Genomic DNA, 54,268 nt, shown 5'->3' on the forward strand with positions numbered 1-54,268 from the left:
AGTGAACACCGTCTTGGCACTATTTTATGAGTCCCACGATCCACGACCGTAGTGGTTAATGATGACAATTTCTCGTGGACAGCCGCACTATTTGAAAGCTTGAAGACTGCCGTCGCCTTGATCCGAAGCTTCAGCCGGAAGATATGGTGTTCATACAACTTAAGCTGGTTTGTAAAAATTTGGTATTTATCGTCCAACTAACGATCCATAGCCGACATTGAATGCGCGACTAAGGTTATGCATGCTTCAATGAAGGATAGCAGAAACTCTTTTTTAAGGGTATTCGCCGGTTCCAGGACGATCACACGCTTGATAGTAGCATAAGGCCGAAAATGTTCACGCGCGCGTGTGTTCTGATGTCAGAACTCACCATAAGACGCCCCCCCCCCGTTGCTCGGCAGCAGTCTGGATAAGATCGTTTTGGCGATGCCTGTCCAGGACGGTGATCCACGTCAATCATTCATCATGCCGGCCGCTATAATCACCGAAGAAAACGAGCCGCAGAGCCGTCGCGAGTGCTCGGGAAAGCGGCGAAACACGCAGTGATTTCATCGCCCGAGACTGAAAACCCATTTGGCCAACGGGAACCGCGCTCGCGGAACGCGCCGTTCGCAGAATCACGGGCTACCGAAGTCATGCCGGCAACAGCGCCGGCAATGGCATTGGTAAAGGATTGCCCGATGAACCAGATTGGAACCGTCTCGGAGATGGGCATGCTGCCCGCGCTCCAGGGAACTCCAAGCCTCGACGTTAACAAAAACACCTTGATGGCGATGCGCGACGGACGCCCAGGCATCGCATTGCTCGCCGAAGTGGTCCGCCTCATGCGTGACGCCGGTAAGCTCAGCGTCCCAGAATATCTCTATTACCGGCTTTGGGACCGACGCCTTAGCTTAGAGGAAAAGCGGGCCTTCGTCGGCAAGAAGGCGCAGCATTTGATGCACCTCGCTTGCAATGACCGTCACTGGTATCAGACCGCCGCCGACAAAATCCTGTTTCAAACGATCATGACCGGCGCCGGGCTCCCAGTTCCCGAAACGCTGGCGGTCACGCAGCCGATGCGCTGGCTCCCCCAATCTCTGGCGCTCCCTGGCGCCGAAGAACTTGCAGGTTGGCTCCGAAATCCCGCGATTTACCCGCTCTTCGCGAAGCCGGCGGCCGGCAAATGCAGCCTCGATGTCCTCTCGATCGACCGCTTCGACCCGGACAGCGGTCAACTCGTCCTTCTTGGTGGCGAGACTATCTCTCCGGCGCAAGCTGCCGAGCAGATGAGGGGTCGGAATGGCTACGTCCTGCAGCAGCGGATGAGCCCACATCCCAGCTGGCGGAGACATTCGGGCCGCGTCTGTGGTCCGTGCGCGTCCTCGTGCTGGTCCGTCCAGATCGGTCGGTCATCCATCGCGCGCTCGCGAAGATCGCCACGGGCAGCAACCCGGCCGACAACTATTGGCGGCCGGGCAATATGGTGGCCGCCTTGGACACAATGACGGGCCAGATCAGGCGGGTGGTGCGTGGTGTCGGCGCCGATCTCACCGAATGCGTCGCTCATCCAGACACCGGCGGCGCGTTGATCGGAACCGCGCTGCCCGATTGGATCAAGCTGCGGAACCTGGTGACGAAAGCCGCCTGCGTCTTTCCAGGCATTCGCACGCAATCCTGGGACATCGCGCTGACCGATCGCGGGCCGGTCTGCCTCGAGCTGAATTACGGCGGTGACCTCAATCTGGCGCAGCTCGCCGAGGGGCGCGGCGTGCTCGATGAAGCGTACCGGAGCCATCTGTCCGAGTGCGGATACCGCTGCTGATTCCGACGCGCCGTTCGCAACGCGGGTCGGCAGGATGCCGGTATGGAAATGGAATTAAGGGGAGGGCCGCTACCGCTCGCGCCAAGCGGGCCACAAGGGAAGCCGCTGCGCGGCCGCCGCCCATGGCAGCGCCCTTGTCCCCCGCAGGCTTCGCGGTCGCCGGGCTTCGAAAGGATCGGATTGAAGGGCAGGCGAGAAGCTGCCCGGACAGGCGATCTCCCCGAAATCCGGAGCACAATGCCATGACCGAAGATACTGAACTTGACCTGTTCCGAGCGCAGGTGAACTGCGCCGCTGTCCTCGAAAACATGGGCCAGCCCTGGCGCCTCGATAAAGACGGCAGCACCAAGCGCGCGATGAAGTATCGCCGTGCTCAAGGCGAGATTCTGATCGTCACCCATGACGGCCGCGGCTGGTGGGACCCGAATTCCGAGGCCAAGGGCGACATCTTCACTCTGGTCCAGCACCTCGATCCCAGCCTCAACTTTGGCCATGTCCGACAGGTGCTGCGCAAATTCGTCGGCATCACGCCGCGCTACGAGCCGGCGGAGCGCGCGCGGAAAGGGCAGGGGGCGGACCGTCCCGTGGCCGAGCGTTGGGCAGGACGAGCGCGGCTTCGCGCCGGTTGCCCGGCTTGGCGCTATCTCCTCGAACAGCGCCACCTCCCGGCCGATATCCTGTTCGCAGCCGGTGAGCAGGACATCGTTCGGGATGGTGCCTATGGCAGTGCGTGGTTTGCCCATCGCGACCAGGGCCGGGTCACGCATGTCGAGATCCGTGGACCTGAGTTTAAGGGGGCGCTGAAAGGCGGCGACAAAGCCCTCTTCCTGTTCCGCCGTGGTCTGATTCCGGTGACGCGGCTTGTCATTGCCGAAGCGCCGATCGATGCGCTCAGCATTGCCACGCTGGAGGGTAAGCGCCCCGAAAGTCTCTATGCGGCGACAGGGGGCGGCATGGGACCGGGCACGCTTGCCGCGCTTGAGGCGATCTGCGCTGGCCTCGGCCCGCGCCCCGATACCATCGTCGAGAGCGCGGCCGACGCCAATCGCGCGGGCGACAGGTTCGCCGAGCGCCACGCCGAAATCGCCCGGACCGCCAGCGTCGCCTTCAGACGACTGCGACCCCCCGATGATCTCGATTGGAACGACGTTCTGAAACAGGGGAGGGGAGCATGACCACGCAACGCGCCTGGGTTCTTCTGCCTTCCGGTAATCGTCTCAACCTGTTGGCCCCGGACCCGCATGCCTGGACCGATCGCGACCTCGCCATCGGCCTTTCGCGGACCTATCGCTGGTCGGGTTATTCGGCATGGGATCATCCACTCTCCGTCGCCCAGCATAGCCTCACGGTTTTAGAGCTTCGGCAGCACGCCGCGAAACGTCGTCTCACGCCGGCCGAAGCCCGCCGGGAGTTGCTGCACGACGCCACCGAAGCCTTACTCGGCGGCTACGACCCGATCACCCCACTGAAGCCGCATCTCGGCGATGGCTACCAGCGGCTTGTCGCGCTTCATCAGACGGCAGTGGATATCCGTTATCGGCTCCCCGACTGGGACGAAGAGAGCTATCGCGCACACAAGGCGGCCGACCATCTGGCCGCCGCAAGCGAAGCCGTTTACGTCGTCGGGTGGTCGCGGGCATCGATCCGCGACGACCTCAGAATCACAATCGAACCCGCCACCGAAGACCCACTCGCTGGCACGGCCGGTTTCTCGCCTTGGGAACCCTGGCCGGCCAGCTACGCGGCCGAGCGGTTCCTCGATGCCCTCCTTCTCCTGACATCAGACATGGCCGGGATCTCCGATCTCGCGCGCAACGCGGAGCTTGCCTGACATGCCCAGCATCCTCGACGATCTCACACCGCAACAACACGCCGCCGCCGTTCAGCCTGGCCCGACGCTGGTCATCGCCGGCGCCGGCACGGGTAAAACCAAGACCCTTACCGCGGCCGTCGCGCATCGGATCGCAAACCTCAAGATCGAGCCGGCGCGTATCCTCGCCGTGACCTTCACGAACAAAGCTGCCGCCGAGATGACAGGGCGGATCAAGCTCGCTCTGGGCGAGGCGATGGCGCCGAGATGGGCCGGCACGTTCCACGGGCTCGGTGCGCGCCAACTTCGCATCGAGCCCGAAGTCGCGGACCTTCGACCCGGCTTCGACATCCTCGATGCCGACGATACGCGGCGTATGGTCAAGCGCGTGATGAAGGCGATGAACCTCGCCGGCAGTGACGAAGCGGGCGGCGGCGGTCGAGACCCGATCAAGACCGTGTGCAACCGGATTTCGAAATGGAAGGACGAACTGGTCATCCCCCGGGATGCGCCGGCTCTGGCCGAAGCCGCCATCGCCGGCGCCGACCATGATGGCTTTCCGGTCGATCCCAACACGCTGCGCAATTGCGCGCGCGTCTATATCGAGTATCAGCGCATCCTCCAGGACGCGAACGCCGCCGATTTCGGCGATCTCCTGCTTTGGCCGGTGCGCGCGATGATGCAAGACCGAACCTATCGGGAGCGTTGGGCCGGGCGCTTCGATCGCATTCTCACTGACGAATATCAGGACGTGAACCGCGCTCAATATACCTGGCTCCGGATGCTCAGCGGTGGGCACAAGGAAATCTTCGCGGTTGGCGACGATGACCAATCGATATTTGGATGGCGCGGCGCGGACATAACCTATATCCGCCGGTTCGCGCGGGACTTTGCCGGCGCCGCGCAGATCCGCCTTGAGGAAAACTTCCGCAGCACTGGCCATATCCTCGCGGCCGCCAACGGCATTATCGGCCGCGATCACCGCCGTCTCGGTAAGGTCCTGTTCACGCGCAAGACCCTTGGTACGCCCATCGAGGTTGTCCGATTCACGAGCGGCGAAGTTGAGGCCGCCGAAGTGACGCGCGAAATCATCCGGCATCACGCCGAGGGCAAGGATTGGGGTGACTTCGCAATTCTTTACCGCAGCAATGCGTTGAGCCGGCTGCTCGAAGAAGCTCTCATGCGCGGCCGTGTTCCCTATACCATCGTGGGCGATGTCGGTTTCTATCATCGCGCGGAAATTAAGGACACGCTGGCGCTCCTTCGGCTTGTCGTTTCGCCCGAGGATCGCCAATCGGACGAGAGCTTCCGGCGCGTCATCAACACCCCGGCACGCGGGTTTGGCGTGAAGGCGATGACCCTCCTGGAGCAGGAGGCCGCATGGCGTCGCGTCTCGCTCTTGCAGGCCTTGGAAACGGTTCAGCTTCCGCCGAAGACCCGTAGCGCTGGCCTTCAGTTTTCGGACGCCATCCGCAATGTCGGTCGGCAGACTGGCGCCACGGTTGCTGATCTGCTGTCCCTCGTGCTTGATGCCTCCGGTTATCGCAAAATGCTGCGCGACAGCCAGGCGGAAACGACTGAGGGTCGGCTCGATAACGTGCAGGAACTCATCCAGCTCGCTGGCAGCTTCCACACGCCGCGGGAGCTTCTCGATCATTCAGCGCTCTCGTCCAATGGCCCCGGGGAAGACGCGGCAAACACGGTGAAGCTTTTAACGCTGCATCGCGCCAAAGGCCTGGAATTCCCGCATGTGTTTCTGGTCGCGTGGGAGAATGGGCTTTTCCCGCCGCTCTACGGCGATCACGACGAGGAGCGCCGGCTCGCCTATGTCGGTGTCACGCGTGGCATGAAGCGCGTTACCATTTCCCATGCCAGCTACCGACGCGGCCCGGCAACGCCTTCCTGCTTTCTCGAAGACATCCCAGACAGCAATCGCGTCGAGGGATGGCACGATCATCGAGCCCTTTCCCGCCCAGCTTTCCGGGCTGTATCAGCGGCGTGATGAATTCACGGCCCAAATCTGACAGGCCGGCCACGCACGCGGGACCGATGCCTGGTTCGATCGAGGAATACGAGCTGCGCCGCTGTGCCATTTGCGGTTCAAAATATCCCGCCTTCGGTTTCGGGCCGCCGCTCACCCGCCCCGGTCCGATGCTATGGGCCTGTCTTGAGCACCGAATGGAGCTTGACCGACAACTTCGACCGGAACCCCCGCCGGCTCTGCAAGAGCTTCGGAAAACCCTGTTTTAGGCCGGTAGACTGGCATTTTTCGGCGAAAAGGAGTATAAAACGCCATGGACGACATCGTAAAATCCGCCCGCGCCAAGCTGTCGGCCGCCGAGATCGATCGCCGCCGTGAGGCCGTGTCCGAAGCAGCGGCGAACGCCCGTCTTGAGGGTCAGATTTCCTCCCCGGAAAGCGAAGCGATCTTCGACCGGTACATCCAGGGCGAGCTGGAGATCAGCGACGTGCTGGGTCTTTTGAAGGAGCGGCACGGTCTGCGGTAGGTGACTGGTGCCGAACTACACACTTCCAGACGGCGAGACCGTCAAGAATAAGGTCGGCGCTCGGTCGCACGCTGAACTCGAAACGATCGAGGTCGATTTCGTGAAAGCAAGGCAATTGGAGCATGCGGCTAACCCCCGCATTGCTCGCACCTTCGACGCGGCGCATCTCAAGGCAATTCATCGACAACTCTTCCAGGATGTCTACGAATGGGCCGGCCGCACGCGCGACGAACAGGTGCGCCTGTCGGATCGGACCATCGCCTCTGAGCCATTACTCTATCGGCCGGGCAGCAAGCCCTTTGCTGCTGGGGCCCGGATCAACGACGGCCTGGACGACCTTGCGGCCAGGCTGCGAGACGCCGACTATCTGCGTGGTCTCTCACGGACCGAGTTTGCGACCCGCGCCGCCAGCGTGCTGGCCGAGGCGAATGGAATCCACGCCTTCCGGGAAGGCAACGGTAGAACGCAGCGGATATTCCTGCAGGAGCTGGCCGCGAGCGCCGGACACAAGCTCGAATTCCGGGTCGTGTCCCGCGAACGGATGGTCCAAGCGAGTATTGCCGCGCACGAAGACCGCGACATTGGTCCGATGCGGCGGATGTTTGATGAGATCAGCAACCCGAACCGCGTCGCCGCGCTCACACCGGCCATCGCCTTTTTGAACTCTGCAAAATACCCTTGGAACGATCGTTATGTCGCGACGCTGGAGCCGGGACATGTTCAGGATTTGACGGTCGCCGGCGTCAGTGGCGCCAACTTCATGGCACGCACCGATACATCGATCCTCATCGGCCAACGCGCAGATCTTCCCAGCCCCGACACTGCCAGCGGCGCGCGCGTAAAGGTCTTTCCTAGTCGCTGGCCTGAACCGGATGACCAGCCAACACCCTCGACTAGGCTGGGACCATCATTAGGTCCGTGAAACCTGGTCGAAAGAGCACGCGGCGGCATCCTTGTCCGGCCGCCAGCGAACGAACCGCGATCCATGCCGAAACCGACCATTTTCGATGTGATCCGCGCTGACCTCTACCACCAGGTCCGGCTCCACCGGGATCGCTTCTCTTTTGCCGCCAGTCCAACGGCTCTCGCCGCCTGGTTGCTTGCCGGTGAAACCACCTCGACCAAGCCGAGTCACAAGCCGAGCGGCAAGATCCTCTTGCGGAATTGTCTGGGCTCGGCACCTGCCGATGTAGTGAAGCCGGCCCGTTTCATCGTAGAGGCCCATAAGCAAGTATTCGATGACCAATGCGTTTTTCTGGCAATAGACACCACCGACGACGCAATCAATACTTTGCCAGAGCTTGTACTTCAGCATTGCCCGCACGCCCGGTCGATACCGCAGATCAAGCCGCTTCGCTACGATGCCATCCAAACCCTTGCCGAGTTGCTTGAGCCATGTGCGCGCCGTTTTCGACTTGTTGGTCGCTTTAGACAGAAGGAAGGGAGCGCCTCTGTCGATGGTAGCAAAAAGTGCCTCCAGCGCGGCACGCCGCTCGCTGAACGGCTTGTCCAGCAGCGTTTTACCAGCGTTGTCGGCAAGCAGGTCGAAGGCGACATATTGTGCCGGGGTCTCCCGTGATAACCGTTCGGCGCGGGACGTGGCCGGATGAAGCCGGGCTTGTAGCGCGTCGAACGGCTGGCCCGGTATTACCAGCTCGCCGTCGAGCACAAATCGCTTCCGGTCAAGCGCCTTCGCCGCCGCTGCGATCTCGGGAAAATATCGCTCAAGCGGCTTTTGGTTCTTGGACTGAAGATGGACCTCGTCGCGGTCACGAAAAATGATGCAGCGGAACCCGTCCACTTTCGGCTCGTATTGCCACGACTCCCCTGCAGGAGGCAGCGCGTCGACGGCTTCGGCCTCCATCGGCTTGAGAGATAGCGGCACCTCGATCTTCATGTTCTGGGGTTCCCTTGGTTATCTCTTCATTAGTGGATGTGGGCATCAATGATCCGGAGAGAAGACAGGAAAAAAGGGGCAAACAGAGACGACTAAAGAGATGGGGAAAAGACGAAATTGGGTGCCGCTTACGCGTGCGGCGCCGCAAGGGTCGCGCGACACGTCGCGCAGCCCGGCTTCGCCGGCTTCGCCCTTGCCCCGCCTAACCCGCGAAGCGGCCTCCGGAGAGGGTCTTCAGACAAGATCCTGAAAGGAAGCCTGAACATGAAAATCTGTCTTCACGGCTTGCGCTTCTGCGGTGTGATCGCGTTCGCCGCCGCTATTTACCTTTTCTTGTGCGCGCCGGGGTTTCTCTCCGATGCGAGCAGCACGGTTCCAGTGTCATCGGAGGACTCTCCATGAGCCAGGAGCAATTCCGTTACGACGACTATATCCAACAAGCAAAACTGACGCCGGGAGGTCATCTCCACATTGGCCGCGGTGGCTTCACCTTGCATCTCGGACGTTCGCGGCTCAGCGGCTACGATCGCGAGACTGTCAAGACCGCCTGCATCGCTGCAGGTGTGCCAGTGATCGACAGTCGGAACGTCCCGCTCGATCTCGCCGCGAAGCTCGCTGTCAGCGGTCCGATGATCGCCGTGAACAGCGATCCGGACCCGCGCCCTTGGCACGCCTTCGCTTATGCCCCGCTTGGTGTGGTTGCCGCCGCCTACCGGAGCGCGGGAGCTGAGGTCTTCAACATCGAGGACGAGGCCTTTGACGAGACAATGTTCCCGGCACTGTCGGATGGCTCTCCGAAGGCCATCATCGCTGGCTGGCTCGACTACGTGCGCAACGCCGACTTTTGAAAGGACGGACCATGCAGGACAATCAACTCTCGATCATCGAGGCCAATCATGCCCGCTTCGATCGGCTTAGCGCCGAACTTCTTCCACTCAACAAACAGGCGATTTTTGATGCGCTTGCTGCCGCTGGGATCGAGTATGTGGAGGTCGAATTCGACGGCTATGGCGATGAAGGCTCCTTCCAAGGGATTGTCGCCTACAAGCGCGATAACCAAACAGTCGAGCTTCCCACCTGCGAGATTAAGCTGAAGACCGTGAATTTTGCCACCGGTTCGATCGAGGTGAAAATCACCACACCTGGCGATGCTACCGAGACGATGGTGAGTGATTTCCTTGAGGAGACTCATTCTGGCTGGGAGGACGGCGAGGGCGCCTTCGGGCAGTTCACCTTAACGCTGGCCGACCGCAGCATCACACTCGATTACAACGAGCGATTTATCGATTCCACGCACCACGACCACGCGTTCTAGGAGGGGCAAATGGCGCACGCTTATCACCACGCGGTTTCCTCCGCCAAACGCTTCGGTGGAACGCCTGAGGACTACCAGGCCATCCATGATTGGATGGACGCCTCGAAAGTGATCCTGGCCGATTTTCGCCACCGCGCGCTAAGGCATCACGCGGAAGGCTGCTACGCGGCAGAGGCTTTGTTCGGCACCACCATTCGCAACGCCGCTGGTCGTAATGTTCCCGTGCGGCAGATCGCCGAGCAACACATTCTCGAAGATCTAGGCCGCATTCCCTCCTTTGCCGATTGGGTGCGGTGCATTCGCCCAGAGCCCTGGATGGCCAGAGCCGGCACAAAGCTCGATGCCGAGGCAGCACGCCATGCAGAAGAATGACGCTTTTCCCTCGGCAGGCCTGCCCCTCGCTTCCGATTGCCCTCTTCAATGCCTGTTCTGCGGCGAGCCCGAGCAGGCCGAGCTGCTGGAAATCTGGGGACATGACTTCATGCTGCAGACTTGTTGCGAGGGTCTGCACGAGCAAATCGTAATCGACATGAACGACGATCCAGCCTGGGGCCGCGAGCTCCTTCGTAGGCTGGAGATCGAGCCGCTGACCGGGCACCGCCTGCGGCGCGTCACGGATGACGGCTGCACCGGCATCATCCTTGACTGGCAGCTTCAGCACGGGACCGTCAGCGCTGGCGAAGCCCGCCGGTTCATTGCTCGGCACCACGCGCATTGCGGCATGCCGACCGCCTGGCGGTTTCATGGTGCCGTCTTCAACGGTCGCACGTTGATGGGTGTCGCGCTCGTCGGAAATCCCGTTGCCCGCGCGCTATCGGGGCGCGGGATCCTCGAAATCAACCGGCTGTGTATCCGACGCGACACGCCGGCTGCGCTGCGCTGGAATGCCGCCTCGATGCTCTATGGCTGGTGCTCTCGCGAAGCCGAACGTCGCGGCTGGCAGAAGATCATCACTTATACCCGCGTCGACGAGCCGGGCACCTCGCTGGAGGCAGCAGGCTGGCAACGGGAAGCCTGTGTACGTGGCCGTGGCTGGCATAGCGCCCAACGGGCTCGTTCGAACCGCAATGGCTGGATCGACAAGATCCGTTGGAGCCGTTCGCTCGCGCCTCGTCTCCAATCCACCCCGCCACCCAAAAGGAGCAAACCACCATGCGCAGCATCTATGTGGACCGGTTGGACGACGGTCGAATCAGCGTTCGGATTTACGCCGGCATGAGCAAACCCAAAACACGCTTGTTCCTGGATCGGGATGAGGCCGTCGCTTTTGCCGAGAGCAAGATGGGGCGCAAGGGCATGGTGCTGGATACAACCTTGATGACGGCCGAACAATTGGAGGCTCACAAGGCGCGCGAAGCATGGGCCGAGGAAATCCTGAAAGCCGCAGAAACTCAGAGCGAATGAAAACCTACCGCGCCATGGCCGCACCGCCGCAAGGGTCGCGCTGATCGCGCGTCCGGCAAGCCGGCTTCGCCCTTGCCCCGGACGGCCAGGCCGCGGGGTGCGGGAGGGGTAATCCGAACCAAGGAGAACCCCGATGTCATCACGCCAATCTTCAGCGGTCGAGCTGAGAGAGATCCGTCATTTCCACCTGTTCTGCGGCCTCGGCGGCGGCGCACGCGGCTTCAATCGCGGCAGTGCCCGGGTCGGCAATATGCAGGCCGTTTTCCGATGCCTTGGCGGCATCGATGTATCGGCCGCCGCAATCCGCGATTTCGAACGGCTCGCCGGCGTACCCGGCACTGTGCTCGATCTGTTCGATGCAGACCAATATGCGGCATTTCACGGCCGGTCGGCGCCGGCCGACTGGCGCCAGGCCACGCCCCAAGACATCCAACGTGCCGCCGGCAACGAACGGCCGCACATCGTTTTCCTGTCAGCACCGTGCAAGGGGTTCTCGGGACTGCTGGCCGAGGCGCTCAGCCTGACAGACAAATATCAGGCGCTAAACCAGCTCACGCTGCGCGGTGTTTGGTTGATGCTCGAAGCCTTCCAGGACGATCCGCCGGAGCTGATCCTGTTCGAGAATGTCCCGCGCATCGCCCGTCGCGGCCGCGCGCTGCTCGACCGGATCGTCGCGCTCCTTCGTCACCACGGCTACGCGGTTGCTGAGACGACACATGATTGTGGTGAGTTGGGCGGCTTGGCTCAGACACGAAAGCGCTTCCTCCTGGTCGCGCGCCATCAGCAGAAGGTGCCTCCGTTCCTTTACGAGCCGCCCAAGCGCAGCCTGCGCTCCGTTGGCGACATCCTAGGCCGCCTGCCGCTACCGGGCGACATTATGCAGGCTGGCCCCATGCACCGTGTCCCGTCTCTGCAATGGCAGACCTGGGTCCGCCTCGCCTTTGTCGAGGCTGGGTCCGATTGGCGCTCGCTGAAGCGTCTGCGGGTCGAAGATGGGCATCTGGCCGATTATGCCCTGGCACCCGATCAGGCATGGCGCAACGGCGTTCTCGGTGTTGGGTCTTGGGGTGAGCACGCCGGCACGGTAACGGGAAACAGCCGGCCGGGCACGGGTAGCTTCAGTGTCGCTGATCCAAGATGGGTGTCATCGGAACGCTGGAACGACGGCCAGCAATATGGGGTGAGGCGTTGGAACGACACCTCGGGCACGATCACCGGGGTCAAATCGCCGGGTCAAGGCACGTTCGCGGTCGCCGATCCGCGCCATGGCGGCCCGGCCAAGTTCAACAATGTCTACCGGATCGTTCCCTGGAATCAGCCCTGTACCGCCGTCACCAGCAGCCGTGACGGCTGCGTTGCCGATCCACGACCGACATCCGGCTTCGAGGGGCAGGGCAAATATAGGGTGACATCCTGGGAGGAGGCGTCGGGCACGATCATCAGCAGCTCGACCACGGGCAATGGTGGCTTCGCCGTCGCCGACCCGCGCACCGGATGGCCCGATAGCGCCCATACCAGCAAGCTCCATGTGCATCGCTTCCAAGAACCTGCGCGCACTGTCACCGGCTCCGATCGCGTTGCCAGCGGTGCTATGTGCGTCGCCGATCCGCGCACGGACGAACGCCGCTCCGGTGCCTTGGGTGTGGCTTGCTGGTCCGATCACACCGGAACGGTCGCAGGCGAAAGCCTCCCCAGCAATGGCAGCTTCGCCGTCGCTGACCCCCGGCCAAACCTCCATCGCGAGAAGGGCGACGCCTATGTGAATGGCGGGCATTACGGTGTCATCGGCTGGTCCGACACCGCAAACACCGTCTCCGGCAGCGGGCAGCACGACAACGGCGCCTGGAGTGTCGCTGACCCCCGTCACCAGGATGGCAACGATCGGCCGGCCGAGGCCCGCCTTCCGACTGCTCAGGATCGACTGGTCGCGGTCATCCGCAGCCTCGACGGGACCTGGCATCGCCCTTTCACGACCCTCGAACTCGCGTCTCTGCAGAGCCTTGTCGATCCCGAGGAATACCTCGAACTCGACGGCCTCTCGGACGCAGACTGGCGCGAGAGAATTGGCAATGCCGTTCCGCCGGATGCCGCGCAGGCTATCGCCGATACGATGGGCACGACGCTCCTCCTAGCCTGGTCGGGCGAGAGCTTCATGCTCTCCGCTGTGCCCATTTGGGTCCAGCAGATGGCCGTTGGACTCTCGCTGGATCAGGCTGCCATACCGTGACCCGACGAGCAGCCGCCATCGGCGCTCGGACACAGCGATGAGTCGGTGGAAAAGAACCTTCGGGGAAAGAAGAAAAACATGAGGGGGGATGAAGCTCCCTACCGCGCTCTGGGCCCACCGCCGCAAGGGTCGCGCTGATCGCGCGCCCGGCAAGCCGGCTGCGCCCTTGCCCCGGGGGACCAGGCGCGGGGCGAGGGAGGGGTCATCCAAATCATGGAGAATCCCGGTGCGAAAGCAGGAAAAGAACCCGCGCGACCATTACCAGGACGTCACCCAACAAGTGATAGAAGCGCTCGAAGCCGGGGCGCCGCCCTGGCGCCAACCCTGGGATTCCGGAAGATCCGGCGGCCCCTCCATGCCTCAGAACGCCGTCACGGGCGCGGGCTATCGCGGCATCAACGTCCTCACCCTCGGCATCAACCGAATGGCTTTCATGACCGGCGATCCCCGTTGGGCGACCTACAAGCAGGCCCAGGAAAGAGGCTGGCAGGTAAAACAGGGCTCACGCGGCGTCACCGGCTATTTCTACAAGCGCATCGAGGTTGATGGCGCAAAGAACGAGGGTGGTTCGACGGGCGAAGGCAAATGGTTTCCCATGCTCCGCTCGTTCAAGCTGTTCCACGCAAGCCAAATCGACGGCATTCCGGACTATCTACCCCCGACCATTGAAGAAGCGCCCTGGCGCGCGCCGGAAGCGGTCGAAACCATCTTCGCGAACAGCGGCGCCGAGATCCGCATCGGCGGCCCTCGCGCCTTCTATTCGACCGTCACGGATCACATCCAGATGCCGCCGGCAGTGGCGTTTCATTCGCCTGCTGCATGGTCGAGTGTCCAGGTCCATGAGGGCATCCACTGGGCGGGCGCTAAGCATCGTCTGAACCGCGACATGTCCGGCCGCTTCGGATCGAAGTCCTACGCGCGCGAGGAGCTTGTGGCCGAATTGGGACAGCTCAACGTGTGCAGCGTGCTCGGCATCTCCGAGTGCGATTTCGTCAACGGCGCCGCCTACCTCTCGCACTGGCTCGACATTTTGCGCGAGGATAAGCGCGAAATCTTTCGCGTCGCGGCCGACGCACAACGCGCTGCGGATTTCCTATTGGCTTTCCATCCCGACTACGCCGCGCGCATGAAATCCCCTTCGGCCGACGTCGAGGGCGAAGCCTCCGGCAAAACGGAAATCCCTCTCAAGGCCGCTGCCTAATCGACTTTCCCATCCACCCGAAAGAGACGACGAGCGGTCGAGAGGCTGCGCGCGTCCGTGCAACTGTGAGGAGGCGGAACGCCATGACGAACTTCGACCAGGAACAGGCTCTAGCTGAAGGCTCGGGCCCCTTTGAATCCGGCCAACGCGAGGAAAGCTCGGCAAGACTCGAATTGCAGCGCTCCGACAATGCCCGGCTCCCGCAATACCAAGTCAACGAGATTAGTGACGTCGGCCGCCATCGGCTAGGAAGGCACTCCGGTTAGTTTCATCATTGCCTAGCACAAACATCGTGCCGACGTAGATCGCCGACGTGCGCCACGGTCGATAACTTGGCGTTGGGACCGGGCTAGGGTGTAAGAACTGGCGGCGTAGATCATCATCCGCTGTCCGGGTGACGGGCGAAGCGGCGCCCCGAGGCATCTTCATGCGCGTTCCCAACGCCTCAAGTGCCGCTCTGTCCGCTCCAGTTGCAGGGAAAGCCGCCTCAGCCGAGCTGCGTCGTCAGGAACGCCTCGAAGCTCTGCAGGCGCAAATCGGGATAACGATCGTTCTGTACATCATCGAGCGACGTCTGGCCGTTGGACATATAGAGCGAGTAAGCGAGCATGATCCGCGTACCAAAATCCGCGACCGCCATTGCTGCGCGAAGATCGGTTTCCATGCCAAGTGAACGACGCTCGAAAGATTTACCAACGACCTTCTCCGCGACATCGGCAGCCTCGTTGAACGAAAGCCGATCGCCGTAGAAGGCGAATTTGCCGGCGGGGACGGTGCGGTCGAGTGCGACCCGCGCAGTCACCCTTGCGGTGTCTTCGACGCTGGTGGCCTCAATTGGCATCTTGCCGTCGCCCCAAAATGTAGCGATTCCTTTATCGTAATCGATCATCGGTGAGCCGGGACCAAACAGGTCAAGGAAAGCGCCCTGTAAAATGTGAATGCTCTCGAGGCCGAGCGCGGCGATCCGCCCGTCGGCCTGTGCACGCATATTGAACGCAGTATGCTCCCCTGGCGTAGCCTTGAAAACGTCTAGCCCGAAGTCGGACGGCAAGATGCGGCGAACGCCGTTCCGCTTGCCCGCTTCAGCAAGAGCAACTTGACCTTCGACGATGACGTCGGGTCCGCCCTGGACCGCGGAAATGATCACGTCGACGCCGGTGGTAGCCCGGTCGAGGGAGCCGCGGTCGGACAGATCGCCCTCAACGAACTCAACGTTCTGGTCCCGAAGCTTGCCAAGCTTTTTGCTCGTCGTGTCGCGCACAAGCAAGCGCAGACGCGCACCATCGTCATTGGCGAGATGGCTGGCGATCCGTCCTCCGAGCATTCCGGTGGCACCGACGAGCAGGACTGTCTGGGTCATTTCAAATTCCCTCATTTGGTAAAACCAATTTAGTGATTCCCAGAATGGAGATAAGGTAGATGATGTTGGACAAGGTGTTCCCGCTGTGGAACGATGAAGCATGCTTGACCTAATCCACTTGCGCGCTTTCGCGCGTGTTGCAGACCTAGGGAGCGTGTCCGGAGCTGCCCGGGCCCTCGGCATGCCAAAGTCTTCCGTAAGTCGCTCACTTTCGAAGCTCGAGGAGGCGTTGGGCGCTCCGCTCATAGAGCGGTCGAAACGCCATGTTCGGCTTACCGATGCGGGGCGTATGTTGCGTCGTCATGCGGCGCGTATTCTCGACGACGTCAGCGAAGCCGAGAATGCGGTGAGCGGATTGATCGGGCGGCCTAGCGGTACCTTGCGGGTTAGCGTCGGATTTACCTTCGCAGTGGGACCGCTTGCGCCGATGCTTTCGGCCTTCCTTGCCACCTATCCCGATGTCCGGGTCGTGCTCACCGTCGACAACCGGCGAAGCGACCTGCTTACCGAAGACATCGACGTCGCTATCCGGATAGGGCAGTTGAATGATTCTGAGCTCATCGCGCGCAAGCTGGGCACGATCGGTCTCTGGCTGTGCGCTAGCCCCTCGTATCTTTCCGAACGAGGCACGCCCACAACGATCGACGAGCTCACCGGGCACACACTGATTTCACATGTAGACCGACGCGAAGCGAGGCGGATCAGGACTCCGTCGGGCGATGTCCAGGAAATCGTGATCGAGCCCGGCACCGTCGTGCCGGAGCCCGCGGTGGCGAAAGTCATGCTGATCGCTGGCGCAGGCATAGGGTGGCTGCCCGATTTCGAGGCGCAGGACGCCGTCGCCTCAGAGTCGCTTGTGCGCCTGCTAGGGGATCATCACGTCGATGGTGTCGTGGTACACGCCCTCTATCCGAGCCACCGGAGCCTCTCGGCGAAAGTGCGGGTCTTTATCGACATGCTTGTCACCCATATGGCCTGAGAGGCCGTTGTCCTCCTGCGCCAATTGAGGTGTTTCAGCCACTGGCAAGCCTCTTCTCGAAGACTGCTGTTGGTCCAGTGAGCTGTCACCAGCGTTCTGGCGGACCGCCGGGGCGAGAAAGCCGTGCACCGTTTAGGCGTTGATGTTGATGCTGCTGTTGCGCCTCTGAGGCGCACCGAGATCGAGCTTCCCGACCGATGCTGGTCGCAGGAGCCGAGGAATGGGCTGCATTCGGAATTTCAGGCATAGGAGGCCGTGATGGCTATCCGGCTGATCCGTTTCTTGCCCGACTTCTAAGGCTCATCGATCAATGCCCAGACGCTTATTCCCAACCATTGCGGCCTGTCATTAGAGGGGAGGGTGTTTTTCGACACAATCGCCGCTTACCTAAGCAAATAGCTTCCGGCAAGGGTTCATGCCTCGAGCGACACGCCATCCCACACAAATGTGGTGTCCGACGCGTCGGCATCGGTCCGGTCTTACCCAGCCGGCGTCAGCTCAGGCCCTCGAAGCTGATCATGACCGGGGTGTCCGCGGAGCGATGACGGAGAGGTATAGCCCTCTGATACTCGGGTGAGTCATACCATCTGCGGAGAGCGGCCCTGTCGTCAAACTTGAGCAGGATGATGCGATGGCCCGGAAGACCTCCTTCGATCAACTCCAGAGCATCGGTCACGGCGAGCGCCTCGACGTTGTATTTGGCGATACTTTCGAAACCTGCCGTTTCGTATTGACCGTAGATGTCGAGGTCTTTGCGGTCGATCGCGGCGAAAAAATAGACGGACATTGTCGGCTGCTCCGTTGAAGAATTCAGAGGGCGGCACCGTTCGAGCGGGAGCACTATTCGTAAAAGCCCGCCGTCGAGGCTCGCAGGGTCGCGAACTGGTCGGGGTCGTGACCGAACCAGACCTGCGCCTTGTATTGGTGGGCAAGGTTGCGCAGGCGCTCGATAGCGCGCTCGGCCCCCAACGTATCGTAGGTGACGCCCGGAAGCCGGACCGGAGGCCCATAGACGCCGCTGCCGTAGGCGACGTCGGACGCGAGGATGACGCTGCCGAGTTCGCGCGTGCGAACGTGCAGCCCGAGCATGCCGCGCGCGTGCCCCGAGCCGAAGTTCAGGATCTCGATGTCATCCGCGAGCGCTATGCTACTTGTTTCGCGCGTGACGAGTTGCCAGTCGAGGTCGCACCGAGCCCAGGCACCGATGTCAGCGAGCACGTATGGTGTACCGTGTTCGCGAAGCCCGAACGTGCGGAAGGCGCCGGCGAACTCGTCCTCATGGACGATGAGCTTCGTCTTGCGAAAGAACTCGACGCACCCCGCATGGTCGTTGTGAAGGTGGGACAGGACCGCGTAGCGGATGTCGTCGGGTCCCAGTCCGATCTGCTCCAGGCGGTTCGGCAACTGGCACTCCTCGCCGCCCGAATGGGGGCAGAGGTCCTGCATCTCGGCCGTCCACCGCCCATCCGCTCCCATGGCGTCGGGGTGACAGCCGAGGTCGAACAAGATGTTCCCGCCGGCGTGCTCAATGCAGTAACCGGAGACAGGCAGGTCGATCCGCTCGGCGGCGGGATGAGGATAGGTCTGCGTCGCCACAAGGGCGCCCCCAAGGACCAAGTTCCGGTCGACCGTGAGGCGCCCTAGGTCGAGTACATGCAATTTCATCGGTGTTCCCCATTCCGTCCTCAAAGCCTAGTCAAGGATGGACCGGGAAACAGGACGGAATAAATGGGACCCGCGTCCTCGCTGCGGTGACCACCAGGACGCAATCGCCTTCTTTGGTTAGCCGGCGGAATGCATACCCTGGCGCAGCATATCGATGAGAATGCGGGCCGCTGGGGAGAGGTGCCGAGAAGGCGGATGGACCACGCTAATGGGCGTGGCAGGTGCTTCGAAGTCGCGCAGGAGCCGAACGAGCCGGCCCTGGCGAATGAGGTCCGCGACCACGTGATCGGACACCATGATTAGCCCTACCGATTGTAGCGCTGCCGCGACGAGGGCGTCTCCGTCGTCAACGACAAGCTGCGCCGAAACGTCGATCGCGCGAAGCTGCCCGTCGACCGCGAACCGATACTTGAAGCGGGTGGCAGTGCCCGGCGTCACGAAGCCGACGAATCGGTGTGCCGCGAGGTCGTCGGGATGGACGGGGACGCCGGCAGCCGCGAGATACCGGGGTGCACCGCATAGCGCCAGACGGGATTCGCCGACCTTCACGGCGATGAGATCCGAAGCTGGGAGGTGACCGATGCGGATCGCGAGGTCGACATTTTCCTCGACAAAGTCGACGAAACGGTCGCTCATCCGAGCCTCGACCTCGACCTGCGGGTGCCTCTCGAGGAACGCCGCGACGACGGGCATGACCCGGTTCCCCTCAATGCCGGTCGCGGCGACACTAATCGTCAGCTTCCCGCTTGGCAGAACCGCCGCAGCCGCAGTGACACTCTCCGCGTCGGCCAGATCAGCGAGAATGGCCTTGCATCGGGCGTGGAAGGTGGCACCGGCCGGCGTCAGGCGCACAACACGGGTGGTGCGGGCGAGTAATTGGACGCCGAGACTCCGTTCCAGTCGGCTGACAGCCTTGCTGACGCCGGAGGATGTCATGCCAAGGGTCGCCGCGGCGGCCCGAAAGCCACCCCTGTCTCCAACCGCTACGAAGGTGCCAATCGCCGCAAGGTCGCTCATCGCGCCCTTTTGCGTCCGAGTGGTCAGCAGATCAACCGTGCCGAGGCGCCTCCGCTAGTGTACTGGCGAGCCTTTACGCGCCCGGTTCGGTCCAGCGCCAGGCGTTCTTCCGAAGGAAGGCGATAGCGGCCCCAGTGCGGCGAGGGACCTGCCGCTCCCGGCGCAGCATCGACATGGCCGTCGTCTCGACGCGAAAGTCTCGGAGCACCTCGACGGCCTGACCGGACCGCAGGTCCTCCGCCGCCAGCCAATACGGGGCCCAGGCGATGCCCTGGCCGGACCGCACCATCTCCCATGCCGATAGGCCGTCGTCGGCAATCACGCGGCCGTTCGGCACGACGCGGATAGGTTCGTCCCCGGAGTGGGCCGCCCTGAACCGCCAAGGCTGGACCCGGCCCGTGCCGCCATTGCGGTATCCAATCAGGTCCTTCTGGGCCAGTTCGGCCGGAGTGTGCGGCAGTCCGTCCCGGGCAAGATACCGCGGCGCGGCGCAGGCGACCCAAGGGAAGTCGAACAGCGCCTGGGCCACCTGGCCGGGGACCCCGTCGAGCGATCCCGCCCGAATCGCGACATCAACGCCTTGCGACGCGAGGTCGTCGGCGGCGTCGCTGGCCCGAAGGTCGATCCCGATCTGCGGGTGGGCCTCAAGGAACTCCGGCACCAAGGGAATGAGGCAGGAACGAATGAAGGCGGTCGGGCCACTGATCCGCACGCGGCCGGCGAACCCGCCGTGAGCCGTCATTGCAAGGGCGGCTTCGAGCCGTTCGACGCTCTTTAACGTCTCGCGCGCTTCGGCAAGCAACGCTTCGCCCTCTGGCGTCAAGGATTGTGAGTGGGTCGAGCGGTGCAGCAGCTTGATACCGTTGGCGGCCTCGAAGCGTGCGATGGTCTTGGACACGCCGGAGGTGGTCATCTCCAGGCGCCGCGCCGCTTCCGCGAACGAGCCCGCCTCGACCACGCGCACGAAGCAGAGGAGTTGCAGCAGGGTGGCAGGAGAAACAGGTGTGGACATCAAGTCCATACTGCCTTGCCGGATAAGGTGCCTACAAGCACTCGGATGCGGGGCCTAAACATCAGGGACGCTTCTCCCAAACCTTCGGAGTTCATAATGTCCCATGCGCACCTCGACGCCTTCCTGCATGCCATCCACGGTAGGGATGCGAATGGCTTGCTGGACCACGTGACGAATGAAGTGACCCTTTGGAGCCCGATCTTCCCCGAGCCGTTCCAAGGCAAAGAGAAGCTCAGGGCCGTGCTGAGTGTGGTCCTAGGCGCCATTGACAGGTTCGAGGTTGTCGAGGTGATGCACGGTAACGCACACAGTGCCGTCGCCTTCCGGCTCGACGCAGGTGGTATCACGCTGGACGGCATGGACTTGTTTGAGTTCGACTCGACCGGGCTGGTCGCGACCTTGAAAGTCATGTGGCGGCCGCTTCCGGCTATCGTTGCGATGCAGAACCGGATCGCACCGCTGGTCGGCGCACCGTTGATGTCGCTTGTGACCGCCACAGCGGCAGCTGCATGACGCGACTGGCGTTCGGCGGGACCAATCGCCCCACCATGCTCCATGGCATCGTGCGCCGGACTGGCCTGCCGAGGGACAGTGAACTCGCGCTCCGCTATCGAAATGCTGATCTCGCCGATGCCTTCTGCGTCCTGCTTCCAGCCGACGCGGAGGGGATAGACGTCCTGGCGGACCGTGTTTTTGGACATCCAGGCCCTGTGTTCCGGACGGCGCTCGGCTTGCGCGATGCGGCCATTGGCCTTTTCGGCGTAAAGACGTCCGGACAATTGCGTAAGCGGCTCGCGCGGGACGGGGTAGACCGCATTGACTTCTTCCCGGTGCTGTCACGATCCGCACGGGAGGTCGTGCTGGGTGAGGACGATCGGCACCTCGACTTCCGTACCTCGCTGCTCCTACGTCAGGCGACGGCAGGTAAAGAACTTGTCGCGACGACAGTCGTGCACTGTCACAACACGCTTGGCCGAACCTATCTCGCCGCCATCCTCCTGGGGCACGAACTTGTGGTCAGATCTGTCCTGAAACGGGCTCTCGACCGGGGGTGAATGTCGTGAGTGAAAGTCAGGAAAAGGGAGGTGTTGTCCGAGCGCTGCAAGATCGCCGCGACACTGGCTCGCTCAGTTCGTAGTGCATCCTGCTTTGTCTCGTTTGATCACGCCCGCCGATGTGCCCGAGAAATCTGAAGCGAAGACGTGATCTGACCTGCAGTTGCCTCATCATGCGAACAAAGCGGGCGCGCAGAACACCAATCCACGTTCCGGACGGCGGATGGACGATGTGGACGGGGTTGATCAGCACGCATGTCATAGTTTTCGGTGCGACGACGCCAGCACGGCAAGCTGACCGAGTTATCAGCTTCGGCATCGTCGAATAAGCGCAATGCGCAGCGCTAGCCTTTGCCGATCCCGGCGTCGATCAGGATGGTGCGACGGCCATCGCGAAAGAGGCAGCTGTACACACTGGTGACAAGGTGCCCGGCCTTCCTCCAGCAATCTGGTATCAAAAGATAGGGCGCGCTCTTGGCGATCGCGACGTCCTGTGGGGGGCGGGAGTTTCTAGACACAATGAGATCCGCAATCGATAATTATGGCGACAACCCGAAACGTTCTACCTGTCCGATCTCTCTTCCGACACCCGCTCTGGGCCGTCCGCGTCAGGGGTGAAGCTTCGTGCCCTTCGTAGCCCTGTCAACGTCCTTCTTCGGGCCGCGCATAGCGATGCCGACAAAGTCGGGAGCGTCGGCCAACTCAGTCAGGAAGGCCTCACGGTTGGCCGCATCGTCGCCCGTCGAGAACATCGACCGGACGTAGGCAGCACAGGCAAGGTCCCGCTCGCCCGCAATGCGGTGACTACGCCGAAGATCCTCCAAGGTTGCAGCAAAAACGAGCATAGGTTGGCCCAGCAGCGGCGCGTATCGTCGGCCCGTCGCGCCGATATAGGGCTCTCCCATGGCCTCCGGCGCAGCCCCGGCGATACCGGTGGCGAGGAAGGCCGTGACGTTCAGCTTCTGCCACACGGCGAGATCTTCGTGTACAAGGATCGCCACCTTTGTATCGAACGCCATTCCTTCTCCTGCCTTCATCGCCTAAATATGTGAGGTGTAGCAGTAAATTGCCCGAACGATTGTCACACGGAAAGGGGTAGAAGTTCGATGTCTGAAGAAACGAACGTGGTTCGGAGAAAGCCCGTCTCACCCGCCAAGCTCGATGCGGTCGACCGAAGGCTGTTAGGCTTGCTGGCCGAAGATGCGACGCTTAGCTACGCCGATCTTGGCCACAACCTTCGCCTTTCTCCGCCCGCCGTCCATGAGCGGGTGAAGCGGCTCAGGCACGACGGCATCATTAAAGGGACGGTGGCGGTGCTTAACGGCGCCAAGATCGGCCGTCCGCTCCTCACATTTGTGCATGTCGACACGACAAGCTGGGCGGTCACCCGGCATCTGCTCGCCCTCAAGGAGCTACCAGAGGTAGAGGAGATCCACACTGTGACCGGCGAGAGCGCGATGCTGTTGAAGGTCCGTACTAAGGACACCCAAGCGCTGGAGGACCTGCTGGAGCGCATCCACTCCATCGAGGGGTTCAAGGGGACCCGAAGCTACATCGCACTTTCCACCTACCTCGAGCGCGGCCCCAGTCCGGTCTTGAGCGCCTAGGCTCTACCGTGTCTGGATACCGAGAACTGCTGTCAATCCAATGGCGCTCCAGGCCAAGAGGACTTGCAAAAAGACGTCGCCTCAGAGTTGCTCCGACACTAGCAACCTTCGCGCGGTAAGGACTAATGTCTGATATGAGTCGTTGTCTTCCGACCGGCCCCCCAGATCGATTTGGGTGTGTCATTGACCTGTCGTCTTCCAGCGGCATGGATCGATAAGCGGTCAAATATCATAAAGCGCAACTATCGAGCGCGGCCATATTCTTTCGTCAGAAACTCGACAAGTGGATTCAGGACAACTTCAATCGTGTTGCCGGCTTATACAACGCCGGAAATCCAAATCTCAGCCGTTTATCCAAGCAAGCCTCGACGGGACCTGGCATCGCCCTTTCACGACCCTCGAACTCGCGTCTCTGCAGAGCCTTGTCGATCCCGAGGAATACCTCAAACTCGACGGCCTCTCGGACGCAGACTGGCGCGAGAGAATTGGCAATGCCGTTCCGCCGGATGCCGCGCAGGCTATCGCCGATACGATGGGCACGACGCTCCTCCTAGCCTGGTCGGGCGAGAGCTTCATGCTCTCCGCTGTGCCCGTTTGGGTCCAGCAGATGGCCGTTGGACTCTCGCTGGATCGGGCGGCCAGGCCGTGTTCCGGCACGCGGCCGCGCGATGAGCCGGTGGAAAAAAATCTTCGGGAAAAGCTGAAAACATGAGGGAGGTATGAAGCTCCCTACCGCGCCCTGGACCCACCGCCGCAAGGGTCGCGCTGATCGCGCGCCCGGCAAGCCGGCTGCGCCCTTGCCCCGGGGGACCAGGCGCGGGGCGAGGGAGGGGTCATCCAAATCATGGAGAATCCCGATGCGAAAGCAGGAAAAGAACCCACGCGACCATTACCAGGACGTCACCCAACAAGTGATAGAAGCGCTTGAAGCCGGGACGCCGCCCTGGCGCCAACCCTGGGATTCCGGAAAAGCCGGCGGCCCCTCCATGCCTCGGAACGCCATCACGGGCGCGGGCTATCGCGGCATCAACGTCCTCACACTCGGCATCAACCGAATGGCTTTCATGACCGGCGATCCCCGTTGGGCGACCTACAAGCGGGCCCAGGAAAGGGGCTGGCAGGTGAAACAGGGCTCACGCGGCATCACCGGATATTTCTACAAGCGCATCGAGGTTGATGGCGCAAAGAACGAGGGTGGTTCGACGGGCGAAGGCAAATGGTTTCCCATGCTCCGCTCGTTCACGCTGTTCCATGCGAGCCAGATCGACGGCATTCCGGACTATCTGCCGCCGACCATTGAGGAAGCGCCCTGGCGCTCGCCGGATGCGGTCGAAACCATCTTCGCCAACAGCGGCGCCGAGATCCGCATCGGCGGTCCTCGCGCCTTCTATTCGACCGTCACGGATCACATCCAATGCCGCCCGCCGTAGCGTTTCATTCGCCTGCGGCACGGTCGAGCGTCCAGGTCCATGAGGGCATCCACTGGACTGGCGCCAAGCACCGGCTGAACCGCGACATGTCAGGCCGCTTCGGATCGAAGTCCTACGCGCGTGAAGAATTGGTCGCCGAATTGGGACAACTCAACGTGTGCAGTACGCTCGGGATCGCCGAGTGCGATTTCGTCAACGGCGCCGCCTACCTCTCGCATTGGCTCGAAATTTTACGCGAGGATAAGCGCGGAATCTTCCGCGTTGCTGCCGACGCACAACGCGCTGCGGACTTCCTGTTGGCTTTCCATCCCGACTACGCCGCGCGCCTGACTTCGCCGCTTGCCAGCACCGAAGGTGAAGCCGCTGGCGTGACGGAAACGGCTCTCAAGGCCGCGGTGAACCGCGCCGGGTTTTCCGGAGGCTATTTGGTTTAAGTTACGCGGCTAAAGGTATTGCCTCAAGGCTGGCATAGTAGCGTGCTTCGGCCTCGGCAGGCGGGATATTACCGATGGGCTCGAGGATGCGCCGATGATTGAACCAGTCCACCCATTCGAGGGTGGCAAATTCCACAGCTTCAGCGTGGCGCCAAGGTCCTCTGCGATGGATCACCTCGGCCTTGAACAGGCCATTGATGGTTTCGGCGAGAGCATTGTCGTAGCTGTCACCGACGCTGCCGACGGATGGTTCGATCCCAGCCTCGGCCAAGCGCTCGGTGTAGCGAATAGACAAGTATTGAACGCCGCGGTCGCTATGATGGATCAACTCATCTTGTCGCGCAGGCCGGCGATCGTGCAGCGCCTGCTCCAAGGCATCGAGCACAAATCCGGCCTGGGCCGATCGGGACACGCGCCAGCCGACAATGCGGCGAGCAAAAACATTGATGACGAAGGCGACGTACACGAAGCCTTGCCACGTAGCGACATAGGTAAAATCGGACACCCACAGAGCATTGGGCTTCGCTGCACGAAACTGCCGGTTCACTTTGTCCCGTGGGCAAGGGGCAGCCGGATTGCTGACCGTTGTCTTCACCGGCTTGCCGCGGATCACCCCCGCAAGCCCCATCTGCTTCATAAGCCTGGCCGTCGTGCAGCGCGCGACCGCGCTGCCCTCCCGGCGCAATTGCCGCCAGACCTTGCGCACACCATAAACTCGGTAATTTTCCTCCCAGACTCGGCGGATCTGTACTCTCAGCACGGTATCCCGTCGTGCACGCGGCGGCAGACGCTCCGAATCGCGCCGCCGGGCTGCATAGGCATGATAGGTGGAAGGGGCGATCGGCAGAACGCGGCAGATCGGCTCGACCCCATAGGTACCCCGATGATCGTCAATGAAGGCGATCATTTTTTGAACGGGCGGTCGAGCTCCGCCGCTGCAAAATAAGCTGACGCCTTGCGCAGAATCTCATTGGCCTGCCGCAGTTCCCGGTTCTCGCGCTCCAGCGCCTTCATCCGCTCCGCGACCTCCGAAGGAACCCCCGAGGTTCGACCCGCCTCAATATCGGCCTTCTTCACCCAGTCCATCAGCGTGTGGGTCGAACAGCCAATCTTCCCCGCAATCGACGTGGCGGCCGCCCACCGCGACGGGTGTTCCCCCTCATGCTCCAAAACCATCCGCACCGCTCGGGCACGGACCTCAGGGCTGAATTTGTTCGTCGTCTTGCTCGTCATGGCTCCATCCTACTTGGAAGTTGGAGCCTCCGGGAAATCCGGTGCGGTTCACGGCCTAACGGCCTAACGGGCTTTCCTATCCACCCCAAAGAGACGACGAGCGGTCGAGAGGCTGCTCGCGTCCGTGCGACCGCGAGGAGGCGGAACGCCATGACGAACTTCGATCAGGAACAGGCTCTAGCGGAAGGCTGGGGCGTCTTTGAAGCAGGCCAGAGCGAAGACGGCTCGGCGCGGATCGAAATCCAGCGCTTCGACGATGCAAAGATCTTCGCCGACGATCACAAGGCTTGGACCCATGTAGTCGGTCTCGCTCGCCAGGGGTCTCAACTCCATCGCGGGGCGCTTGAACTCGTCGATGCCCGCGCGCGCCGGGTGATAGAGCATCTGTGTGGCCCGTGGTGACGGCGCTGGCCACCAGCCCGGACCTGCGGAGCTACAACACCATCGTCGTGGTTATCGGGCGGGAAGGATTCAATCGGGCGCCTGCTGTCCCTGATCGAGGCCGGGATACCTCCAGAGCGCATCGAATTGCATCATCATGACGTGGACGGGCAAGGCGCACCCAGCATCGCGGCGCAATGCCATGTTGCGCGGGTTGGACGACAGGAGATCAATGCCCACGCATATGGTCAGTCGCCGCAGCCGAGATCGATCGCGGTAGCCTTCAGTTCGGTCGAGAGCTTGTCGATGAAGCGCAAAGCGGTTTCAAACTCTTCGCTTGTATACTCGTCGAGTAAGGCCTCGACCCGGTGTGCGTGTGCCGTATAGACGACATCAACTCTCACAATCGCGATTTCTATCGCTCTCAATAACCACCGGCGGCGATCCTTCTTATCCTGCTCACGACTGAGGAAATTCCGCGCAACAAGTTTGTCTATAATTACGCTCAACGACGCCGGGGTAAGACCCGTTTCCTTTGCTAAATCGGATGCAATTATCGGACCGTCAAGCTGCACCAGTCGAAAGCACCCAAGCTCGGTCGCCGTCAGATCCAGCTGACGAGCCGCCGCCTGTTGGAACAGCAGAGTACGGGTGCCGAAACGTTGTGCCAGCACGACGTATCGATCGAAACGGGAGCTTGACATTGATGTTCCATATGGTTAGGCCGTCTAATAGTTAAGTTAGCTAATCATATACGCAGCGTCAATATTACCCGGCTCACTTGCGCCAAATCTTCGTGCTGTTGGGGGATAGCGTTTGCAGGATATCGAGATGGAGCGGAAATCATGATGCCAAGGTTAGGTTACGTCGTAGTCTACGTCCCTGATGTTCGGAAGACGATCGAGTTTTATGTGGGGGCTTTCGGCCTCGAGCAGCGTTTCATTTCGGATGATGAGGCGTATGGCGAGCTCGAGACAGGAGCCACCGCTCTTGGCTTCGTGGGAGAGGCACTAATCTCCAGCGGGAATAAGGTGTTCCGGCCGAATCGCGATGACGAAAATCCCATCGGCGCTAAAGTCGCTTTTGTGGTTGAAGATGTCGAAGCTGCTTATCGGAAAGCTATAGACGGGGGCGCCTCGGGTTACGAAGAGCCGGAACAGAAACCTTGGGGCCAAACCGTCGCCTACGTCCGCGATCTTAACGGGTTCATTGTAGAGCTTTGCAATGAGTTCAATTTTCTGAATTCGTGACGATTTTTGCCGCCGGGTGACAAGCTCGCTCAAGACCAGCAGCGCGTGAATGGCCTCCACCCTCGCGCTCGTCGGTCTGGCTTACGAAGCGTAGCACTCACTGGCTGCCAAACCCGCGGCTTTGCAGATCAACCTCGGCGACCAAATCATGCGTTGCTCATGGACGGACCCATAATTTGACGAGAGGCCTAATCAAAGATGAGCGCTGCTTTCTACGATGTTACGCTACATGCGGAGTTGATCGTTCTTCTGTCTCACCCGGACTTTCTCGGCTGCTAGGTCAGACGGCGAGGGCCGGCGTTCGCGTGTTGAACCGCCGAACCGCCCGGTCGCACGACTCCGAGCCTCACCAACCGTCTCCTCGTGCAGACCGAGCTCTTGGATCACGATCGCTCTCATCAGACACCCGTCTCTAGCCCCAAAAGCCGAGCATGGATGGCCACCCTACTATGTGAGGATCAGCATTTTGGCCAAGTTCGCCGAAGCTTTACAGCATGATCGCCGACTTCATTGCGGCACAATCCCCGAGGAAGAATAGCTAAGTTCGAACAGCGTCGTATAAACATCAACGTTGTTTCTCCGCGAGCATGAAGGCGTTTCAGTCCTCACCAACAGCCCGTGCAACCACCTTAGCGAGCCGAGCGATGGCTTCCGTTAGTTCCTGTTCGGTTTGTGTTTCATATTTCAGACCGGATCCTGCCCTCACTAAGAACATTGCGAAGCCTTTGGCACCATCGAATGCCGTCAGGTCTGCCCCGTCTTCAGCCGCCTTAACCCCCCGCCTGGCGAGAAGTGCCTCATATTCGCCGCTTAAACGAGCGGCTTGCACAGAAATGATCTCTGATTGGAGGCCCATCAACTCCGCGCCATGAGGCGTATCCTTGAGCATACGGAAAAATATGAGTTCTTTGGCGAGCATGGTCTTCGAGAGGTTCGTGGAAAGAGGCGCCTGGATGTCCCAGGCGGCTTCCGCACCCACGATCGCCTTGTCGACCAATGATGACGCCAACGCTTCGAAGACGGTGCTTTTGTCCGAAAACCGAAGATAAAGGGTTGCCCTAGCAATCCCCGCCTCGCGAGCAATGTCCGCCATGCTGGTACGCTGGAAGCCGTGCCGACCGAAGAGGGTTGAAGCTGCGGACAAAATTCGCTGCAGTCCGGAATCAGACACATTTGACATATAGTGACCTTTGTGTCCATTCTGAGGCGTTAGCGAGGTGAAAGATCATGACTGACTTTGATCGAGTTCTGGTGACAGGTGGATCGGGTTATATAGCGACCTTCTGCATCGTCCAGCTTCTTCGTGAAGGCGCGACGGTGGTGACCACGGTAAGAGATCGATCTCGCGAGACGGACGTTCGCCAGGCCATAGCTAAGGTCTTGCCCGCAGGAGGCCGGCTTGAGGTGCACGTAGCGAATCTCACCGACGACGCTGGTTGGAATGAAGCGTGCGCAGGGTGCTCAGGTGTGTTGCACATCGCCTCTCCTATTCCCTCGCTTAGTCCAAAAAAAGATGAGGAATTGGTGCGCCCCGCCCGCGACGGAGTGCTTCGCGTGTTGAGGGCGGCGCGCGACGCCGGCGTGATCCGATTTGTAATGACCTCTTCAACGGCGGCCGTCTGTTACGGTCATGGCGGTAGATCTAAGCCATTTACCGAAGCCGACTGGTCAGACGCGAGCGATCGGACGGACAGTTCAGCATATGAGCGGTCGAAGATGGCCGCCGAGCGTGCCGCGTGGGACTGGCACACGCGGGAAGGGTGCGACATGGAGCTCGTAACCATTTGCCCTGGCGCAGTAATCGGGCCGGTTTTTGGACCTGACTACTCTGCATCAATCGACATTGTGCGTGCGTTGCTGAGGAGTTCAATGCCGGGGTTGCCACGCTTTGGCTGGCCGCTCGTAGATGTTCGCGACATCGCCGACCTGCATGTCCGGGCACTAAAGACACCCAGCGCCGCCGGCCAGCGTTTTATCGGTGCAGGACCGTTTTACTGGCTGCAGGACGTTGGCCGAGCGCTTCGAGAGCGGGTACCTGACCTGGCAGATCGTGTGCCTGTGCGCCGCTTGCCGAACTGGCTTGTACGGTTGTCGGCCCTTCGCAATGCAACCATTCGTGCTCGATTGTACGAACTAAACAAAACGCGCGACGTCTCGGCGGAAAAGGCGAGGCGAGAGCTTGGATGGACACCTCGACCTAACGACGACGCAATTGCGGATACGGCTAGAAGCCTCAGTCTCGAGGGTTTGCTCTGATGTTAGATCACATGAATCGATTGTAGCACAGCGTGCTTCTCCCCACTCAGAACTCTCAAGGAAAACCCATGACAAACACTATACTCATCACTGGCGCATCGACCGGCATCGGCCGAGCAACGGCGCAGCTTTTTCAATCGAAGGGCTGGAATGTTATCGCTACAATGCGCGATCCAGATAAAGAGACCGATTTGGCTGCGCTCGAGCGCACTCTGGTTGCGCGTCTCGACGTCGAGGACATCGACTCAATTCGTTCTGCGGTCGAGAGCGGGACCCGCCAGTTTGGTCGTATCGACGCCCTGCTTAACAATGCGGGCTACGGAGCCTACGGTCCGTTGGAGGCGACTCCGCTCGAAAAGATCCGACGTCAGTTTGACACCAACGTCATTGGCCTTTTGGCGACGACCAAAGCATTGCTGCCTCAATTTCGCGAACAGCGTGGTGGAGTTATCGTGAATGTCTCGTCGGTCGGCGGTCACGTGGCCTTTCCACTTGGAACACTTTACCATGGAAGCAAGTTCGCCGTTGAAGGTCTCTCTGAAGCTCTACATTACGAGCTCGCGCCGATCGGTGTTCGCGTGAAGATCATTGAACCAGGCCGGGTCAAGACCGACTTTGGAGGGCGCTCCTTAGACTTCAGTAATGATAGAACCCTGAGTGAATATCAACCCATTGTCCAAGCATTTGCCGGTGCGCTCGGCTCGAATCCGGATCAGGGGTCCTCAGCACAAACTGTGGCGGAGGTAATTTTTAATGCAACAACGGATGGGTCGGATCAGCTGCGTTATGAGGCCACACCGGACGCAGTGCAACTGCTCGGGCAACGCCGAGCTATTGATGACGCGTCTTTCTTCACTGGTATCAGGGCTAGGTTCGGCCTTTCCGGTCAATGACGTGGTCAGAACACCGGTGGCCTAGTGCCAAAATTTTCCCTGGGCGACACTCCCCGAAGTGACGTCGACTTGAGAGCACAATCGCGCCATATAATTTGTAGAATCGATCATGAGCCGCTATCGCCTTCACTATTTTCCAGAGTCCGGCAACAGTTACAAACTGGCACTGATGCTAACCCTTTGCGGTGAGAGCTTCGAGCCCGTTTGGACAGACTTCGGGTCCCGAGTAACATGGACGCAAAAGTGGCGCGAGCAAATTAATCCCATGGGTGAAATCCCTGTTCTAGAAGAAGACGGGGATAAGTTAACGCAGACCGGTCCAATTTTATTAAGCCTTGCCGAGCAAACCGGACTGTTCCAGGGAAGAGACCAATCAGAGCGATTTGAGGTTCTGCGCTGGCTTTTCTGGGACAACCAAAAGCTTTCAGGTTTTATGGCGAGCTACCGCTTCTTGCGAACCTTCTCCTTTGACGCAGAACCAGCAGTGCTTAGTTGGCAACGGCGGCGGGTAGATGACTTTCTGAGTATCCTTGAAAGGCGTGTTGATCAAATTCCCTTCATAATCGGGGACATACCTACAATAGCAGACCTCTCGGCCAGCGCGTATCTATCGTTTCCACAGGACGAGACGGGATACGACTATTCTACGACTCATCCTGAGATTTTTAGCTGGTTGGGTCGATTGCGTGACTTGCCGGGTTGGCGCGCTCCGTATGATCTGTTGCCCGGAAAGCGATTGCGTAGATATACCTGACGGATTTTGCAAATGCTGCCGTCCATTATTGACGCCTTAGATTTGATTTTGATCAAACCTCGTTTGAGGCTCCTTGGCTTTTATATAGAAGGCAAATATGACGGTCACATCCACGCTCCCGCTATGGCTCGAACAAGCGTTTTCCGCTATATGAACCCGCTCCAGCTTCCGGCATAATGAAAGACAGAGCTAGCCTTAATAGGTTATCGCTTCTGCTTTGTGTGGATGCTTTTGCTACTCTTTTCATAATTTGGCATATTGACGGGGCGGATAATTCATCACCCGCTTAAACGCCGTGCCAAACGACTTTTCGGAGTTATATCCGAGTGAGTGTCCAATCTCTGAGAGAGTTTCCGTAGAGTTGGTTAATCTGTCAGCGGCTAAAATCATCCGCCAACGTGTCATATACTCCATGGGCGAGAGCCCGACTTTTTCCTTGAACCTCGTTGCGAATGTGGTCCGTGACATGCCCGCCTTCTTAGCCATCAGTTGCAATGTCCATGGTGAACCGGGAGAGGCGTGCATAGCGCTGAGCGCCGCCCTCATCCGTTCATCGCCAAGAGCGAAGAGCCAGCCGACCTCATCCCGGTCTCTAGCCGACAAGTGTAGTCGCAAGGCCTCCACGAGCACCATGGTAGCCAGTTGCTGAGCGACAACAAAATCTCCCGGCTGCGGGTCACACAACTCCTGCCGCATGCGCTCAACGCACCAGCGAATTGTTGCTCGACTGGGCTCGTTACGAATATGAATGAACGGGGGAAGTACGTTAAGTAGCATATCGGCTTGGCCATCCGCCAAAGTAAAATATCCGCCGATGCTCAGAAACTCGCCTCCCTTATTGTACGTGACGATGCGGCCGTCATGTGTTGGAGGTAGGAGAAATTGAAGACTGATTGGCTCGGCGGCCATGTTGCTGGCGAGGCGAACCGGCTTTCCTCTGGCTAGAAGAAAACATTCACCCGCCTTGACCTTCACCGGCGCTTCGCAGTCGACCGCCACCCAACATTCGCCTGTAACGACGGCATGGAACTTGATCCCCTCATGAGAGCCAAAATGTACCGCCCACTCTCCGCTCGCGTCGAAGCCACCCGACACATAGCTGCGCAATTTAAGCACCGACAAAATATCCGATAAGGGATCCACGACTACTTTCCGAACGATTGACAACTAAATACGGACTTTAAGGGATAGATCGTCCCTGCTCAAGCTCGTACCTTTGTCAGGTGATTGGCGAGGGGAATAATGGTGGGCACGTTCGTCGTCGGGCAGGGACATGAAGCTTCCGCGTGGCGCGTGGCCAACACGCCCGTGAACAGGCGACCAATCACAGGCGAGGATGGCCGGGGCGTAACATCGTGTCCGCCGCGGAGCGCTGACTAACCGGCGCCTCCGACTGCATTAACCGAGAAAGTATCGCTCCATGAGGATCTTTGTCACAGGCTCTTCAGGCTACGTAGGATCAGCCATTGTCAGCGATCTGCTCAAGTCCGGCCACCAGGTCACTGGACTTGCGCGCTCGGCTGATGCTGCCCAGCAACTTGAAGCGGCAGGTGCGAAAGCTCTGCGTGGCACGATCGAGGATCTCGAAAGCCTGCGTCGGGGAGCGGGGGCAGCGGATGGCGTGGTCCATACCGCCTTCTTCCACGCCTTTGGGCAGGCTAGAATGACCACTCGTTTGCAGGTTATTCTGGGCGGGAGTCCGGCCAACATCGTAAGGCGCTTCATGACTGCCGCCGTTGAGGCGGATCGACGCGCGATTGAGACGCTTGGCGGCGCGCTGCGAGGCCGGGAGCGATGCTTGGTGGCAGCGTTTCCGACGATGGCCATGGCGCCAAATCGTCAAGCGGTCGAAACTGACGCTGCCGATCCCGGTGCCCCTGGCGGCGTCAGGGCACCATCCGAAACCATGGCAATGGACCTCGCCACGCGCGGCATAAGGGCGACGATCGTGCGGCTACCCCCGTCGGTGCATGATGAGACCAAGCAGGGCCTCGTCACCCAAGTGATCAATATCGCACGCAAGAAGCAGATTTCCGCTTACATCGGTGATGGAAAGAATCGGTGGGCGGCGGTGCACCGGCTCGATGCCGCGCATCTGTTCAGGCTTGCCCTCGAAAGTGGTGAGGCTGGCGCTCGCTACCACGCGATAGCCGAAGAAGGAATTCCTTTTCGTGACATCGCAGACAGCGTTGCACGCTATCTGGGTATTAAGGCCAAAAGCCTATCGCCCGAGGAAGCCACAAGGCATTTCGGCTGGCTTGCGCCCTTCATCGGTGCCGACAACCCGGCTTCCAGTCAGGCCACACAGGCTCGGCTGAGTTGGAAGCCGACGCATCCGCCTCTGCTGGTCGATATCGCGACTGCCCTTCAAAGCAATGCATCGCCAGCCAGACGGCCATGATCTTCGTCAATGGCCTGCCGGCGCAGTTGCCGTCTGATGCCCGTGTCTCTCTGCTAGATTTTCTTCGCGACCATCTGAGGTTGAGCGGCACGAAAAAGGGGTGCAACCAGGGCGCATGCGGAGCGTGCACGATCTTAGCCGGAAGCGAGCGGATTCTATCTTGCCTCGCGTTCGCGGCGCAGTTCGATGGCCAATCGATTTCGACTATTGAAGGCTTGTCCGTCGAGGGTGTGCTGCATCCGCTACAGCGGGCCTTCGTCGAGTATGATGGCTTCCAATGTGGATACTGCACGCCAGGCCAAATCTGCTCGGCGATTGGCATGCGAGCTGAAGTCAAGCGTGGCATCCCGAGTTATGTCACCGCCGATCTCTTGGCGGCGGCGGCGGTCGACCGGAACGAACTGCGTGAAAGAATGAGTGGCAACTTGTGTCGCTGCGGCGCCTACAATGGTATTATCGATGCGATCATCGCGGTAGATGTGGAGGTCGAACCATGACCCCTTTCAGCTACACTAGGGCATCAGACGCCGCTGACGCGGTTCGCCGCGGAGGGAGTGGCCAAAGCAAATACCTTGGCGGGGGTACTAATCTGGTTGACCTGATGCGGGAGAATATCGAACAGCCTATCACCCTTGTAGATGTCACCGGCGTCTCCACCGGCATTGAGCCCGTTGTTGGCGGCGGCCTGCTGATTGGTGCTGGGGCCCGGAACACTGCCGTGGCTGAGCACCGTCTGGTCAGAATGAGCTATCCCGTGCTGGCACGTGCCATTCTTTCTGGCGCTTCGGCCCAACTCCGCAACATGGCGACCATCGGGGGCAACCTCGCTCAGCGCACTCGATGCGAATACTTTTATGACGACGGCGGATCCCGCTGCAACAAGCGCCGGCCTGGGCAGGGATGCGATGCGATCGACGGAATAAATCGGGGTCACGCAATTCTTGGCGTCTCCAGCGCATGTATCGCGACCCATCCATCCGATATGTGTGTTGCGCTAGCGGCGCTCGGCGCCAGCGTGCACCTCCATGGCCTGACCGGAGACCGGCGACTGCCGCTGACTGAGTTTCACTGCTTGCCCGCGGACCATCCTGAGATAGAAAACGTCCTAGAGCCCGGCGAATTGATCACCGCCGTCGAGCTAGGTCCGCTGCCGGTCGCCTCCCGTTCCACCTATCGCAAGGTGCGCGATCGCTCCAGTCTTGCCTTTGCTCTTGTCTCTGTCGCGGCCGTCTTGAAGGTGGATGGCGGAATAGTCCGTGTGGTTCGCCTCGCTCTTGGTGGCGTTGCAACCAGACCCTGGCGAGCGTCTAAAGCTGAAATGATTTTGCTCGGTCAGCCTGCGACCGTCGAGATTTTCCGCGCCGCCGCCGAAGCGGAGTTGAGTGACGCCCAACCTTCTAAGCACAACGGATTCAAGATCGAGCTCGCTAAGCGGACCATGGTGGCCGTCCTGACGGAGCTGTCAACAGACCGCGGAGACATCTCACATGGCTAAGCCGCCTCGCGATCGCCGCCGCTTGATATCCCGGCGCGTGATTATTGGCAGCGTAGGCGCCGGGGCTGCGGCTGTAAGCCTTTATCGCTTGGGACCGATCGGCATTCTCGGGAAAGTCGCCGAACTTGCGCCGGAAGAATGGATCCCTGGCGGCAAGCCAGACCCTTTGATGGAGGCGCATGGCTTGGTAGGGGCAGCGTTGCCCCGTCTGGACGGGCCTTGCAAGGTTAGGGGCGCCGCTGCCTTTGCCGCTGAAGTGGCGATCGATGATATGACCTACGCGGCATTCGCCTTTAGTACTGTTGCCAAAGGTCGATTGGCGACACTGGACACGAGCGCCGCCGAGCAGTCGCCGGGCGTTATTTTGGTGATGACACACCGAAACGCCCCCAGGATGCGTCCCGGTGCGGCGGGCGATTTGCCACTGATGCAGGACGACCGCATCCATTGGAATGGACAGCCTATTGCGGTTGTTCTCGCGGAGACACAGGAGCAGGCTGACCACGCCAGTTCCTTAATTCAAGCGACCTATGATGTCGAACCGGCGGTCACACGATTCGATGCGGCCAAACAACGTAAACGACATGTCCTGTACTTTGGAGAGCCACTGCAAAACACCATAGGCGATCCTGAGGCCGCGCTTGTCGCAGCGCCCTTCAAGGTCGACCAGTCCTACCGCACACCATTCCACAATCACAACGCGATGGAGCCCCATGCAGCTACAGTTGCGTGGCGTGGGGACGCGTTGATCGTCCACGATAGCACCCAATCGGTGCGGCAGTCGGCCAACGCATTTACCAGGGCTTTCGATCTCAAGGCCGAGCAGATCAGCATCCGATCGCCCTTCGTCGGTGGCGGATTCGGCGCCAAGTAATGCAGTGGAAATACAAAATCCTTGCAGCAGCCGCTGCCAAGCTCGCCGAGCGTCCCGTCCGTATCTCACTTCCACGCAAGGGCGTTTATCGAACGGTTGGCGGAAGGGCGATGACGGAACAGCGAGTCGCCATCGGCGCACAGAGCGATGGCCGATTCGACGCCTTGATTCATGAAGGCGTGACAGCGACAGCGCAGTATGGCGAACTCGCCGAGGCGTTTATCGTGTCGACCCGAGCGCTTTATCAGGCTCGCACTATGCACCTCGATGTTCAAGTCGCCGACATGGACGTAATCGCCAACATCTTCATGCGCGCACCCGGGGACGCTGTCGGTAGTTTCGCGCTTGAGAGCGCCATCGACGAGCTGGCTGTCGAAATGAGGCTCGATCCGATCGCCTTGCGCGTGCGCAATGAGCCGGACAAGGATCCGACGTCGGGCCGGCCATTCTCGTCGCGCCATTTGCTCGAGGCTTATCGGATGGGGGCTGAGCAGTTTGGATGGACCGCACGCACGGCTCAGTGTGGCGTCCGCCGCGACGGTGAGTGGCTGATTGGCATGGGATGCGCTACCGCTGCCTATCCCTACGTGCGGATACCGGGCGGCGCCGCTCGCATCACCCTGACAAATGATGGGCGTGCGAAGGTCGAGGCTGCGGCGCACGAGATGGGCATGGGTACGGCCACGGTTCAAACGCAGATCTGCGCCGCACGGCTCGGTCTTCCGTTGGATAAGGTGACATTCTCCTATGGTGACTCCAGCCTGCCCGGAACCATTGATGCCGTCGCCTCGCAACAGACGGCCTCAATTGGCGCGGCGGTGATCGCTGCTCACACCAAATTAGTAGCCGAGCTTTTCAAGCTCCTGCCCCAAGGATCGCCACTCACTGGTCTGAGCCCGGCTCAAATCGAGACGGTGGACGGCGCGTTACGGAAACGGGACGCACCCCATCAGCGGGAAAGCTATGTCTCGATCCTCCGTCACGCGCGCCGTGACGACCTGAGCGTGGAGGCGAGTGCTCCCCTGCCGCTGGAGATGATGCACTGGTCCATGCATTCGTACGGCGCTCTGTTTTGCGAGGTGCGGGTCAGTGCCGTTACCGGTGAAACGCGCGTCACTCGGTTTTTAGGAGCTTTCGATTGCGGGCGTATCCTCAACGCCAAAACGGCTGCGAGCCAGTTCCGCGGCGGGATTATCATGGGTTTGGGGCTAGCCCTCATGGAAGTGGCACAAATCGACGAACGCACGGGGCGCATCATGAACCCGAATTTGTCCGATTATCATATCCCGGTTCATATGGATGTGCCCGAGATCGACGTGATCTGGACCGATCTTCCGGATCCCCGTGCTCCGATGGGGGCACATGGCGTCGGTGAGATTGGTATCACGGGGGTTGCAGCAGCAATCGCAAATGCCGTTTTCAACGCCACCGGCAAACGCGTGCGCAATTTACCGATCACGCCTGATAAATTGCTTTAATACTGGCGCGGGGGGCCACCGTTAAGATCATCCCCCTCGGCAGCGGGATATTAACAAACGATCAATTGTGGAAAGGTGGCATTGGGTAATATCAAACCACCCGTCGATGCGAGCTGCGTTGTAAGCCGTTTCTTCCGGCACGATAGTTCATGGTTCAAGGGACGAGCAACCCTGGCAACAATCTGCCCCGAGACTGATCTAAACCCGTCTTTTGCTGCCGCATCCTGCTGGTGCGCCCGGACGGATGTTCTGTCGGGACACCTCGCGGCTTGTTTGGCAAGGGCGGTTCGATCAAACGCCATCCGAAGCCAGTCGATATATCCGTTCATGTTGATCCCTGCATCAGAGCCCGGAGCAATAGGAAGACACAAGGCGGTAGGACGACCTACCCGGTCGCTCCGCCTCCACAACGGCGTTCCAATATGGCTGCCTCTGCTACGCGCTTCTCGCCATTCGGAGACGACCCAGCAGCCGACTTCCGACCGTCGAAAGCCACGACCGCTCTCGCTTTTGTGGTTGCCAGAATGTATGCGCCGCGCATATTAACGTCTATGCATCTCGAATGGGAATCAATCGATCTGGTAATCTTCTAGGGGCACTCGCTGTAGCCTTAAGCGATCGGCTCAACCCACGGGGGCCTGGGCAAGATGGACGGTCGGCTCCGGCCGCCGCTCTCGTGCACCTATCGCATTGCGAGAGACCGACCATTGAATCGCTGCGGGGCGTGCTTGGCCTGAGCCACTCCGCTGCCGTCCGATTGGCCGACCGTTTGGAAGTAGGTGGGCTTGCTGTGCGGGTGCCTGACAGCCAGGACGCGCGGGCAACAGTGCTGCGTCTCACTAAAAGGGGAGGCCGGCTTGCCGCAGAGGCCCTTGCCGCCCGCGCCGCAGTGCTTGCCGACGCGCTCTTCGTCTTGGACGAGACGGAGAAGGGACAACTTGAGGTGATCGCGAGCAAGCTTCTCATTGCTCTAACCGATAGCCCAGGCGACCTCTACCGACTCTGTCGTCTGTGCGACTTCAGCGCTTGCAGCGCTTGTCCTATCGCTAAAGCGTGCCAGCAATGAATGTCGCTATAATCCTTGGCCTACTCGCCGCTCTGCTTTTTGGAACAACAGACTTTGCAGCGCGCTTCGCCGTCAGACGGACCGGCACTTTGAGGACCATCTTTTACGGCGACCTCGCCGCCGCGTGCATCATGAGTGGGATTGTTATGTGGCGAGGCGTCCCGAGTGCAGACTTGACGACCTGGCTTATCACCATCGCGTCGAATCTGAGTGGGTTGGCCGCCAGTGCCTGCCTCCTTCGTGCTATGGCAACTGGAAGTCTGGGCATCGTTTCTCCGATCGCGGCGACATACGGAGGGGTCACCGCTCTGCTGGCGGCTGCCTCCGGTGAGGCGCTTCATTTGGCTGGGTGGATTGGGGTCGCGTTGACGACAGCAGGTGGCGCCACCGTTGCAAAACCGCACCAGGGCCCGAAAGTAGGACCGGTAGATCACACGGGAGCGATATTCGCCGCCGCTGCGGCCATTCTTTATGGGACAAGCTTCTGGTTGCTTGGGCAATTCGTTGTTCCAATGTTGGGGGCGGTTGTGCCCACATGCAGCTATTACGTACTGGGTACGGCCGCCTCTCTTGCCTTCGGGATTTCAGTGGATCACCAGTTACGGTTGCCCTCAGCGCCAGCGCTTTCTCTTGTGCTGGGCACGGCGATACTTGGCTGCGGAGCAACATTGGTCTTAGCGTACGGCGAGATTACGGGACACGTTGCAGTCGTGACGGCCCTCAGCACGCTTGCAAGCGTCGTGACGGTCTTCCTCGCTCGCCTTCTTCTGAAGGAGAAAGTATCGATCTCCGGTTGGATCGGAGTTACGCTTATTGTGGTCGGATTAACTCTGCTCCACTCGGGTTGAATAGTCCGGTCGCGTGGTACTCACGATCAGGTAATCGCATTTTTGGCGACCCACTTGCGGACCATCTCGATGGTATCGAAGTGCGCTCCCTAGGCTGTAGACTCGTAATTTTGCGCTAAACCGGTCCGCCATGGGTGCCTTCCAGCATTACGTCGTACTCCTGGCCCGTATGGTCCCCCAATACCAAAAGATATCTCTTTCGAGCAGACGGCGGTGTTGCCACTGCAACTGTCGATTGCGGCAACTGGCCTGTTCCAGAAAGACGGCTTGAGCTAGGCTGATGTATCCGAGATAGTGTCCAATTTAGCGGAATGTGGATACCATCAGTGAGCGATCCTTCGATCCCCTTGGGACTGTTTTCAGCGCCAGCAGTTGCTCTCGTGCTCGGCACGATGATACTCACCTGCGGGGGGCCCTGGTATTGGCGCTCGGTGATTTTACGGAACACGTTGCAGGGCCAAAACGTCCTCAGCGCGCTGGAATCTTGCAAAACACGCTCAAGATCGAAAGCTCTTCGCATGTCGTCGGGGCATGACCATGTCGATGTCTAATCTTCATTGGCACGGAGGTCACGTGAGATACGTTTTAGACCGCGATGACGAGCTTCTTCGCGGAAACACCTTTGCGGAGTTGTTGCAGTCCGGCAGGGATGGCGTCCAGGCCGGTACCCACGACTTCCGCTGGCGGTTCAGCTCGAAAAGCCCCGGCCGCGAGCGCGGCTGGGAGGAAGTCGGCGTAGATCGCGGAGCCAACTTTGTTGTCTTTGAGGTTGCCTCCCCAGATGCCGCTTACATGAACGCGCCGAGGCCCGCGCAGCGCGAGGATGCGGGTGACGAAGCCTGGTGCTGCGGATGAGACGCGCCTGGAGCCATGCACACGGGCGGCGACGCGCATGACTTTCAGCAGCGAGCCCTTGCCGATCGCGAGCGAGCCGGCGAGCGTGCCACTGCCTATAGCCGCTATTAGCTCATCGACTGCCGCTCGACTGTTCCGGTCAACCACGGCGTCGGCACCCAAGGCGCGCAAATAATCGAAGTTGCGTGGCGAGGCAGTCGCAACCACTCGGTACCCCGCATTGCGGACCAGCTGTATGGCGTTGCTGCCGACGCCGGTCGATCCGCCCCATATCAGCACCGTCTCTCCGCGCTCGGTCGGATTCGCGGTTGGGAGGACCAGTGCCAGGCCATCTTTCTGGAACAGGCCGGTTGCCGCGGTCGATAGTTGCAGTGGCAGCACTGCCGCCTGCTCGAACGAGAGGTCGTTCGGTATTGGGGAGACCATATGGGCTAAGAGAACGACGTAATGCTGGAAGGCACCCATAGCTGACCGGTTTATCGATCGCTCGAGGCCAAGCGCATGCCCTAATACCCGGTCGCCGAGTTTGAATCGGTCGGTGCCGGAACCGACTTCGACAATCTCGCCCGCAATGTCCCCGCCAATCACTGCCGGGAAGGTTAGCCACGGCAGGATAAGCCGATAGGCGATGCCAGGGATGCCATCAACGAGGTTGAGACCGACCGCTCTTGTCCTCACCACAACCTCGCTGGCGCCCGGACGGGTATAAGGTGCTGGGCCCACTTCGAAAGTGCCGCCGCGCTTAGGCAACCACAGGGCAAAGTTCTCAGGTGTCGTGGGCATGGAGTATCCCTTTATGCAACACAACTAGAAATATAGGGATGGCGGCCTTCACTCCCCCGACTATCGTGTGGCTGAGAAAGGAACTTACAAGAGCGCCCTAAGTCCGCGGTCAGCGAGATTAAGGCGCCAGCCGTCCAAATGGCGGCGCTCCACCGCACCTTTCTAGATCTGAATGCCGCCGGCAACCTCGATGCGCTGGGCATTGACCCAACCGAATTCATCGGAGAGCAAGGTGGCGATCACCGGTCCGACATCCTCAGGTGTTCCGACGCGGCCGAGTGCTGTGTGATCGGCGACCATCTTGTTAACCTGCGGATTGTCCCGGACGATGCCGCCACTGAAGTCGGTTGCGATGGCGCCCGGAGCGACGACATTGGCGGTGATCCTGCGCGATCCCAACTCAACAGCCATGTAACGGGTCAGCGCCTCAACGGCAGCCTTGATTGGGCCGTAGCCGACACGCCCGGGCATGGCGACGCGCGCGAGGCCGGAGGAGATGTTTACGATGCGGCCGCCGTCGTTCAGGAGTGGCAAAAGCGCCTGGGTCAGGAACAACACGCCCTTGAAGTGGACAGAGTAGAGGGCATCCATATCCGCTTCTGTGATCGCCTCGAGGCCCGCGCTGGACGACGTGCCGGCATTGTTCACCAAATAGTCGAAGCGGTCGGCGCCCAAATCCACGAGCACTGCCCGCAGCTGCTCTACGAAGCCGGCGAACATTCTCGTATCGCCCGTGTCCAGCTGCAAGGCAATTGCCTGCGCGCCCGCATCCGCAGCCAGCGTTACTACCTTGTCGGCTTCTGCTCGATTTGTATTGTAAGTGAAAATTGTGTGGACGCCCCGGCTGGCCAAACAAAGGACCGTGTTACGGCCGATACCGCGGCTGCCGCCCGTGATGATAGCAATTTTAACGTTTGACATGATTAATCTTTCTCGCTTCCGACGCATCGTAACCCGCGTCTTGTGGCTTGATCATGCCGCTTCTGGCCTCCTGCTTTGAATGCCGAGAGTCGCCTATTTCTTGCCTGATCCTGGCTTCATGATAGTATCCCCGGATGGATCACGAAACACGATGAGGGCCCTCGCGGAAGCGCTTGCACGCTATACCGACGCTCAGCCGGGCAAGGGTCCATTTATAACGGACGTGGACGGCATCGGGTTGGTCATCATGCGGTCGGACTATCCCAAGGCGCCCAGCCACATGATCTCACGGCCGGCCATGTGCATCGTTGCCCAAGGCGCAAAATGGGCGACCTTCGGCGGCAGTCACCTGGAGTACAAAGCGGGCCAGGCTCTCATCATTGGCGTAGAGACCCCTTCGACGGGCCGGGTGGTCGAAGCAAGCCCAGGAGAACCCTGCTTAGTCCTGGCTGTCGAACTTGACCTAGATCTGATGCGCAACGTGGCCGAAGATATCGACCCGCCGCCCCGGTCCAGCGGCGAGCCCGGACGCGGCGTCTTCATCGCGGACTTCCAAGGGCCGCTGGCCGACTGCGCCTTGCGGCTCGTACGCCTGCTGGACAAGCCCAAAGCAATTCGGGCCCTCTATCCCGGCATTATGCACGAAATCTGCTATTGGCTCCTGACAGGACCCCAGGCTGGCGATATCGCCAGGCTGGCCTTGAGGACCGGCCTTTCTCAACGGATCGTTCAAGCCATGCATAGCCTACGAAGCCGGTTTAAGGAGACAGTTCGGATCGAGGAACTGGCGGTGATCGCGCATTTAAGCGTCTCGGCCTTCCATCGGCAGTTCAGGGCCCTGACCTCGTTGACCCCTTTGCAATACCAGAAGCAGTTAAGGCTGCTTGAGGCGCGCCGCCTGATGGCGTCGTGCGCATTCAATGTCGAAGAAGCAGCTTTCGCGGTTGGCTATCAAAGCCCCTCGCAGTTTAGTCGCGAATACGCGCGCATGTTCGGCGCGCCTCCCAAGCGCGAGCTAAAGAAACTGCAACCTCGCTCCCACGCCGAACCGCGTCAGCAAGGCATCGAAGCGCCCAACTAGCCCCCGAAATGCAATTCGGACGGTAGGTCGTGCAACCCTTTCAGCAGGAGCATACGCCTCGATAAACGTCCTGGAAGGCATCGAAATCGATGTCCTCCGGCAGGTTCGCCTTTTTCAATACCGCGGAGTCGGTATGGCGCTGCAGGCGGCCTGAATGCAGATGTGTTCCGCCGGCGAGATAACGGCCATCGGCGGCGTGCTGGGCATCATACCTGGGAAGCTCGTCGCAAAGACACCCACGGTGCGACCCCGAAAAATGGCTCGACCGAGGTTCTTGACGGCAAAAGGTACAAATTCCCTGACGCAACAACGGTTATCTCCTCTGCATCAATGACATCATCGACGCCAGCTGCCGTTACCGAGAACATGGCCCTCATCATGACCCTCACGCGCATAGGCTCAGCGATACTGAGGACAAGCGACGATGCCCGCCTCGTGCCGGAGGAGCTACTGCATATCTGCGATCCGCGTGCTGGTGACTGGATGAAGGCAAGTACATGCCGTCCTTGACTGCCGTAATCGGCATAAAATTCGAGGACTATCTACGCTCGATCGGCCTCATCACAACCAAGGTGGCGGATGATCATCCGCCACACCACGTCGATCCCTTGAAGCGGACGACCTATGCCCTTCTGCAATGAAATGATGGTCATACATCAGGGCAGTTGCACCCTATGCACCTCGTGCGGCCACTCGACGTGCTGACGAAGCGTGAGCGTGAGAAATCAAAAACGAATCTACAGGGGTGAACCGCTGCCACTGAGCGATGGCCGCCGCAAGGGTCCGTCACGCCAAAGTATGGCGCAACGTCCCGGCTTCGCCGGCTCGCGCCCTTGCCCCGTCCTTCGCCCAGAGGCTTCCGGAAAGGGTCTTCGACAGAGAAGATCTGAAAGGAAAGCCGCATGCAAACGGAAGAGGCAAAAGACAAACGCACCGAGCTGCCGACGGGTCTCGCCATGCACACGGGGACCGAGACCTGGTTCAGGCATTGGGTTGGTTCGATGCTCTTTACCGAAGGCGTCCATTTTCTCGCCGAACAGGCGAACGCCTTCTGGCTGATCGACAATGTGGCGTGGGGCCGGATGAACGGGCGCGTGAGCCGCGAAGCGTTCGTCGCTTGGAAGCTCCGGGTCAACGCCGATAAATCGGCCGAGCTAATCGCAGACGACGGCAATGGCGTCGAGCTGCTGCGCCAGCACGTCCCCTGGACCGATTTCCCGCTCGAGGAAATCACGCTCTACCTCACCGACAACGTGCTGCTGCTGCCCAGCGAATACTGAGCGGTCCATACCGGCGCGCCCGCGCCGCCAAACCTTCCTTCAATCCGTCCGCCCGCTCCTGGTCCGCTCTGGCGGATGCCGTCGCGCGCGACCACCCCGGAGATATTCATGACAAATGCTGCACAATACAGCTTCGGCCTGTTCGACACGACGGCCCTTGGCTGGACCCTCGATGCCCCACGCGCCACCTCAGCCCAATCGACAGATCCGACCGTCGAACTGACGCCGTGCGTCAATGCCGCTCGGCCCGCGACACGGATCGCTGCGGGCAAGAATTACCGGCTCGATGGTGAGCGCATTTTGGCGCGCAGTTGGAGCGGTCGCGCGCACGACAATATTCGGGCCATCGCGCTCTCGAAAGAGATCGAAGACGCCGGCCGCGCAGCATCCCGCGATGAGCAGGAGCAACTTCTGCGATTCATCGGCTTCGGCGCCACGGACCTGGCGCAGAACGCCTTCCCGCTGCCCGGCGCCGATGGGTTTCGCGATGGCTGGGAACATCTCGGCCAAAGCCTGGTCAACAGCACCAACGACGGCGAATACGCGGCCCTTCAGCGCGCGACCCAATACGCCCACTACACCCCCGAGCCCGTCATCCGCGCCATCTGGCGTGTGGCCCAGCATCTGGGGTATGGCGGCGGCCGTGTGCTGGAGCCCGGCATGGGCACGGGCCTGTTCTTCGCGCTCATGCCCGATGAACTGCGCGCGTCATCGCGCCTGACCGGGATCGAGTACGATCCCGTCACCGCGCGCATCGCACGGCTGCTCCACCCCGAGGCGCGCATCCACTGCGAGGATTACACGCGCAGCCGCCTCGGGGGCGGTTTCGATCTCGCCATCGGCAATCCACCCTTTGCCGACCGCATCGTGCGCGGCGACCCGACGACAGCAGGCCTCGGGCTGCGCCTGCATGACTACTTCATCGCGCGCTCAATCAGCCGCCTCCGCCCCGGCGGAATCGCCCTGATGGTCACGAGCACCGGAACGATGGACAAGGCCAGCCGAACCGCCCGTGAGCATATCGCCTCGATGGCCGATCTGGTCGGGGCCGTCCGCCTGCCGGAGGGCAGCATGAAGGCTACGGCCGGCACAGAAGTCGTCATCGACATTCTGGCCTTCCAGCGGCGCGTTGAAGGTGCGCCCGCAGCAGGCGCGCCTTGGATGGACCTCATCGAACTTCGCCTCGACGGCGACGAGGGCGGGGACTCTAGCGATGCAGGTGCCGATGAGAGCAGAGAGCCCGAGCACCGGCATCTGCGCCGTGGCGTGGTACACATCAACGAGTATTTCGCGGCTCACCCCGAGATGGTCCTGGGATCGCACGGCCAACGTCGGGGCATCTACGGGCCCGGTTGGTCCTACACCTGCCGCCCGAACGCGCCCTTCGCCACGATCGAGGCGCAGCTCGACCAGGCGCTCGGCCGTCTGCCCGCCGGCATTACGACCCCTCCGAGCGCTGACCATGACCGTGAGGATGACGACGAAATCGCGTCCGTCGGCCTGGCCGCCGATGGCGCCACGGTCAGGGAGGGCTCCTATGTCGCCGGGAAGGATGGCCGTCTCTGTCAGATCATCGACGGTCGAAGCAGCCCGGTCGCCATCCGTACCGGCAAGGGCGGCGAGGGCCTGACACCGAAGGCCGCCAAGGTCATCCGCGCCCTCATGCCGATCCGCGACGCGGTGCGCGAGGTGCTGCGCACCCAGGCCGCGGGGCGGCCTTGGATGCAGGCGCAGGTCCGGCTGCGCACCGCTTATTCGACCTTCATCCGCTACCACGGTCCGATCAATCATACCGTCGTCACCGTCACCCGCGACGCTGAGAGCGGGGAGGAGAAGGAAACCCATCGCCGGCCGAACCTGGCGCATTTCGCCGACGACCCGGATTGCTGGTTGGTCGCCTCGATCGAGGATTACGACCTGGAAGCCGGCATCGCGAAGAAAGGGCCGATCTTCGACCAACGCGTGGTGTCGCCGCCGATGACCCCGGTCATCACGTCGGCCACTGACGCGCTGGCCGTAGCGCTGAACGAGGTGGGCTTCGTCGATCCGGAGCGTCTGGCCGAGCTGCTGGAATGCGAACCCAAGGACGCGCTCGACCGCCTCGGTGCGACCGTCTTTCGCAATCCTTTGACCGAAGGTTGGGAGACGGCTGATGCCTATCTCTCGGGGCCGGTTCGCACCAAGCTCGCCGTTGCCCGCGACGCCGCGCTCCTCGATCCTCAGTATGCCCGCAACGTCGAGGCTTTGCTTGAAGCGCAGCCGCAGGACATCCCCCCCTCGGGGATCACAGCCCGCCTCGGCGCGCCGTGGATTCCGACGAAGGATATCGAGGCCTTCACCCTTGAGGTGATGGAAACCGAGACGCGCATCTTCCACATGGAGGAAGTCGCGACATGGACCGTGGACGGCCATCGCTTCGCCACGAGCGCCGCCGGAACCTCCGAATGGGGCACCCCTCGGCGGCATGCCGGCTCGCTGCTGCACGACGCGCTGAACAGCGCCACCCCGCAGATCTTCGATACCGAGATCGTGGACGGCAGCGAGCGCCGGGTGCTGAACCCGGAGGCGACGGAGGCCGCGAAGGAAAAGCTGAACAAGATCAAAACCGCGTTCTCGACCTGGGTCTGGGCCGACCACGAACGCGCCGATCGGCTCTCGCGGCTCTACAATGATCGCTTCAACAATCTGGTGCCCCGCCATTTCGATGGTGCGCACCTGACCTTGCCCGGCGCCAGCGACATCATCCGGCTCTATGGCCACCAGAAGCGGGTCATCTGGCGCATCATCACGTCCGGCAGCACCTACATGGCGCACGCAGTTGGCGCTGGAAAAACCTTCTCGATGGCCGCCGCGATCATGGAGCAGCGCCGCCTCGGGCTCATCTCAAAGGCCATGCTCGTCGTTCCCGGCCATTGCCTGGCCCAGGCAAGCCGGGAGTTCCTTCAGCTTTACCCGACCGCCCGCATCCTGGTCGCTGACGAGACAAATTTCGCCAAGGATAAACGCGCCCGGTTCCTGGCACGCGCGGCCACGGGTTCGTGGGATGCGATCATCATCACGCATTCGGCCTTCCGCTTCATCGGCGTTCCCGCAAATTTCGAGCGCGAGATCATCTCGCAGCAGATCGATACCTTCGAGGCGCTGAAGCTCAAGGCCGACGCTGACGATCGCGTCACGCGCAAGCGGCTGGAGGCGATGCGCGAGTGCCTTTCGGATCAACTGGAAGCGATCAAGGATCGGCGCGACGATATGGTGACAATCGACGAGATCAGCGTTTCGCAGATCATCGTCGACGAAGCGCAGGAGTTCCGCAAACTCTCCTTTGCCACCAACCGCCTCAACCTAAAGGGCGTCGATCCCGAAGGTTCACAGCGTGCCTGGGACCTTTACGTCAAGATGCGCTTCATCGATTCGAGGAATCCACGCCGCGCCCTCATCCAAGCCTCGGGCACGCCGATCACCAACACACTCGGCGAGATGTTCACGCTGCTGCGGTTTCAGAACGAGACGACGCTTCACGACCGCGGCGTTCACGAGTTCGACGCCTGGGCGGCCTCATTCGGTGATACGCGCACGGAGCTGGAGCTTCAGCCCTCGGGCTCCTACAAGCCGGTCGAGCGCTTCTCGCGGTTTGTGAACGTGCCCGAGCTGATTGACATGTTCCGGGCCTGTTCGGATATCGTCCTCAAGGACGACCTGCGGCAGTACCTCCGCCTGCCCAAAATCAAGACCGGTCAGCGCCAATTGGTCACCGCCGACGCCAGCGAAGCCTTCCGCGACTACCAGGCGCACCTCGCCGACCGCATCTCGGAGATCGAAAGTCGCACCCGCAAGGTCCAGAAAGGTGACGACATCCTGCTCGCTGTCATCACGGATGGCCGTCACGCCGCCATCGACATGCGCCTGGTCGGCCTCGCCAACGATAATGAGCCTGATAACAAGCTCAACAAACTAATCGCCACTGTCCACGACATCTGGCTGCGCACAGCCAATGATCGCTTCAAGAAGCCGGACGGATCGCCTGATCCCATCCCCGGCGGCGGACAGATCATCTTCAGCGACCTCGGCACGCTGGAGGCGGAAAAGACGCGCGGCTTCTCAGCCTATCGCTGGATCAGGAACGAGCTTGTCCGTCTCGGCGTCCCGGCGTCGGATATCGCCATTGTCCAAGACTACAAGAAGACCGCCGACAAGCAGCGCCTGTTCAATGAGTTCAACGCGGGCCGCATTCGTGTCCTGATCGGTTCGACCAAAAAGATGGGCACCGGGGCCAACGTCCAACGGCGCCTGAAGGCCGAGCATCACCTCGATGTGCCCTGGCTACCCTCGGAAATCGAGCAGCGGGAAGGCAGGATCGAACGGCAGGGCAATCAATACGACGAGATCGAGATCTTCGCCTACGCCACGCTCGGCTCCCTCGACGCGACGATGTGGCAAAACAACGAGCGCAAACAGCGCTTCGTATCCGCTGCCCTTTCCGGTGATCGCAGCATCCGGACCATCGACGATATCGGCGAGGCCGCCAATCAGTTCGCACTGGCGAAAGCCATCGCATCTGGGGATGCGCGGCTGATGCAGAAGGCCGGACTGGAAGCCGAGATCGCACGGCTCGACCGCCAGCGGGCAGCGCATTTCGACGATCAGTTGAACATCCGACGCCGCATCGCCGACGCCGACGCAGAGCATCGCCATGCAACCCGCCGGATTGCCGATATCGGCAAAGACCTCATCCAGCACGTCTCCACGCGCGGGGATGCCTTCCGCATGGAATTCGAAGGCCAGCTCGTCACCGATCGCCGGGTCGCAGGCACATCGCTTCTGTCCAAGGTGCGCCTTGCCGAACGCGGAAAGGTCCCGATGGAGAAGGATCTCGGCAGCATCGGCAGTTTCGCGCTCGCCTGCCACGCCGACCGCGGTTGGCGGCGGGAATTCGAGGCGAGCCTTCTCCTGCGCCGCAACGGGCTCGATCAGGAAATCCCCTTTGACGACGAGCTAACGCCATTGGGCCTGATGTCTCGGATCGAACATATCCTCGACCGTCTCGGGATCGACCTGCAGGAGCAGGAACGCCGTGCGGTCGAGGCCCAGAATCGCCTGAACGGCTACCAGGAGCGCAGCGGCCAGACCTTCTCGCTGCAAGCCGAACTCGACGCGAAGCTGGCCCAACTCGCTCGGCTCGATGCCGACCTCGCGCAGACCGCACAAAAGGCGGCCTAAGCCGCCCAACGACATCTCAATCAGGAGATTTACCGATGCCGATCATCATCGACACGGGCGCTTTGCTGCGCCCGCTTTTCACCGCAGACCAGTTTATCGCGACCAAATGGGAAACGGCGGAAGGCAAGGCCCACTTCGGGAATAAACTCTGCAAGTTCATCGCAGCCGACTTCAAGCAGAGCCTTTTCACCAAGACCCTCTACGGGTGGCTCAGTAACTGCTTCGGGCACATTGCGCACTATAATATCCATGGCTTCTTCGAGACATTCTTTCAGAACCTAACCGGCAAGATTGAGTTTCTAGAGCTTAGCCTTCAATGGCCCTGTTACGGCGACCCCACCAGGTACCAATCCGCGGCAAAATGCTTCGCCTCGGCGAGCTGCTCTTCCTTGGTACTGACCCGGCGCTGCTTGCCGCCCACCGAGGTCGAACATTGCCAGACGCGACCATCGCCGCGGCGGTAGAGCTGGACCTTGCCATCCATCAATTCGTAGCTGGTCATGACGTGACTCATGGGACAGTTTCGGAAGCGAATGACGGGTAGGCTATCAGGTTTCAGCCTGAGGTCAAATTTGTGTTAGGGGTGTGCTAGCACGTCTAGCCGCCCTGAAGGTATCCAGGGACGGCGAGGATTGGCAGATTTGCTTAGGATTTTGGTTGCGGGGGCACGATTTGAACGTGCGGCCTTCAGGTTATGAGCCTGACGAAGGACTCAGCGACTCCTTGATTCTGAATAATAAATTCTCCTCCTTGTTAGTATGTGGGTCAGAAAGTGGGTCAAATACCACGGCGAAATTGTGCGAAAGCTATACAACTCGTTTCATCATAAAAATGAATAAGTGGCACACCCACTTTTACTGCATGGTAGCCCACTTTTGGAATACATTAAATTGTGCAAAATGCCAATTTTTTGAGTGGCTAAACCAGCTGTTTTGCCGATGGATTTGGTCAACCCTGCGCAATTATGTCCACCCCTGTCGATGGTTTGCCGACGCCGCCGGCGCCATCAAAGCCGTCACTGGATCGAAGGGCCGATGTCTCCGACTTCGGAGAGTGGCATGTCAAAGACATTAAAGTCGCTCCCGAAGCGTGCGGTCGAAAAAGGCCAGCATCTCGCGCCAGCCACGTTCAGCGGCAACCTCGTTGTAGACAGGGAAATCCGGCTTCATCCAGCCATGCGCTGCAGGATAGGTCTCAGCGCGATAGCGGATGCGCGCTTCGTCCAACGAGTTTTCAAATCGCTCGGACATGGCTAGCGGGTAGCTTACGTCATTCTCAGCTGCGGCGATGTATAACTCGGCTTTCAGCTTAGAGGCGTACGCATGGGGGCTGTCCGGCGTGTCGGTCGCCAGATTCCCGCCGTGGAAACTGGCCACGGCGGCGAAGCGATCCGGCCAGGTGCCCGCCGCGGCAATTGCCATACCGCCACCCATGCAGAAGCCGACCCCGCCAACCTTGTTGCCTTTGACGTCTGAGCGGGTGTCGAGATAGGCGAGGATTGCCTCAGTATCCTCGGCAGCTTTCGTGTTATTCGTAGTCGCCATCAGGGGACCGAGGATTGCTTTAACATCGCCTTCAAACACCTTTTTGGGGTCGAGCGGACCATAAGCGCCGTAGCGATAGAAAATATCTGGTAGCAGCACGACATACCCAGCCTTTGAAAGCCGCTGTGCCATGTCAAGCACAGCCGGCCGAATGCCTCCTGCATCCATATAGAAGATGATTGCCGGTCCGTTCAGATCAGCCCCGGTGGAAAAAACATGGGTCGGACATTCGCCGTCGCGGGTAGTGATGATGGTCTGCTCATGAGACATAATGTGCTCCCTCGGCTGAGCGTGGCGTTTTGGTTTCGAAGCTTGTCGGAAAACCTATTTTAAATACATATGCACATATATATCTGTCAATGATTTATGGAGCCATTATGCAGCTTGACGTTCTTGCGACGCCTGGACACCTGATCAGCCTTGCAGCACGAGGATTTGCCCGACTGAGCGAAGCACGGCTGAAGCCGCTGGGCTTTGGGGTGGGGCATCTTCCAGTCCTCATTGCGCTTCAAGATGGCAGAGCGGACACGCAGCGTGATTTAGCCCGCTTCGCCAAGGTGGAGCAGCCACCGATGGCGCAGATGCTGGCTAGAATGGAACGCGATGGATTGATCAGCCGTACCCGGGACACTGCTGACGGGCGCAGTTGTCACATCGCGTTGACCGAGTTGTCCAAGGCGCGACTGCCGGAGGCATGCGTAGTTTTATTTGAGGGCAATCGTGAGGCTCTTATCGATTTCACCGATGAGGAAAGCGATCTTTTCATCCGCTTGCTCACGCGTCTAATCTTGAATCTTGATCGCATTGTGACACGCGGGGCGACCGAATAGGAAATCCGTAAGGGAAGCATCCGCCGCGAAGCCCTCACCGCGGACCAGCCCTTCGGCGAGGCAACGGACAAACAATGCTTTCACAAAGACGACAGCGGATGGCGCTGTCCCGGAACTGCCCGTACCGATTACGCGAGAAGTCGGGTGATCCAGCACTTTTCCATTCAACCAATGCGGCAGAACCACGATAGTCAGGCTCAGATGCACCTTCTCACAAAGCCGGGGGTTCGGACCTAATCGCCAGGCAATGAAAAAGTTCTGTTCCAACAAGATCGGCCTTACTCGGGACATTGACCTCGACGCGTCCGGAATTTGACGCTCCAGTCGGTGAGTTATTAAAATATCCGAAACGATGCAGTATTGTTGATTATTAAGCCGTCATCTCGTCACGGCCTTATGGCTAAAATTTGCGTGGCGGTTGCTGGCGCTTTGGCAAGGGTGACAACGATTTGCACATTCCCAAGCTACGCATTCGACTTCTCCTGTCGCAAGCAGTTCACTGAAAGACCTTACTTGGACATAGACCAAGCAAGATAGCCCCCTGTTGCAATGCTATGCTGCACGAGCTTTTTCTCGCGGGTAAACCGGATCGCCAAGCGTTTAGATAAATTGAAAATAGGGCCGGCACCGCGCCCTAAAGGCATAGCCTCCGTCATGAAGCGCTGCCGCGGTGACGTTGACGCTACGGAAATGCTATCAGGGTCACCCCTCCTATACGCAATATTTCTGTCACTCGCAGTCCAGGCTGGTTCGCCAGCAAGTTTGTTAACATCTCATATCTTTTTACGCATCCGCAGGCCAGAATCTAAATTCTTCAATAGTGTGTCGAAGCTGACGTCGACGTCTTCGGGATAGCCAAAGCCGCCTCCTAACTCCAAATCAATAAATCCCTTGAGAGATGCGCGTATGACCCGAGCTGAGTGAATCGCAGCGTCATCTGTGATTCCATATCCACGAAGTACCGCCAAGACCAAGCCGATGTAAACGTTCGCGACCTTTTGCGTAGCTTTACTCCAACCGGCAACCGGCATCTGCGCTCCCGCCCATAACCCCGGATGATCTCTCGCGAAGTTCCGTTGCGCATGCCCTAAAGCCTCAAGGGCCTTTCGTGCCTCGACGCCAGCCATTGCGTCACGGGTAATATCCAGGAGCAGCAGCATCCCTTGTCGGGTCAAATCATCTTTAACCATGTCCAAACTTAGGATGTGGTTATACAGAGATGGGGCCTTCACACCAAGGACAGCAGCGAGCTTCGCTATCGAGAGTGAAGCAAGCCCCTCAGAGTCGGCAATTGAAATTGCGGCCCGCACAACAATCTCCTTGTCCAGTCCCGCACGTACCACTATGCCTTACCTGTCCCAAGAAAATTAACGATGGCTGGCCCCACCTGCTCTGGCATTTCAGTATGCGGGTAGTGCCCCGCCCCCTTGATAATTAATAGTTGCGCGCCGATGCGATCTGCGACCCAATTTGCTTCAAAGGCGGGATCTGGAAAATCTGCATCTTTCGTTCCCATAACGACGAGAACGGGCATTTCCACCTTGTGGAGCATTCGTTCTGTATCCGATTTGGATAAATTGAGCATATTCTTCAATGCGATCATCCGGCCGGGTTCGCGTAGGTTTTCTCCCAACGCCGTGCAATATGAGGCAAAGTCGGCGGGCTTGCGCATGGGGAATAGGCTCTTGAAATACCAAAGCCAAAATCTAACCCTCCAGGGCCCGCTAAAGCCAATTGATAGCACTGCTCGTAGGTACCAGGGAATTCCGTTGGGAGGATCGCGCAGCACCGGCCCAATCAGGATCGCAGCCTTCACTTTCGTCGGTGCATCATTCGCCGCCCACATCGCTGCACCTGCCGTGAACGAATTGCCGATAATGATGGCCTCTTCGCTCCCAAGATGTGCCATCAGTGATAGCAAATCCCCTCCAATTGAGCGGGCCGAGTAGTCGCTCCAGCGGGGACTGCTGGCACCGTGCCCTCGTAGATCGACCGTTACTACGCGGTAGCATGCTCCGATCAGATAAGGAGTGAGATAGCGGTACTCATTGCGGACGTCTCCCATGCCGGGAACTGCGATCACCAACGGCCCTGATCCGCCCGT

Annotated in this window: 58 protein-coding genes, 1 pseudogene and 1 other annotated feature (1 of these 60 cut by a window edge); of the genes and pseudogenes, 37 read left to right on the plus strand and 22 right to left on the minus strand. The window is 60.3% G+C overall.

Annotated features, from left to right (window positions below):
• The 3 genes from ASILVAE211_RS21955 to ASILVAE211_RS21965 form a co-directional block, all read right to left on the minus strand.
• Positions 1 to 197 (minus strand): hypothetical protein (locus ASILVAE211_RS21955; RefSeq protein WP_227323509.1); only part of this gene is annotated, 197 nt, incomplete at its 3' end.
• Between the two features lie 284 nt (positions 198 to 481).
• Positions 482 to 826 (minus strand): hypothetical protein, encoded by a 345-nt coding sequence (locus tag ASILVAE211_RS21960; RefSeq protein WP_227323510.1) that lies wholly within the window; start codon positions 824 to 826, stop codon positions 482 to 484.
• Between the two features lie 67 nt (positions 827 to 893).
• A complete protein-coding gene (locus ASILVAE211_RS21965) occupies positions 894 to 1,334 on the minus strand; it encodes a hypothetical protein (RefSeq protein WP_227323511.1) in 441 nt (146 codons plus the stop codon).
• 20 nt (positions 1,335 to 1,354) lie between these two features.
• Here ASILVAE211_RS21965 and ASILVAE211_RS21970 point away from each other — a divergent pair, with 20 nt between their 5' ends.
• From ASILVAE211_RS21970 to ASILVAE211_RS21995, 6 genes are all read left to right on the plus strand, one after another.
• Positions 1,355 to 1,804, plus strand: a complete 450-nt coding sequence (locus ASILVAE211_RS21970) for a sugar-transfer associated ATP-grasp domain-containing protein (protein WP_319799623.1) — start codon at positions 1,355 to 1,357, stop codon at positions 1,802 to 1,804.
• Between the two features lie 242 nt (positions 1,805 to 2,046).
• A complete protein-coding gene (locus ASILVAE211_RS21975) occupies positions 2,047 to 2,979 on the plus strand; it encodes a DUF3991 and toprim domain-containing protein (RefSeq protein WP_227323512.1) in 933 nt (310 codons plus the stop codon).
• A complete protein-coding gene (locus ASILVAE211_RS21980) occupies positions 2,976 to 3,635 on the plus strand; it encodes a hypothetical protein (protein ID WP_227323513.1) in 660 nt (219 codons plus the stop codon). The genes ASILVAE211_RS21975 and ASILVAE211_RS21980 overlap by 4 nt, the downstream gene beginning before the upstream one ends.
• A 1-nt stretch (position 3,636) precedes the next feature.
• Entirely contained in the window at positions 3,637 to 5,616 is a 1,980-nt protein-coding gene (locus ASILVAE211_RS21985) for an ATP-dependent helicase (RefSeq protein ID WP_227323514.1), read from the plus strand.
• A gap of 292 nt (positions 5,617 to 5,908) precedes the next feature.
• A complete protein-coding gene (locus ASILVAE211_RS21990; protein WP_227323515.1) occupies positions 5,909 to 6,121 on the plus strand; it encodes an antitoxin VbhA family protein in 213 nt (70 codons plus the stop codon).
• 7 nt (positions 6,122 to 6,128) lie between these two features.
• Positions 6,129 to 7,043: a Fic/DOC family protein gene (locus ASILVAE211_RS21995; RefSeq protein WP_227323516.1), complete on the plus strand. Its 915-nt coding sequence runs from the start codon at positions 6,129 to 6,131 to the stop codon at positions 7,041 to 7,043.
• Here the strand turns inward: ASILVAE211_RS21995 and ASILVAE211_RS22000 are convergent.
• Complete coding sequence (locus ASILVAE211_RS22000; protein WP_227323517.1) at positions 7,032 to 8,018, minus strand: ATP-dependent DNA ligase; 987 nt, start codon at positions 8,016 to 8,018, stop codon at positions 7,032 to 7,034. The genes ASILVAE211_RS21995 and ASILVAE211_RS22000 overlap by 12 nt on opposite strands.
• Before the next feature lie 398 nt (positions 8,019 to 8,416).
• Between ASILVAE211_RS22000 and ASILVAE211_RS22005 the strand changes: the two genes are divergently transcribed.
• The 7 genes from ASILVAE211_RS22005 to ASILVAE211_RS22035 all read left to right on the plus strand — a co-directional run bounded on the left by ASILVAE211_RS22005 (position 8,417) and on the right by ASILVAE211_RS22035 (position 14,165).
• Positions 8,417 to 8,866 (plus strand): hypothetical protein, encoded by a 450-nt coding sequence (locus ASILVAE211_RS22005; RefSeq protein WP_227323518.1) that lies wholly within the window; start codon positions 8,417 to 8,419, stop codon positions 8,864 to 8,866.
• Positions 8,867 to 8,877: 11 nt separating this feature from the next.
• On the plus strand, positions 8,878 to 9,333 hold the full coding sequence (locus ASILVAE211_RS22010) for a DUF6878 family protein (RefSeq protein ID WP_227323519.1): 456 nt from the start codon (positions 8,878 to 8,880) through the stop codon (positions 9,331 to 9,333).
• 9 nt (positions 9,334 to 9,342) lie between these two features.
• Positions 9,343 to 9,705, plus strand: a complete 363-nt coding sequence (locus ASILVAE211_RS22015; RefSeq protein WP_227323520.1) for a DUF6915 family protein — start codon at positions 9,343 to 9,345, stop codon at positions 9,703 to 9,705.
• A complete protein-coding gene (locus ASILVAE211_RS22020) occupies positions 9,692 to 10,552 on the plus strand; it encodes an XF1762 family protein (protein WP_227323521.1) in 861 nt (286 codons plus the stop codon). The genes ASILVAE211_RS22015 and ASILVAE211_RS22020 overlap by 14 nt, the downstream gene beginning before the upstream one ends.
• A complete protein-coding gene (locus ASILVAE211_RS22025; RefSeq protein WP_227323522.1) occupies positions 10,549 to 10,737 on the plus strand; it encodes a hypothetical protein in 189 nt (62 codons plus the stop codon). The genes ASILVAE211_RS22020 and ASILVAE211_RS22025 overlap by 4 nt, the downstream gene beginning before the upstream one ends.
• 133 nt (positions 10,738 to 10,870) lie before the next feature.
• Complete coding sequence (locus tag ASILVAE211_RS22030; protein ID WP_227323523.1) at positions 10,871 to 12,964, plus strand: DNA cytosine methyltransferase; 2,094 nt, start codon at positions 10,871 to 10,873, stop codon at positions 12,962 to 12,964.
• Between the two features lie 226 nt (positions 12,965 to 13,190).
• Entirely contained in the window at positions 13,191 to 14,165 is a 975-nt protein-coding gene (locus ASILVAE211_RS22035) for an ArdC family protein (protein ID WP_227323524.1), read from the plus strand.
• A gap of 487 nt (positions 14,166 to 14,652) precedes the next feature.
• Here ASILVAE211_RS22035 and ASILVAE211_RS22040 read toward each other — a convergent pair whose 3' ends face one another.
• Positions 14,653 to 15,525, minus strand: a complete 873-nt coding sequence (locus ASILVAE211_RS22040) for an NmrA family NAD(P)-binding protein (protein WP_227323525.1) — start codon at positions 15,523 to 15,525, stop codon at positions 14,653 to 14,655.
• A gap of 100 nt (positions 15,526 to 15,625) precedes the next feature.
• Here ASILVAE211_RS22040 and ASILVAE211_RS22045 point away from each other — a divergent pair.
• Positions 15,626 to 15,802: pseudogene (locus ASILVAE211_RS22045) on the plus strand (helix-turn-helix domain-containing protein); the annotation flags it as partial.
• Between the two features lie 12 nt (positions 15,803 to 15,814).
• Positions 15,815 to 16,504: a substrate binding domain-containing protein gene (locus ASILVAE211_RS22050; RefSeq protein ID WP_227323565.1), complete on the plus strand. Its 690-nt coding sequence runs from the start codon at positions 15,815 to 15,817 to the stop codon at positions 16,502 to 16,504.
• A gap of 493 nt (positions 16,505 to 16,997) precedes the next feature.
• Here ASILVAE211_RS22050 and ASILVAE211_RS22055 read toward each other — a convergent pair whose 3' ends face one another.
• The 4 genes from ASILVAE211_RS22055 to ASILVAE211_RS22070 all read right to left on the minus strand — a co-directional run bounded on the left by ASILVAE211_RS22055 (position 16,998) and on the right by ASILVAE211_RS22070 (position 20,198).
• Positions 16,998 to 17,291 carry a DUF1330 domain-containing protein gene (locus tag ASILVAE211_RS22055; protein ID WP_227323526.1) on the minus strand — a complete coding sequence of 98 codons (294 nt, stop codon included), beginning with the start codon at positions 17,289 to 17,291 and terminating at the stop codon, positions 16,998 to 17,000.
• Between the two features lie 53 nt (positions 17,292 to 17,344).
• Positions 17,345 to 18,100, minus strand: coding sequence for an N-acyl homoserine lactonase family protein (locus tag ASILVAE211_RS22060; RefSeq protein WP_227323527.1), 756 nt, complete (start codon positions 18,098 to 18,100; stop codon positions 17,345 to 17,347).
• Positions 18,101 to 18,286: 186 nt separating this feature from the next.
• The gene (locus ASILVAE211_RS22065; protein WP_227323528.1) at positions 18,287 to 19,186 is read right to left on the minus strand and encodes a LysR family transcriptional regulator; all 900 of its coding nucleotides are present in this window, start codon (positions 19,184 to 19,186) and stop codon (positions 18,287 to 18,289) included.
• Positions 19,187 to 19,259: 73 nt separating this feature from the next.
• Positions 19,260 to 20,198, minus strand: a complete 939-nt coding sequence (locus ASILVAE211_RS22070) for a LysR family transcriptional regulator (protein ID WP_227323529.1) — start codon at positions 20,196 to 20,198, stop codon at positions 19,260 to 19,262.
• Positions 20,199 to 20,294: 96 nt separating this feature from the next.
• Here ASILVAE211_RS22070 and ASILVAE211_RS22075 point away from each other — a divergent pair, with 96 nt between their 5' ends.
• On the plus strand, positions 20,295 to 20,711 hold the full coding sequence (locus ASILVAE211_RS22075; protein ID WP_227323530.1) for a nuclear transport factor 2 family protein: 417 nt from the start codon (positions 20,295 to 20,297) through the stop codon (positions 20,709 to 20,711).
• Positions 20,708 to 21,253, plus strand: a complete 546-nt coding sequence (locus tag ASILVAE211_RS22080) for a DUF2867 domain-containing protein (RefSeq protein WP_227323531.1) — start codon at positions 20,708 to 20,710, stop codon at positions 21,251 to 21,253. Before ASILVAE211_RS22075 ends, ASILVAE211_RS22080 begins: the two co-directional genes overlap by 4 nt.
• 608 nt (positions 21,254 to 21,861) lie before the next feature.
• On the opposite strand, the gene ASILVAE211_RS22085 is transcribed toward ASILVAE211_RS22080, so the two are convergent.
• The gene (locus ASILVAE211_RS22085; protein ID WP_227323532.1) at positions 21,862 to 22,272 is read right to left on the minus strand and encodes a DUF2000 family protein; all 411 of its coding nucleotides are present in this window, start codon (positions 22,270 to 22,272) and stop codon (positions 21,862 to 21,864) included.
• Between the two features lie 87 nt (positions 22,273 to 22,359).
• On the opposite strand from ASILVAE211_RS22085, the gene ASILVAE211_RS22090 reads away from it, so the two are divergent.
• From ASILVAE211_RS22090 to ASILVAE211_RS22105, 4 genes are all read left to right on the plus strand, one after another.
• The gene (locus ASILVAE211_RS22090; RefSeq protein ID WP_227323533.1) at positions 22,360 to 22,860 is read left to right on the plus strand and encodes an Lrp/AsnC family transcriptional regulator; all 501 of its coding nucleotides are present in this window, start codon (positions 22,360 to 22,362) and stop codon (positions 22,858 to 22,860) included.
• Between the two features lie 283 nt (positions 22,861 to 23,143).
• Positions 23,144 to 23,572 (plus strand): DNA cytosine methyltransferase, encoded by a 429-nt coding sequence (locus ASILVAE211_RS22095; protein WP_227323534.1) that lies wholly within the window; start codon positions 23,144 to 23,146, stop codon positions 23,570 to 23,572.
• Positions 23,573 to 23,717: 145 nt separating this feature from the next.
• Entirely contained in the window at positions 23,718 to 24,290 is a 573-nt protein-coding gene (locus ASILVAE211_RS22100; RefSeq protein WP_227323535.1) for an ArdC-like ssDNA-binding domain-containing protein, read from the plus strand.
• Positions 24,275 to 24,724 (plus strand): zincin-like metallopeptidase domain-containing protein, encoded by a 450-nt coding sequence (locus tag ASILVAE211_RS22105; protein ID WP_227323536.1) that lies wholly within the window; start codon positions 24,275 to 24,277, stop codon positions 24,722 to 24,724. Before ASILVAE211_RS22100 ends, ASILVAE211_RS22105 begins: the two co-directional genes overlap by 16 nt.
• 1 nt (position 24,725) lies before the next feature.
• Here ASILVAE211_RS22105 and ASILVAE211_RS22110 read toward each other — a convergent pair.
• Positions 24,726 to 25,957, minus strand: a protein-coding gene (locus tag ASILVAE211_RS22110; RefSeq protein ID WP_227323537.1) for an IS3 family transposase whose coding sequence is annotated in 2 segments (ribosomal slippage) — positions 24,726 to 25,666 and positions 25,666 to 25,957 — 1,233 coding nt in all. Because the reading frame shifts where the segments join, the coding sequence is not laid out codon by codon here.
• Positions 25,557 to 25,673, minus strand: a sequence feature (AL1L pseudoknot). It overlaps the preceding gene by 117 nt.
• A gap of 150 nt (positions 25,958 to 26,107) precedes the next feature.
• Here ASILVAE211_RS22110 and ASILVAE211_RS22115 point away from each other — a divergent pair.
• Positions 26,108 to 26,359: a hypothetical protein gene (locus ASILVAE211_RS22115; RefSeq protein ID WP_227323538.1), complete on the plus strand. Its 252-nt coding sequence runs from the start codon at positions 26,108 to 26,110 to the stop codon at positions 26,357 to 26,359.
• Positions 26,360 to 26,428: 69 nt separating this feature from the next.
• Here ASILVAE211_RS22115 and ASILVAE211_RS22120 read toward each other — a convergent pair whose 3' ends face one another.
• Both ASILVAE211_RS22120 and ASILVAE211_RS22125 read right to left on the minus strand, forming a co-directional pair.
• Positions 26,429 to 26,578, minus strand: coding sequence for a hypothetical protein (locus ASILVAE211_RS22120; protein ID WP_227323539.1), 150 nt, complete (start codon positions 26,576 to 26,578; stop codon positions 26,429 to 26,431).
• An 8-nt stretch (positions 26,579 to 26,586) separates the two neighbouring features.
• The gene (locus ASILVAE211_RS22125; protein ID WP_227323540.1) at positions 26,587 to 27,042 is read right to left on the minus strand and encodes a MarR family winged helix-turn-helix transcriptional regulator; all 456 of its coding nucleotides are present in this window, start codon (positions 27,040 to 27,042) and stop codon (positions 26,587 to 26,589) included.
• A gap of 141 nt (positions 27,043 to 27,183) precedes the next feature.
• On the opposite strand from ASILVAE211_RS22125, the gene ASILVAE211_RS22130 reads away from it, so the two are divergent.
• Positions 27,184 to 27,588: a VOC family protein gene (locus ASILVAE211_RS22130; RefSeq protein WP_227323541.1), complete on the plus strand. Its 405-nt coding sequence runs from the start codon at positions 27,184 to 27,186 to the stop codon at positions 27,586 to 27,588.
• 598 nt (positions 27,589 to 28,186) lie between these two features.
• Here the strand turns inward: ASILVAE211_RS22130 and ASILVAE211_RS22135 are convergent.
• Positions 28,187 to 28,768 carry a TetR/AcrR family transcriptional regulator gene (locus ASILVAE211_RS22135; protein ID WP_227323542.1) on the minus strand — a complete coding sequence of 194 codons (582 nt, stop codon included), beginning with the start codon at positions 28,766 to 28,768 and terminating at the stop codon, positions 28,187 to 28,189.
• Positions 28,769 to 28,815: 47 nt separating this feature from the next.
• Here ASILVAE211_RS22135 and ASILVAE211_RS22140 point away from each other — a divergent pair, with 47 nt between their 5' ends.
• The 3 genes from ASILVAE211_RS22140 (at position 28,816) to ASILVAE211_RS22150 (ending at position 31,491) form a co-directional block, all read left to right on the plus strand.
• On the plus strand, positions 28,816 to 29,844 hold the full coding sequence (locus tag ASILVAE211_RS22140) for an SDR family oxidoreductase (protein ID WP_227323543.1): 1,029 nt from the start codon (positions 28,816 to 28,818) through the stop codon (positions 29,842 to 29,844).
• Positions 29,845 to 29,912: 68 nt separating this feature from the next.
• Entirely contained in the window at positions 29,913 to 30,737 is an 825-nt protein-coding gene (locus ASILVAE211_RS22145) for an SDR family oxidoreductase (protein ID WP_227323544.1), read from the plus strand.
• Between the two features lie 109 nt (positions 30,738 to 30,846).
• Complete coding sequence (locus ASILVAE211_RS22150) at positions 30,847 to 31,491, plus strand: glutathione S-transferase family protein (RefSeq protein ID WP_227323545.1); 645 nt, start codon at positions 30,847 to 30,849, stop codon at positions 31,489 to 31,491.
• A gap of 243 nt (positions 31,492 to 31,734) precedes the next feature.
• On the opposite strand, the gene ASILVAE211_RS22155 is transcribed toward ASILVAE211_RS22150, so the two are convergent.
• On the minus strand, positions 31,735 to 32,634 hold the full coding sequence (locus ASILVAE211_RS22155; protein WP_227323546.1) for an AraC family transcriptional regulator: 900 nt from the start codon (positions 32,632 to 32,634) through the stop codon (positions 31,735 to 31,737).
• 277 nt (positions 32,635 to 32,911) lie between these two features.
• Between ASILVAE211_RS22155 and ASILVAE211_RS22160 the strand changes: the two genes are divergently transcribed.
• From ASILVAE211_RS22160 to ASILVAE211_RS22180, 6 genes are all read left to right on the plus strand, one after another.
• Positions 32,912 to 33,892, plus strand: coding sequence for an SDR family oxidoreductase (locus ASILVAE211_RS22160; protein ID WP_227323547.1), 981 nt, complete (start codon positions 32,912 to 32,914; stop codon positions 33,890 to 33,892).
• Entirely contained in the window at positions 33,889 to 34,389 is a 501-nt protein-coding gene (locus ASILVAE211_RS22165; protein ID WP_227323548.1) for a 2Fe-2S iron-sulfur cluster-binding protein, read from the plus strand. The genes ASILVAE211_RS22160 and ASILVAE211_RS22165 overlap by 4 nt, the downstream gene beginning before the upstream one ends.
• Positions 34,386 to 35,387 (plus strand): FAD binding domain-containing protein, encoded by a 1,002-nt coding sequence (locus tag ASILVAE211_RS22170; protein ID WP_227323549.1) that lies wholly within the window; start codon positions 34,386 to 34,388, stop codon positions 35,385 to 35,387. Before ASILVAE211_RS22165 ends, ASILVAE211_RS22170 begins: the two co-directional genes overlap by 4 nt.
• Positions 35,380 to 36,261: a xanthine dehydrogenase family protein molybdopterin-binding subunit gene (locus tag ASILVAE211_RS26165; protein WP_264479053.1), complete on the plus strand. Its 882-nt coding sequence runs from the start codon at positions 35,380 to 35,382 to the stop codon at positions 36,259 to 36,261. The genes ASILVAE211_RS22170 and ASILVAE211_RS26165 overlap by 8 nt, the downstream gene beginning before the upstream one ends.
• Positions 36,261 to 37,739, plus strand: a complete 1,479-nt coding sequence (locus ASILVAE211_RS22175) for a xanthine dehydrogenase family protein molybdopterin-binding subunit (protein ID WP_264479054.1) — start codon at positions 36,261 to 36,263, stop codon at positions 37,737 to 37,739. Before ASILVAE211_RS26165 ends, ASILVAE211_RS22175 begins: the two co-directional genes overlap by 1 nt.
• Positions 37,740 to 38,801: 1,062 nt before the next feature.
• Complete coding sequence (locus ASILVAE211_RS22180; RefSeq protein ID WP_227323550.1) at positions 38,802 to 39,653, plus strand: DMT family transporter; 852 nt, start codon at positions 38,802 to 38,804, stop codon at positions 39,651 to 39,653.
• 585 nt (positions 39,654 to 40,238) lie between these two features.
• On the opposite strand, the gene ASILVAE211_RS22185 is transcribed toward ASILVAE211_RS22180, so the two are convergent.
• Both ASILVAE211_RS22185 and ASILVAE211_RS22190 read right to left on the minus strand, forming a co-directional pair.
• Positions 40,239 to 41,291 carry a zinc-binding alcohol dehydrogenase family protein gene (locus tag ASILVAE211_RS22185; RefSeq protein ID WP_227323551.1) on the minus strand — a complete coding sequence of 351 codons (1,053 nt, stop codon included), beginning with the start codon at positions 41,289 to 41,291 and terminating at the stop codon, positions 40,239 to 40,241.
• Between the two features lie 162 nt (positions 41,292 to 41,453).
• On the minus strand, positions 41,454 to 42,212 hold the full coding sequence (locus ASILVAE211_RS22190) for an SDR family NAD(P)-dependent oxidoreductase (RefSeq protein ID WP_227323552.1): 759 nt from the start codon (positions 42,210 to 42,212) through the stop codon (positions 41,454 to 41,456).
• 151 nt (positions 42,213 to 42,363) lie between these two features.
• Between ASILVAE211_RS22190 and ASILVAE211_RS22195 the strand changes: the two genes are divergently transcribed.
• From ASILVAE211_RS22195 to ASILVAE211_RS22210, 4 genes are all read left to right on the plus strand, one after another.
• A complete protein-coding gene (locus ASILVAE211_RS22195; RefSeq protein ID WP_227323553.1) occupies positions 42,364 to 43,293 on the plus strand; it encodes an AraC family transcriptional regulator in 930 nt (309 codons plus the stop codon).
• A 497-nt stretch (positions 43,294 to 43,790) separates the two neighbouring features.
• A complete protein-coding gene (locus tag ASILVAE211_RS22200) occupies positions 43,791 to 43,934 on the plus strand; it encodes a hypothetical protein (RefSeq protein WP_227323554.1) in 144 nt (47 codons plus the stop codon).
• A gap of 261 nt (positions 43,935 to 44,195) precedes the next feature.
• Positions 44,196 to 44,573: a DUF6876 family protein gene (locus tag ASILVAE211_RS22205; RefSeq protein WP_227323555.1), complete on the plus strand. Its 378-nt coding sequence runs from the start codon at positions 44,196 to 44,198 to the stop codon at positions 44,571 to 44,573.
• A gap of 108 nt (positions 44,574 to 44,681) precedes the next feature.
• Entirely contained in the window at positions 44,682 to 49,790 is a 5,109-nt protein-coding gene (locus ASILVAE211_RS22210) for a lactate dehydrogenase (protein WP_227323556.1), read from the plus strand.
• 29 nt (positions 49,791 to 49,819) lie between these two features.
• Here ASILVAE211_RS22210 and ASILVAE211_RS22215 read toward each other — a convergent pair whose 3' ends face one another.
• From ASILVAE211_RS22215 to ASILVAE211_RS22225, 3 genes are all read right to left on the minus strand, one after another.
• A complete protein-coding gene (locus ASILVAE211_RS22215; protein ID WP_227323557.1) occupies positions 49,820 to 50,029 on the minus strand; it encodes a hypothetical protein in 210 nt (69 codons plus the stop codon).
• Positions 50,030 to 50,115: 86 nt separating this feature from the next.
• Positions 50,116 to 50,292, minus strand: coding sequence for a hypothetical protein (locus ASILVAE211_RS22220; RefSeq protein WP_227323558.1), 177 nt, complete (start codon positions 50,290 to 50,292; stop codon positions 50,116 to 50,118).
• 568 nt (positions 50,293 to 50,860) lie between these two features.
• Entirely contained in the window at positions 50,861 to 51,604 is a 744-nt protein-coding gene (locus ASILVAE211_RS22225; RefSeq protein ID WP_227323559.1) for a dienelactone hydrolase family protein, read from the minus strand.
• A 107-nt stretch (positions 51,605 to 51,711) separates the two neighbouring features.
• Here ASILVAE211_RS22225 and ASILVAE211_RS22230 point away from each other — a divergent pair, with 107 nt between their 5' ends.
• Positions 51,712 to 52,164, plus strand: a complete 453-nt coding sequence (locus ASILVAE211_RS22230) for a MarR family winged helix-turn-helix transcriptional regulator (RefSeq protein WP_227323560.1) — start codon at positions 51,712 to 51,714, stop codon at positions 52,162 to 52,164.
• A 773-nt stretch (positions 52,165 to 52,937) separates the two neighbouring features.
• On the opposite strand, the gene ASILVAE211_RS26410 is transcribed toward ASILVAE211_RS22230, so the two are convergent.
• Positions 52,938 to 53,507, minus strand: coding sequence for a TetR/AcrR family transcriptional regulator (locus ASILVAE211_RS26410; RefSeq protein WP_227323561.1), 570 nt, complete (start codon positions 53,505 to 53,507; stop codon positions 52,938 to 52,940).
• Positions 53,507 to 54,268, minus strand: the 3' portion of a protein-coding gene (locus tag ASILVAE211_RS22240) for an alpha/beta fold hydrolase (RefSeq protein ID WP_227323562.1). 141 nt of this gene lie beyond the right edge of the window; the window shows 762 of its 903 coding nt (coding positions 142–903); its start codon lies beyond the right edge, outside the window — the gene reads right to left on this strand; its stop codon occupies positions 53,507 to 53,509. The genes ASILVAE211_RS26410 and ASILVAE211_RS22240 overlap by 1 nt, the downstream gene beginning before the upstream one ends.

This window comes from Acidisoma silvae, from assembly GCF_020618775.1.
Classification (GTDB): Bacteria; Pseudomonadota; Alphaproteobacteria; order Acetobacterales; family Acetobacteraceae; genus Acidisoma; species Acidisoma silvae.

Excerpts from the sequence above, each read along its gene's own strand:
- ASILVAE211_RS21960 (WP_227323510.1), bottom strand. The coding sequence starts at position 826 with ATGAGGCGGACCACTTCGGCGAGCAATGCGATGCCTGGGCGTCCGTCG.
- ASILVAE211_RS21965 (WP_227323511.1), bottom strand. The coding sequence starts at position 1,334 with ATGTCTCCGCCAGCTGGGATGTGGGCTCATCCGCTGCTGCAGGACGTA.
- ASILVAE211_RS21975 (WP_227323512.1), top strand. The coding sequence starts at position 2,047 with ATGACCGAAGATACTGAACTTGACCTGTTCCGAGCGCAGGTGAACTGC.
- ASILVAE211_RS21980 (WP_227323513.1), top strand. The coding sequence starts at position 2,976 with ATGACCACGCAACGCGCCTGGGTTCTTCTGCCTTCCGGTAATCGTCTC.
- ASILVAE211_RS21985 (WP_227323514.1), top strand. The coding sequence starts at position 3,637 with ATGCCCAGCATCCTCGACGATCTCACACCGCAACAACACGCCGCCGCC.
- ASILVAE211_RS21990 (WP_227323515.1), top strand. The coding sequence starts at position 5,909 with ATGGACGACATCGTAAAATCCGCCCGCGCCAAGCTGTCGGCCGCCGAG.
- ASILVAE211_RS22000 (WP_227323517.1), bottom strand. The coding sequence starts at position 8,018 with ATGAAGATCGAGGTGCCGCTATCTCTCAAGCCGATGGAGGCCGAAGCC.
- ASILVAE211_RS22005 (WP_227323518.1), top strand. The coding sequence starts at position 8,417 with ATGAGCCAGGAGCAATTCCGTTACGACGACTATATCCAACAAGCAAAA.
- ASILVAE211_RS22010 (WP_227323519.1), top strand. The coding sequence starts at position 8,878 with ATGCAGGACAATCAACTCTCGATCATCGAGGCCAATCATGCCCGCTTC.
- ASILVAE211_RS22015 (WP_227323520.1), top strand. The coding sequence starts at position 9,343 with ATGGCGCACGCTTATCACCACGCGGTTTCCTCCGCCAAACGCTTCGGT.
- ASILVAE211_RS22020 (WP_227323521.1), top strand. The coding sequence starts at position 9,692 with ATGCAGAAGAATGACGCTTTTCCCTCGGCAGGCCTGCCCCTCGCTTCC.
- ASILVAE211_RS22025 (WP_227323522.1), top strand. The coding sequence starts at position 10,549 with ATGAGCAAACCCAAAACACGCTTGTTCCTGGATCGGGATGAGGCCGTC.
- ASILVAE211_RS22030 (WP_227323523.1), top strand. The coding sequence starts at position 10,871 with ATGTCATCACGCCAATCTTCAGCGGTCGAGCTGAGAGAGATCCGTCAT.
- ASILVAE211_RS22040 (WP_227323525.1), bottom strand. The coding sequence starts at position 15,525 with ATGACCCAGACAGTCCTGCTCGTCGGTGCCACCGGAATGCTCGGAGGA.
- ASILVAE211_RS22050 (WP_227323565.1), top strand. The coding sequence starts at position 15,815 with ATGTTGCGTCGTCATGCGGCGCGTATTCTCGACGACGTCAGCGAAGCC.
- ASILVAE211_RS22055 (WP_227323526.1), bottom strand. The coding sequence starts at position 17,291 with ATGTCCGTCTATTTTTTCGCCGCGATCGACCGCAAAGACCTCGACATC.
- ASILVAE211_RS22065 (WP_227323528.1), bottom strand. The coding sequence starts at position 19,186 with ATGAGCGACCTTGCGGCGATTGGCACCTTCGTAGCGGTTGGAGACAGG.
- ASILVAE211_RS22070 (WP_227323529.1), bottom strand. The coding sequence starts at position 20,198 with ATGTCCACACCTGTTTCTCCTGCCACCCTGCTGCAACTCCTCTGCTTC.
- ASILVAE211_RS22075 (WP_227323530.1), top strand. The coding sequence starts at position 20,295 with ATGTCCCATGCGCACCTCGACGCCTTCCTGCATGCCATCCACGGTAGG.
- ASILVAE211_RS22080 (WP_227323531.1), top strand. The coding sequence starts at position 20,708 with ATGACGCGACTGGCGTTCGGCGGGACCAATCGCCCCACCATGCTCCAT.
- ASILVAE211_RS22085 (WP_227323532.1), bottom strand. The coding sequence starts at position 22,272 with ATGGCGTTCGATACAAAGGTGGCGATCCTTGTACACGAAGATCTCGCC.
- ASILVAE211_RS22090 (WP_227323533.1), top strand. The coding sequence starts at position 22,360 with ATGTCTGAAGAAACGAACGTGGTTCGGAGAAAGCCCGTCTCACCCGCC.
- ASILVAE211_RS22100 (WP_227323535.1), top strand. The coding sequence starts at position 23,718 with ATGCGAAAGCAGGAAAAGAACCCACGCGACCATTACCAGGACGTCACC.
- ASILVAE211_RS22105 (WP_227323536.1), top strand. The coding sequence starts at position 24,275 with ATGCCGCCCGCCGTAGCGTTTCATTCGCCTGCGGCACGGTCGAGCGTC.
- ASILVAE211_RS22115 (WP_227323538.1), top strand. The coding sequence starts at position 26,108 with ATGACGAACTTCGATCAGGAACAGGCTCTAGCGGAAGGCTGGGGCGTC.
- ASILVAE211_RS22125 (WP_227323540.1), bottom strand. The coding sequence starts at position 27,042 with ATGTCAAGCTCCCGTTTCGATCGATACGTCGTGCTGGCACAACGTTTC.
- ASILVAE211_RS22130 (WP_227323541.1), top strand. The coding sequence starts at position 27,184 with ATGATGCCAAGGTTAGGTTACGTCGTAGTCTACGTCCCTGATGTTCGG.
- ASILVAE211_RS22135 (WP_227323542.1), bottom strand. The coding sequence starts at position 28,768 with ATGTCAAATGTGTCTGATTCCGGACTGCAGCGAATTTTGTCCGCAGCT.
- ASILVAE211_RS22140 (WP_227323543.1), top strand. The coding sequence starts at position 28,816 with ATGACTGACTTTGATCGAGTTCTGGTGACAGGTGGATCGGGTTATATA.
- ASILVAE211_RS22145 (WP_227323544.1), top strand. The coding sequence starts at position 29,913 with ATGACAAACACTATACTCATCACTGGCGCATCGACCGGCATCGGCCGA.
- ASILVAE211_RS22150 (WP_227323545.1), top strand. The coding sequence starts at position 30,847 with ATGAGCCGCTATCGCCTTCACTATTTTCCAGAGTCCGGCAACAGTTAC.
- ASILVAE211_RS22160 (WP_227323547.1), top strand. The coding sequence starts at position 32,912 with ATGAGGATCTTTGTCACAGGCTCTTCAGGCTACGTAGGATCAGCCATT.
- ASILVAE211_RS22165 (WP_227323548.1), top strand. The coding sequence starts at position 33,889 with ATGATCTTCGTCAATGGCCTGCCGGCGCAGTTGCCGTCTGATGCCCGT.
- ASILVAE211_RS22170 (WP_227323549.1), top strand. The coding sequence starts at position 34,386 with ATGACCCCTTTCAGCTACACTAGGGCATCAGACGCCGCTGACGCGGTT.
- ASILVAE211_RS26165 (WP_264479053.1), top strand. The coding sequence starts at position 35,380 with ATGGCTAAGCCGCCTCGCGATCGCCGCCGCTTGATATCCCGGCGCGTG.
- ASILVAE211_RS22175 (WP_264479054.1), top strand. The coding sequence starts at position 36,261 with ATGCAGTGGAAATACAAAATCCTTGCAGCAGCCGCTGCCAAGCTCGCC.
- ASILVAE211_RS22180 (WP_227323550.1), top strand. The coding sequence starts at position 38,802 with ATGAATGTCGCTATAATCCTTGGCCTACTCGCCGCTCTGCTTTTTGGA.
- ASILVAE211_RS22185 (WP_227323551.1), bottom strand. The coding sequence starts at position 41,291 with ATGCCCACGACACCTGAGAACTTTGCCCTGTGGTTGCCTAAGCGCGGC.
- ASILVAE211_RS22190 (WP_227323552.1), bottom strand. The coding sequence starts at position 42,212 with ATGTCAAACGTTAAAATTGCTATCATCACGGGCGGCAGCCGCGGTATC.
- ASILVAE211_RS22195 (WP_227323553.1), top strand. The coding sequence starts at position 42,364 with ATGAGGGCCCTCGCGGAAGCGCTTGCACGCTATACCGACGCTCAGCCG.
- ASILVAE211_RS22200 (WP_227323554.1), top strand. The coding sequence starts at position 43,791 with ATGCCGTCCTTGACTGCCGTAATCGGCATAAAATTCGAGGACTATCTA.
- ASILVAE211_RS22205 (WP_227323555.1), top strand. The coding sequence starts at position 44,196 with ATGCAAACGGAAGAGGCAAAAGACAAACGCACCGAGCTGCCGACGGGT.
- ASILVAE211_RS22210 (WP_227323556.1), top strand. The coding sequence starts at position 44,682 with ATGACAAATGCTGCACAATACAGCTTCGGCCTGTTCGACACGACGGCC.
- ASILVAE211_RS22220 (WP_227323558.1), bottom strand. The coding sequence starts at position 50,292 with ATGACCAGCTACGAATTGATGGATGGCAAGGTCCAGCTCTACCGCCGC.
- ASILVAE211_RS22225 (WP_227323559.1), bottom strand. The coding sequence starts at position 51,604 with ATGTCTCATGAGCAGACCATCATCACTACCCGCGACGGCGAATGTCCG.
- ASILVAE211_RS22230 (WP_227323560.1), top strand. The coding sequence starts at position 51,712 with ATGCAGCTTGACGTTCTTGCGACGCCTGGACACCTGATCAGCCTTGCA.